The sequence below is a fragment of the Cycloclasticus sp. genome (assembly GCF_019090545.1).
Lineage (GTDB): Bacteria > Pseudomonadota > Gammaproteobacteria > Methylococcales > Cycloclasticaceae > Cycloclasticus > Cycloclasticus pugetii.
In genome coordinates this window covers 115,344-170,996 of the sequence record NZ_JAHRVT010000033.1, presented here as the reverse complement: position 1 = coordinate 170,996, position 55,653 = coordinate 115,344, and the positions used below count along the sequence as shown (strand labels likewise).

Genomic DNA, 55,653 nt, shown 5'->3' with positions numbered 1-55,653 from the left:
GAATTAATTAAAGCACGTTTAAAAGAAGCTATTTCAGATGATATTTCAGACTGGGGGATTACGCTTAAAACCGTTGAAATTCAAGATATTACCCCATCTGGCACAATGCAAAATGCAATGGAAGAGCAAGCGGCTGCAGAAAGGCAACGTCGCGCAACGGTGACTCGGGCAGAAGGTGAAAAAGCCGCTGCCGTTTTGGAAGCGGAAGGTCGTTTAGATGCATCAAGACGAGATGCAGAGGCGCAAGTAGTATTGGCAGAAGCGAGTAAGTTGGCTATTACTAAAGTAGCTGAAGCGATTCAAGATAAGGAATTGCCGGTGATGTATATTCTGGGTGAGAAATATGTCGATGCAATACAAGATATGTCAAATTCAGATAACGCAAAAACCATTTTGCTACCGGCAGATTTGCCGGCAGCAATTAAAGGCATGTTGGGTGGGCGTTAAGGCTTATTGAATAACGCGAACTTTGCCCGAGGCGCTGCGAATCAGTTTGACGTGATCGCCTTTTCTAAACATAACGTTTTCGTTAACTTCTTGTACAACGGATTGTACTTGGCCGTTATCGAGCTGAATGGTAATTTGCACGCCATTGGCCTTGTTATACATAGCCTCGGCTTTGTTGCCGACAATACCACCGACAACTGCGCCCGCCACGGCTGCGGCAGCACTGCCTCGACCGCTACCAACACTGCTGCCACCAATGCCGCCAATTAAACCACCGGCAATTTTACCGACGGCGTTGCCTTCTGAATCGATGGTGACTGGCTGAAGATCAAGGATGATGCCATTTGTGACGTGTAAGGTTTGATTAGCTTCACTACGGGTGTAGCCTTCGCTGGATGGGCCATATGGGTTGGGGCCAGCACAAGCGATTAATAGTAAAGATAAGGTGATTGGAAGTAGCAGCTTCATGATGTCTCCTTTTTTTTAAAGGCTGTTGTAAGTTGGAGTACAAAGATCTCTGGTTGGTTCATTTCTTTAAGAGCGTATTAAGGTTTAAGGTGCCTTCTTTTACAAAGGGTAAGCTGTACATAGAGGCAGGAATGTTAACGGTGCCATGGCTGACTTTACCGGTTAAACGAAAGTGTAAATCAGTCTTGTTAGTGCCAGAGAGTGATTCTAGTTGTCTGATTACGCCCAATGTATTGCTGATCAGAGAGACCGTTAGGTAGGCTTCTTGATAAGGCAATATATTGACCGATTGGCTGCTGACCCCATGCGCAAATTCTGATCCATTAATTTCTAATTGATAACTAAGCCCTTTAATGAAAAACGGGAAGTCGTTTGTATTTTGAATGCGTAAGGTTAATGCGTATTCTTGCTCTAGCAGTTGTGCGTTAACCAGTTGAATATTATTAAGGCTGATTTGCGGTGGTTGTGCATGATAGGTAATACCGGCGCAACCTGCCAAGGTTAGTAGAACTATAAATGGAACTAGAAGTTGGTGTGTAAGGAAACGCATGGTTATCTCCGTGGCGGGTTTTAATCTTATGCTAGGCAGAAGCTAAAAGAAAGGGTTAGAACAAAAGAGTATCTTGGCCTTCTTCCCAAGCTGGGTATTTGTTCATAATGCTAGTAAACAGTTCAGAAGAAAGATAGTGTTCAAACCAGCGCTGCAAATACGGGTAAGGGGTTTGCTTGAACCAATCAATGTCTACATGCGCAAACTGGCGAATAAAGGGAAAAATGCCAATGTCTGCAATCGAGGGTTCATCGTCCAGTAGAAAAGAATGCGCTGCTAATCGTTGATCTAAAAGGCTAAGAAAAGCCTCAGCTTGTGTACGGTAGTGCTCCGCTGAGAAGTCGGGAAATCGATCAGCATATTTATAGTGATCGAGGTGTTGTTTAAATTCATTATCATTCAGCGATACTAGGCGGTTAGCGTCTAAAACCCGCGCCGAAGAACCCCTTAGGGACTGGCTATCGTTTATTGATGTTGCCCAGTGCACAATTTCCCAGCTTTCATCAATGACTTCACCAGTGGGTAACTGAAGCACAGGCACAGTTCCTTTAGGTGAGATCGCTAACATGGCAGGTGGCTTGTTGCGCAAGACAACTTCACGCAAGGCCACTTTAATGCCAGCGTGCTTTATTGCTAAGCGGGCTCGCATGGCATAGGGGCAGCGACGAAATGAATATAAAATGGGCGTGTTGGCTGTAGAGGTCACGTTTAGTGGTGGTGGCCGCCTGCGCCATGAGCATGCCCGTGTGAAATTTCTTCTTGTGTGGCGGCTCGAACATCAACAATGTCAATGTCAAAGTGAAGCGTTTGCCCTGCTAGGGGGTGATTGGTGTCTACCTTAGCCATAAATTTCCCCACTTTTACGACGTTGACTTGGTGCTGACCTTTTTCAGTTTGCACGGTGGCAATCATGCCTGGACGCCATTTTTTAGCGCCCATTAAATGTTTGACTGGAACGCTTTGAATTGAATTATCTAGACGTTCGCCATAACCATCTTTTGGTTCAACACTGACGCTAAACTTATCACCTGCTTGTTTGCCTTCAAGTGCTAATTGAACACCACGAATCATGCCGCCATGACCTTGTAAATACGCGATGGGTTCTTGAGCCGAAGAGCGCTCAATAATTTCTTGTTCGTCATTTTTTAAGATGTAGTTAAATCGTACAACGGTGTCTTTAGTAATCTGCATGGTTAAAAAGTTTGTGGTCAATAAATAACAATTTTAACATTCAAGTTTGCCTCACGGTGTAAACTTCATGGCATGAAAAAAATTGATCTTCATTCGCATACCCTTATTTCTGATGGGACATTAACCCCCAATGACTTGGTTGAACGGGCGAAAGCAAAGGGTGTTGAGATGTTAGCCATTACTGACCATGATACGGTAGATGCTTATGAGCAATTGTCGCCAGCCAGTTATGACGGCTTGAAGATTATTCCTGGTGTTGAACTGTCAACGCAATGGCGAGGGGTGGGTGTTCATGTTGTCGGTTTGAACTTAAGCCTCGATAGTGCATCGATTAAAGAAGGGGTCGCTCAGCAGGAAAAAGCACGGGCTGATCGAGCACAGATTATTGCCAAACGGTTAACTAAACTGGTTGGCCCCATCGATTTTAATCGGGTCAGTGAAATTGCTAACCATAGCCAGATTGGGCGGCCCCATTTTGCACAGCATCTTGTTGAACTCGGTGTGGTTAAGAATATCTCCACGGCGTTCAAGAAATACTTGGGAGATGGAAAGCCGGGCGATGTAAAACAATGCTGGGCAGAGTTACCGAACATTATCGGCTGGATAGTAAAGGCAGGCGGGGTGGCAGTATTAGCGCACCCACTGAAGTATAAAATGACATGGACTAAGCGGTCGGCGTTATTGGATGATTTTATTGCAGCAGGTGGTAGAGGGATGGAAGTTGTCTCTGGCCAGCAAAGCAAGCAAGAAACGGACAGATTGGCTAGGCTGTGTGTTGAAAAAGGCTTACTGGCTTCGTGTGGCTCGGATTTTCATCAATCGAGTCAGTGGAGTGATATTGGTGCAATGTCAGCATTTCCAACGGTATGCAAACCGATTTGGCTAGACTGGTAAGCGCTTAGTAACTGTTCAGTCGAAACTCGATTTTTTGCTTATAGGTGGAAAGAGAGTTGAATTTGCTAGCAGGAAATCGCCACGTTTGAATTGTTTTTAAGGCAGATCGGTCAAGGGCAGATGAGCCAGAGCTTTGAATAATAATTGCTCGGGTAACACGCCCATCATTAGCCACTGAAAGATCAAAAATAACCGAACCTTCAACGCCTCTTCGCCTTGCAACGCTTGGGTATTTTGGCTTAGGTTGATAGGTTGGCTGTGGCGACATAAAAAGGGCTGGTTTTTTAACTGGCGATGGCAGGGGAGAAGCGACCTTTTTGGGTGTTACTTTAGGCGTTGCAGCGGGTGCCTTTTTTTTGACCACTTTCTTGGGCTTTGGGCTTACTTTTTTTGCCGTAGCTGCCTTTGTGACAATTTTTTTCGGTGTTACTTTCTTTGGCTTAGGTTCAGGCGGTTTAATGGGTGTTGGCGGAGTGATTGGCGTTGGCACAGCCAAAGAAATACTTATTTTCTTAGTGGCAATGCTGTCAATATCATCGCTTGAAAAAATACCGGTTTGATAGGCAAGAGCCACAACAATGGCATGGGCTATAAACGAAATAAAGACAAATAGCAGCACTGACTTTGGCTTGTAAATAACCGACCCCCATGACTGTGCCACGCTACTCACGAATTATAATCAGGCTTTTTCAGGGTCCATTGATAAAGTGACTGTTTGAGTACTTGGTTTTGCAAGTCGCTTATCAATAACATTTTTTAGCGCAATAAGTAGGCCTAAACCAATAAAGGCTCCTGGCGGTAAAATAGCGAGCAAGAAGCCTTCGTAATCGCGAATGACATAAATGACCATGTCTTTAGCCGCGTCTCCAAACATTAAATGAGCGTTTGCAAATAAAGTTCCAGAGCCAAGAATTTCACGTGCGGCGCCTAGAATAACTAAAGCGGCAGTAAAGCCAAGCCCCATAGCTAAACCATCTACCACGGATGTACCAAGAGGGTTTTTGGATGCAAAGGCCTCTGCGCGGCCAATAATGGAACAATTGGTCACAATCAGTGGAATAAAGATGCCAAGTATGAGGTATAGCTCATAAAAGAAGGCGTTCATGAGCAGCTCAATGGCGGTGACAATGGAGGCAATAATGAGTACAAAAACGGGCAGCCTAATTTCGCTACCCACTTGTCGCCGAATAATAGACACAATAGCATTGGATAATACGAGGGTGAGGGTGGTTGCCAGCCCAAGCCCTAAACCGTTAATAACGGTATTACTCACTGCCAGCAAGGGGCATAGCCCTAGTAGAGCAACGAAGGCTTGGTTGTTATCCCAAAGACCATTTTTTAAAATTTGTTTGTAACTATCCATTGTCAGTTGCTTGGGTAATGGTTGTTAATGTTTCTTGATTGGCTTGATAATATTGTAAGGTTCTTAACACTGCTTTAACGACGGCTCTAGGTGTAATAGTAGCGCCAGTAAATTGGTCAAAACGACCTCCGTCCTTCTTAACCTGCCATAAACGGCTTACAGGGTTGTTTAATGAACGTCCATTAAAGCCGTAGATCCAATCACTCTTGTTGGTATCAATGGCATCGCCTAGCCCCGGTGTTTCGTGATGTGAGACCACGCGAACACCAATTAGTTCGCCATTCGCTCGAATAGCCACCAATAGTTTGATAGAGCCATTGTAGCCATCCGCTGCGGTCGGTGAAGCAATGATGGCCATCAGTTTGTTGTTTTTGATGGCTTTATAAATAGTGACTTCGTGTTTATTTCCAAAGGCACTTGGGTCTACGACTTGAAGTGTATCTGTTAGCAGATCGTTATCATGAAGCGTTTCAGGGACTAGTTCACGTAGGTTTTGTAAAATAAATAAGCGCTCATTATCTGCAATTTTTTCATGTGTTATCGAATAAGTGAGCGAGACAAGCCCAATGCCAATTAGCGAAAACAAGCCGAGCACCCAGCCAGACTTTAGAATTGATGTTTTATTATTAGCCATATTAGTGGTGCCCATAAACGCGTGGAGGCGTGTAATGGTCGATCAGTGGAACGGCCATATTAATAAGGATAACTGCAAAAGCAATGCCTTCGGGGTAACCACCCCATGTGCGAATAATGTAAGTGAGTAAGCCAATTAAAACGCCATAAATAAAGCGGCCCTTTAAGGTCGCGGCTGCGGTAACCGGATCGGTAGCGATAAAGAAAGCACCGAGTATGGCGCCACCGCTAAGCAAGTGAAACAACGGTGATGGTGTCACGCTAGGTTCCAGTAAGTAGAAAGCAAAGCTGATGGTGAACAAGCCACTTAACAAACCGACAGGAATATGCCAGCTAATGATTTTTTTAAATACTAATAGAAGGCCGCCCACAAGGTAAGCAATAGACACCCATTGCCAGCCTTCACCTGACAGACTACCAAATATAGATGATGAGCGTATTTCACCGATGGTTTGATTCAGGCTGAGCTGCGTCTTCATTTCATCGAGTGGTGTTGCCGCGGTTATTGCGTCAATTAGTGCTTGTTTAGGTTGTTGATCTAGAATAATGGGTAGTAGATCAGTAAAGCTGCTATCGGCAGGTAGCATTGAATAGGGCAGCATCCAAACGGTCATGCTTTTTGGAAAAGAAACCATTAAGACGGCAAAGGCAACCATTGCTGGATTGAACGGGTTATAACCGAGCCCGCCGTATAAGTGTTTGGCAATAACAATAGCAATAAAAGCACCTATGCACGGAATCCACCATGGTGCGATGGTGGGTAAGGCAAGTGCTAAAAGTACGGCAGTTACTACGGCGCTTAGGTCAGACAGAAAAGGGAGTACAGGCCTGTTACGAAGGTTCAACATGACCGCCTCAGTGATAACGGCGGTGGAAACACAGATAATAATATTGCTTAAAACGCCTAGGCCAAATTGCCAAATCATCGTAATGATGCCCGGCACTAATGCAATAAGAACCCAGAGCATCATTTTCTGAATACTATTTTGCGGTTCAATAAAGGGCGCGTTAGAGGTTAAAAAATGCACAGTTTAGCCCTCGTCTGGTGTTGGGTTTTTCTTGGCTTTTGAGCGACTAACAGCAGCATCAATTTCTTCCTTAGCAGGTTTATTTTTTAACGCTGCTTTCTTTTTGCGAGAACGTTCTGCGCGTTCTGCTTTCTCACGAGCGATACGTTCTTCTCTTGCTTCAAAGCGTTCACGGGCCACATTGGATAAATGCTTTTCATGCTTTTGTACTTTTAAGGCACTTTTTGCATATCGAAAATGTTGTACCAATGGAATATGGCTTGGGCACGCGACATCGCAACAGCCGCACTCAATACAATCAAATAAATTTAGTTTTTCAGCCTTTTCTAGCTGCTCAGAACGGCTATACCAATACAGCTGTTGTGGGAGTAGTGAAACCGGGCATACGCTGGCGCATAAGCCGCAGCGAATACAGGGCATGGCTTGTTTTTCGGTGACTACCTCTTGTTTGCTGGCAACTAGAATACAGTTGGTTGCTTTGATAATGGGGATATCGTCGTTTAACAACGCAAAGCCCATCATTGGGCCGCCCATAATTAAGCGTTCGGCAAATTTTGTGTAGCCATTGCAAATATCAATCAGTGCTTTAATAGGCGTGCCTAATCTAACCTCAAGGTTATGAGGCTTATTAACCCCTTCTCCGGTGACGGTGATAATTCTTGATGTTAGCGGTTTGCCTTCAATAACCGCCTGTTGAACTGCGTAAACAGTACCAACATTAATAGATACAATGCCAATGTCCGCAGGAATTTTGCCGCTGGGAACTTCTTTACCCGTTAGGGTTTGAATCAGTTGTTTTTCGCCACCTGTTGGGTAGATAGTTGGAATTTGAACGGCGCTAATAATGCTGTTTTGGTGCTCGGCTATGGTGCGTTGAACGGTCTTAAACGTGTCGGGTACATTGTCTTCAATAGCAAGAATCGCACGCTTTGCGCCGGTCATATGTAGCAGAATTTCAATGCCTTCTACGATGCGATCGGAGCGCTCTTTTAATAGCCGGTCATCGCAGGAGATATAAGGTTCACACTCGGCACCGTTTAAAATTAAAGTGTCGATTTGGATAGCTTTGCTTTGCGTGTTAAGTTTGATCGCGGTAGGAAATGCGGCGCCACCTAGGCCAACAATCCCAGCTTCACGAATCAGTTGAACCAGTTTCTCAGCCGATAACTGTTTGAAGTCAGCCTGAGGTGTTGGTGTTACTTCGGTATCGAGGCCATCAGTTTCTATTGTTATAGAGGGCGCAGAAAAACCAGAAGGGTGGGGGATTAGGTGGTCGGCAATGCTTACTACAGTGCCAGAGCTGCTGGCATGAATCGGTGCGCTGATCATGCCTTGCGCTTCGGCTATTTTTTGCCCACGTAGCACAGTGTCGCCAACGTTAACCAGCGGTTTTGCAGCATTACCAATGTGCTGGCCTAAAGGGTAAATTAAGTGCTTTGGTACAGGTGCTATTTCAATGGGTAAGTTGACCGACTCATTTTTATGGTCGGCAAGCGATGGTAGACCACCTTTAAATGACCATAGTTTCATGAGTTTTTCTCTTCAGAAGATTTAGGTTTTTCCCACTCCCAAAGGGACAAGGTTGTTGCCACAGGCTCCATTGTTATGCACTCAACAGGGCAAGGGGATACGCACAATTCACACCCCGTGCATTCTGCTTCGATAACGGTATGCATATGTTTGGGTGCACCTAGAATAGCGTCTACAGGGCAGGCTTGAATACAGAGTTTGCAACCAATACAGGTATTTTCATCAATAACCGCCACTAAGTTTGCTTTCTCAACGCCGTTTTCTTCGTTGAGTGGTTTGGGTTCAACCCCTAATAAGTCTGCAAGGGCGATAATGCCTGCTTCGCCACCGGGTGGGCATTGATTGATGTCAGCATCACCATTGGCAATAGCTTGTGCGTATGGTCGGCAGCCAGGGAAGTTACATTGACCGCATTGAGTCTGTGGTAAGACAGCATCAATTTTATCAACCAGTGGGTCACCTTCTACCTTAAAGCGAATAGCGGCATACCCAAGAAGGATACCAAGTGCGGCGAATAAAATAATGAGTATAAAAAAAGACATGAGTTAGAATTTAATCAAGCCTGAAAAGCCCATAAAGGCAACTGACATTAAGCCCGCAGTGATTAAAGCAATAGCATTACCTTTAAATGGCTCGGGCACGTCAGACACGGTAATGCGTTCTCGAATGGTGGAAAATAATACCAACACCAAAGAAAACCCTAAAGCGGCACCAAAGCCATATAAGCCAGATTCTATAAAATTATGCTCTTCTTGAACGCTTAATAAGGCGACACCTAAGACAGCGCAATTAGTGGTAATAAGCGGCAGATAAATACCTAAAACCTGATGCAGTAAGGGGCTTGTTTTATGGACGATAGCTTCGGTCAATTGCACAACGACAGCAATAACAACAATAAAAGTAATGGTCCGCAAATATTCTAAGCCTAAAGGAGCCAGTAAATAATGATTGGCTAAATAACTGCAAATGGACGCTAGGGTAAGTACAAATGTTGTCGCAAATCCCATGCCCATAGCAGTTTCCAGCTTGTTTGAAACACCCATAAAGGGGCACAAGCCGAGAAATTTCACCAACACAAAGTTGTTGACTAGTATGGTGCTGACTAAAATGAGTAGGTATTCAGACATAGGGTAAATAAAGGGTTTTGACTAGTATATAGCCATTAGTTCAAATCGTATGGTTGATTGTTAGCGCCTCATATAACCAGATAGAATGAAAATTGTATTTAATATTCAATTTAAGAATTATAGGGGCTTTTTATTAAATGCTCAACTTTTTGCACCATACTGGTTTTTATTTAATGCGCATTCCGGGTTTTGCTCCATTGTCTGGCGATAAGATCCATAATTCATCACCACCTGGACCTGCGGCTAGAACCATGCCTTCGGATACGCCAAAGCGCATTTTACGTGGTTTAAGATTAGCGACCATAACAGTGAGTCGGCCTTCAAGTTGCTCAGGCGTATAGGCAGATTTTAACCCTGCTAATACTTGCCGGCTTTCATCACCCAAACTTAGTGTTAAACGAAGTAATTTGTCAGCCTCTTCAACGTGCTCGGCTTTTTCAATAAGGGCAACGCGTAAATCAATATTAGCAAAATCGTCAAACTCGATAGTATTGGCTATCTTTTCAATTTTTTTAGTCGCTGGGCTTTTTGCGGCAGTAGGGGTTGAGAGTAAGTTTTCTTTCGATGCTTCAATTAAAGCGCTGAGCTTATCTGCGTCAACACGGGCCATCAAGGGTTTGAATTTATTGATGGTGTGAGCGGTTAGAGGCGATAACCCATCTGGCCAAGCAAACTCGCCGGCGTTGATAAATGTTTCAGCTTTAGCAACCATCGTTGGTACAACGGGTTTTAAGTAACTGGCAATAACATAAAATAAATTAATGCCGACACTGCAAATGTCGTGTAATTCAGCATCGCAATTGTCTTGCTTAGCAATGACCCATGGTTGTTTTTCGTCAATATACTGGTTGGCTTTATCGGCCAAGGCAGAAATGGCGCGCATGGCTTTGCCGTATTCGCGTGACTCGTACAGTTCAGCAATAGTGTGGTTTTCCTCAACAAATGATTGGAATAGCTCAGGCTCGGAGCACGTAGCGGATAATTCATTATTAAACCGTTTTTTAATAAAGCCACTGCAACGGCTCGCAATGTTTACCACTTTATTTACAAGGTCAGTGTTGACGCGCTGGCTAAAGTCTTCGAAGTTAAGGTCGATATCTTCAACCCGGTTGCTCAATTTTGCTGCAAAGTAATAGCGTAAATATTCAGGGTTTAAGTGCTCTAAATAAGTGCGAGCTTTGATAAAGGTGCCGCGAGACTTTGACATTTTTTCACCATTAACGGTTAAAAAGCCGTGAGAAAATATCGCGGTTGGGGTTCTAAACCCAGCACCTGTTAACATGGCTGGCCAAAATAAGGCATGAAAGTAGACAATGTCTTTGCCGATAAAGTGATAAAGCTCGGTGTTACTGTCTTTACCCCAGTACTCGTCAAAATCAAGCCCATTTTGGTCGCATAAATTCTTAAAGCTGCCCATGTAGCCAACCGGCGCATCAAGCCAAACATAAAAGAATTTGCCTGGTGCGTTAGGGATTTCAAAACCGAAGTAAGGCGCATCCCGAGAGATATCCCAATCTTGCAAGCCCACTTCAAACCATTCGTTTAGTTTGTTAGATACTTGTTCTTGTAGATGACCAGATTGAGTCCAGTCTTTTAACATGGCTTCAAATTCGCCCAGTTTAAAGAAAAAATGCTCTGACTCTTTATCAATGGGCCTTTCACCTGAAACAGCTGAAACAGGGTTAATTAAATCGGTAGGGGAGTACGTTGCACTGCAGACTTCACAGTTATCACCGTACTGATCGGCGGCACCACATTTTGGGCATTCGCCTTTGATAAAACGATCAGGAAGAAACATTTCCTTAACCGGGTCATAAGCTTGGGTGATGGTTTTGCTGTGAATATGCTGCTTTTCATGTAAGCGGTTGTAGATCAGTTCGGCAAAGTCACGTGTTTCGTCTGAATGGGTTGTATAAAAATTATCGAAACCAATATTAAAGTCTTGGAAGTCGGCGTTGTGCTGAGTCCATGTGTCTGCAATTAATTGCTCAGGTGTTATGCCTTCTTGTTGTGCCCTTAACATAATGGGTGTGCCGTGTGCATCATCGGCGCAAACATAATGACAGGTATGTCCTCGCTGTTTTTGAAAACGCACCCAGATATCAGTTTGGATATATTCAACTAAATGGCCAATATGAATAGGGCCGTTAGCGTAAGGTAAAGCACTGGTAACAAGAATTTTTCTTATTTCGTTTGACATAAATAAAGGTGATAGTGTTGAGCAAGTAAGCCTAACAATAAATGGTGTTGTATAGGCGTTGGTTTATTTGGCTGTATTGTCCCATAAAATAAGCACAATGCCTTCGGCATTGTGCTTATTCTTTACACGGTATGTTTTAAGTTTATGAAAAAAGTTGTCCGGTTTGTGAATTTAAAATGACGTTATTTAAAAACGCAGTTTTTTGCAAAATCAGATGTTTGGTTAGCGGTCCAATCAGCTTTAGATTTTTCTTTCATGTCTGTGCACCAAGCGTCACTTCCAACTTCTGGCGTGCATGCTGTAAGGGTTAATAATGTGATGACAAGGGCGCTAAGGGCGCTTTTTTTAATGATGCTCATGGGTGTCCTTAAAAGTATTGATGTTAGACGTGTTGTGAAACGAGATACGGAGATGCTACTAAAATTAGTCGCGTAGGTGTTAATAATTTTATTAACCCTTGTCGATGATGTGAGGCTGGCTTATAAATGGTTGCTTGGTTTGCGCTTTTAGTCGGTGCCTAAAATTCGCAAAAGTTGCGAATAAACGTATAGAATAGAGTGTTTTATTGCAGGGCTATTTGGAGCACAAATGAGTGAATTGTCAGTAACAGGTATAGAGCAGCACCTAAAAGAATTTATTGACCCGTTAACGGGTAACAGTATCGTGTCTAATAAGGCGTTGAAAAACTTAACACTGGTCAATGGTGAGCTTCGAGTTGAGCTCATATTGGGGTACCCAGCTGCGGGCGTTAAAGAGCAGTTAGAGGCTGAGGTTGCGGCGCATCTTCAGCAGCTCGATGGCATTAACAGCGTTGAGGTAACGATTAGCTGGATCATCAAACCACACGCTGTTCAAAAGGGCGTTAAATTAATGAATGGTGTAAAGAATATGGTGGCTGTGGCTTCTGGAAAAGGAGGGGTCGGCAAATCAACAACATCGGTTAATTTAGCGTTGGCGCTTGTTGCAGAAGGTGCACGTGTCGGCATTCTTGATGCGGATATTTATGGCCCAAGTCAACCGACCATGTTAGGTATTAGTGGTCGCCCTAGTTCGCCAGATGGCCGAACCATACAGCCAATGGAAAGCCATGGTCTGCAAGTGATGTCAGTTGGTTTTTTAGTTGACGAAGATACACCGATGATTTTGCGTGGGCCGATGGTTACGCAAGCCTTAGGTCAATTGTTAAATGATACAAATTGGGATGATCTTGACTATTTAATTATTGATATGCCACCGGGAACCGGCGATATCCATTTAACCTTGGCACAAACTGTTCCTGTAACAGGTTCTGTCGTGGTGACAACACCGCAAGATATCGCCTTGATTGATGCTAAGAAAGGCCTAAAAATGTTTGAAAAAGTGGATATTCCAGTGCTCGGAATCATTGAAAATATGAGTCTGCATATCTGTTCAAACTGCCAACACGAAGAAGCAATTTTCGGGCAAGGCGGTGGCGAGGCGATGGCGCAACAATATGGTGTTGAATTTTTGGGAGCGCTGCCGTTGGATATCTCTATTCGAACCAGCACAGATACTGGAACCCCCACCGTTGCGTTAGACCCGGACAGCCAAATTTCTGTGATTTATAGAAAAATGGCTAGGAAACTGGCCGCATCATTGTCAGTAAAAGCAAAAGACTTTAGTGGCAAAATTCCAAACATTGTTATTAATTAATTAGGTTCGCTATGGGTATTAAATCAGACAGCTGGATTCGCCGTATGGCGAATGAAAAAGGGATGATCGAGCCTTTTGAGTCGCATCAGGTGAGACACTCAGATGAGGGGCGAGTTATTTCTTATGGTACATCGAGTTATGGTTACGATATTCGATGTTCTGATGAGTTTAAAATTTTCACGAATATTAATTCGGCAGTGGTTGACCCTAAAAATTTCGATGAAAATAGCTTTGTTGATATTAAGTCGGATGTTTGCATTATTCCACCTAATTCATTTGCCTTGGCAAGAACGGTTGAATACCTAAGGATTCCACGGGATGTATTGACAATTTGCTTGGGTAAATCAACATATGCGCGTTGCGGCATTATCGTTAATGTCACCCCATTGGAGCCAGAATGGGAAGGGCATGTCACTTTGGAATTTTCGAATACCACACCTTTGCCAGCCAAAATTTATGCTAATGAAGGCGTCGCGCAAATATTGTTTTTAGGTGCCGACGAAATATGTGAAACATCATATGGCGATCGCGGTGGTAAGTATCAAGGACAAACTGGCGTCACATTACCTAAAGCTTAACGAGGCGTTGTGTTGCTAATTGTCAAAATGAGCACTTAGCAGGCGCATTTCAAAAGTCCCATAGGTTTTTTTACGTTGTAAAAGAATGGGGAGGTTATGTAATTCCTTTGCGCACCAATAATAGGTAATCAAGGGTTTATCGTCTTTTTTACGCGCAAGTTTAATGGTCTGGTATTGTTTTCCGGCTACTTTAATTTGCTCGTCGCCTAGTTGGGTAAAGGAGTAGGTTTTTAATTTTCCACCATCGGCAACTTGGTAGCTCAACGACTTTTCGGCCGGGTTTTTTAAGTCCTGCATTAGGGCTAATTGTAAAAGCGCTTTATCTAAGACGCCGTTGCTTAGCGTTAGCCTCCAATCGTGCCCTTTTGACGAATTTGTAAGTGTTTTTGTCTGCCAATCAAAGTGCAATTTTATGTTTTTCTTGTCATCGCCAAGAGTTTGTTGGTATTCGTAGGATAAAGGCCTTACTTGCTGTTCAGTGAACTCAAATCGACTGCTTTCAAGTACGATATCGTCACGTACGAAGGCAAGCAAGCCGCTTGTTTCAGTGGATGAGAGAAGCTGATATTGGCCATTGGCTAACATTTTAACGTTTAATGAAATGTGGCCAATTTCAATATTATTATGGCTTAGTTTGTACTCGGCTTTAAAGGTGGGAAGGGGTTGGTCAGCTGCAAAAGTATGGGTAGATAATAGACTAAAAAAAACGACGACAATAAATAGGCTGGTTTTTTTTAGTAATATATTCATCTGCTTACATTACATGTAATCCATGACGACTGGGCCGCTCATTTTTTTTCCATCCATATAGACTTCGTTGCCTTTTAGTTCAATTCGCCCCTCGGCAAGCCAGCTAATGGCGGTTGGGTAAATAAGATGTTCCTTCGTTTTAATTCGAAGCTCAAGGCTCTCGGGGCTGTCGTTGGGAAGAACCGGTAAGCGTGCTTGCAAAACCACAGGGCCGCCATCGAGCTCAGTATTAACAAAGTGTACGCTGCTACCGTGAAGTGGCTCGCCATCGTCCATAACCCGTTGGTGTGTGTGCATGCCTTTATATTTTGGCAGCAAAGAGGGGTGAATATTGATGAGTCTGCCGTAATAGTGGTTCACAAAGTCATCGCTAAGAATGCGCATGAACCCAGCTAAAACCACTAAATCAGGTTTGTATTCATCAATTTGTTGCTGCAAGTCTTGATCGAAGGCTTCACGTGATGAATAAGTGGTGTGATCTAAAACATGGGTTGGAATATTGGCTTCTTTGGCACGGTTAAGTCCCATAACCCCGGGCTTGTTACTGATAACCGCCGAAATAGTGGCGGGTAGGCCAGTATCTATAATCGATTGGAGCGTTGTGCCAGAGCCCGATAGTAAAACGACAATACGATAGTCGGAGTTCATTATGATTAAAGGTAGTTAACCTTGGGTTCGCCCTCGGCTTGGGCAATATCGCCGATGATGAATGCAGACTCTCCGCTTGATTCAAGTTGAGCGAGAACAGCGTCTACATTGTCTTTTGCGACGCAAAGGACCATGCCGATGCCGCAATTAAAAGTTTTAAGCATTTCCTCATCGCTAATATTGCCTTCTTCTTGAAGCCAATCGAACAACGCGAGCGTTGGCCAGCTACCTAGTTTTACATTGGCTACTGTATTGTCAGGTAAGACGCGGGGCAAGTTCTCGGTGATGCCGCCACCGGTAATATGAGCGATGGCATGAATGGGTTGTTTGCTAATTAAATCAAGTAGGGTCTTAACGTAAATACGCGTTGGTTCGAGTAAAACATCGGTAAGAGGTTTGTTGTCCAATGTTTGATTTAGGTCGTCTTGTAGTTCGATTACTTGGCGAATTAATGAGTAGCCATTTGAATGTGCGCCTGATGAGGCAAGGCCAATTAATATATCGCCAACGGCAACCTCAGTGCCATCAATGATGTTGTCTTTTTCAGCAATACCAACACTAAAGCCTGCTAAGTCGTAATCTTCGCCATGATACATTCCGGGCATTTCGGCGGTTTCACCGCCAACCAGTGCGGCACCGGCTAATTCACAACCCTTTCCAATGCCTGCAATTACGTCACTGGCCACGTCTACATTTAGTTTGCCTGTTGCGTAATAGTCGAGAAAGAATAAAGGTTCAGCGCCGGTTACGATAATGTCATTGACGCACATGGCAACAAGGTCTATGCCGATCGTGTCATGCTTGTTCAGCATCATAGCCAATTTAAGTTTTGTTCCAACACCATCGGTGCCGGAGACAAGCACGGGTTTTTTATAACGATCGAGTGGTAGCTCAAATAAAGAGCCAAAGCCGCCCAGCCCTGACAGGACGCCTGCGCGCTGGGTTCGCTTAGCAATAGGCTTTATTCGTTCGACGAGTTGTGTGCCGGCATCAATATCAACACCTGCGTCTTTATAGCTTAGGCTATTCTTTGAATCGTTCAAAATAAACTGTATTCGGTTATAAAAAGTTAGATTATATCAGTTGAGTTAATTGTTGGCAGTAATAGGGCTAACTATATTATGCTATAGCTTATTATTAATTAAGGTTGTGTGGGCGTAATGATGCGTTTTTTAGTGAGTATTTTATTGTTACTATTATCTGTGCCGGCATATGCGGTGCAGCTAGAGGGCCTATACACGGCGCAAGTAGCAGTTGATGACCAGTCTCAGTCTGTGCGTAATCAGGCCATTAAACAGGCGCTTCATACAGTAGTACGTAAAGTCTCTGGCCGTCGTAGTACATTGAATAATTCGCCGTTACTGGAAGCCTTATCGAATGTTGGCTCCTATGTAGAGCAGTTCCAGTATAAAAAAAGAGATCAAGATAACGGATATTGGTTGATCGTTAGGTTTCAAAAAGCTGCACTAGATCGAACTTTGCAACAGTTTGATGTGCCTGTTTGGGGCGCTAATAGGCCGGATGTGTTGTTATGGTTAGCAGTGGATGATGGTAATGATCGTTATATACTCAATAGCAGCACAGGCAAAGAATTGGCTGATGCGCTGAAACAAGAGTCGTTAGATGCTGGCTTAGCAGTGACCCTACCTTTGTTAGATTTGGCAGATCAAAGAGCCGTTAGTTTTAACGATATACGGGCAGGTTTTTCAGAGCAGATAGCGCTCGCTTCTCAACGTTATAGTACAAATCAGGTAATCTTTGCTCGGTTGTTAAAAACCAACGGGATATGGCAGCTTAACTGGACCTGGCTAAGTGAAGGTCGGCAATACGATGGGGTGGAAAAATCCTCCGGTGTTAGTACTGTTTTTCAGCCGGTATTTATTGAAATGACAGAAAAGCTAGCAGATATTTATGCCCCGATGGGTATTGTCAGCTTGGAAAAAAAGCTGACAATTGAGCTGATTGGAGTTGATGACCTGCTGGCATTTACTCGCGCTACAGGCTATTTATCATCGCTTGATATGGTAAAAAAATTAAACTGGGAGCAATTACAGGGAAATAAGGTGGTGCTGAACCTAGTTATCACAGGTGATGAGTCGGTATTGATACAGACCATTGCATTGAACGATGTTTTGTCACCGGGTAGTTCTCAAAGACTAGTTGCCCCGGTTAGTGCCGATATCAATAGCTTGCCTGCTCAACCATTGGAAAAAGTTCTTTACTACCGAGTCAACTAAATGAATAGGCGCGATATTCCTAACCTGATCAGTGTCATTAGGATTGTATTAGTTTTACCAATCATCTATTTGTTATGGAACAAGCAGTATCAGATGACCTTGGCGCTTTTTATTATTGCTGGGTTGTCAGATGCATTAGATGGTTTTTTAGCTAAGCGATATGACTGGACGAGCCAGTTGGGGTCTTTTCTAGACCCATTAGCTGATAAGTTGCTATTGGTGTCCTGCTTTTTAGTATGCGTCTTAACAGGCTTAATGCCTGCTTGGCTATTTATTGTGATTTTGTTGCGTGACGTCATTGTGTCTTTTGGCGCTCTAGCGTATCACTTGATGATTGAGACGTTTCAAGGCACGCCACCATTTTCTAGTAAGTTAAATACGACATTTCAGATAGTTTATTTGGTGTTGTTAATAGCCAGCCAAGGCATCGTGCCTATACCGCACAGTTGGATTGAGTTTGCGCTTTATTCGGTTGCTGCAACTACTGTCATTAGTGGTTTAGAGTATGTTTGGAGCTGGGGGTTTAAAGCATGGGAAGCGAAGGTTCGGGAGTAGTATGAAAAACGATAACACTAAGTACTATTTAGTTGCCATTGCCTTTATTGGTCTGGCTTACGTGTTATTGCCCATTTTAATGCCATTTGTTTGTGCGGCATTATTAGCCTACTTAGGTGACCCACTGGCAACGTGGCTGGAAAAACATAAGTGGCAGCGATCATGGGCGGTCAGCTTGGTGTTTGTTGTAATCTTTACTCTTTTGGCAGGCGTGACCATTGTGCTTGTGCCGCTGATAGAACAACAGTTTGCTAGTTTGGTTGAAAAAGTACCGGCTATTATCAGTTGGGTAAAAGAAACGGTGCTGCCGTGGCTGCAAGTTCGTTTAAATCACTATGGCTCCGTGAATGTAGATGAAATTCAACAGACTCTGCAAGACAATATTGGCAGTGCAGGTAGTGTCGTGGCAAGCATCTTGAGCTCTGTCAGCTCGTCTGGAATGGCTTTCTTGTCGGCGCTGACTAATCTGCTGTTGATTCCACTCGTCACGTTTTACTTTTTACGCGATTGGAATGCGATATTAGAACGCATTCAACATTCGTTTCCACGTCGGCTAGAAGATAAGTTAACGGGTATTGCGCACGAAGTTGATGCTGTTCTTGGCGCTTTTTTCAAGGGACAACTTTTAGTAATGGCTAGCCAGTCAGTTATTTACTATATTGGATTAAGTCTAGTGGGGCTGGAGTTTTCCTTGTTAATCAGCTTAATTATCGGGCTGGTCAGTTTTGTGCCTTATCTAGGTTTGATTGTGGGGCTTGTATTGGCCTGCGCTACGTCTGTTTTTCAGTTGCATGATGTCAGTGGTGTTTTGCCAATCTTCGTAGTGTTTGCAGTAGCACAAGTTTTAGAAAGCTTCGTGTTAACCCCTGTGTTGGTCGGCGATAAGATCGGTTTGCATCCGGTAACGGTTATATTTTCGGTGATGGTTGGTGGTCAGTTGTTTGGAGTGACCGGGGTCTTATTGGCTTTGCCGGTGGCGGCGGTTTTATTTGTACTATTGAGACACGTCAATGATCAATATAAAAGCAGTGAGTTATACAAGCAAACATAAAAAAAGGCACCGATTCGGTGCCTTTTTATAATTATGTCTCGTGACTATAGGTTTTGTGCAACAAAATCCCAGTTCACTAATGCCCAAAATTTATCCATGTAGGCAGGGCGAGCGTTACGACAGTCGATGTAGTAAGCGTGCTCCCATACGTCACAAGTTAATAATGGTGTTTGGCCAGCGGTTAACGGTGTGCCCGCATTGCTGGTTTGGACGATTTCAAGTTTGCCATCAGCATTTTTAACCAACCAGCACCAGCCAGCGCCAAATAAATTAACAGACTTGTCTGTAAACTCTGCTTTAAATGCGTCAACAGAACCGTATGCTTCATTGATGGCAGCCAATAAATCACCTGTTGGCTCAGTGCTGTTTGGCGTTAAACAGTTCCAATAAAATGTGTGGTTCCAGATTTGTGCTGCATTATTAAAAATAGGGCCAGAAGAGTTTTTGACAATCTCTTCAAGACTTGCGTTCTCAAACTCTGTTCCAGGGATTAAACCATTTAATTTAGTAACATAGGTTGCGTGATGTTTGCCGTGGTGAAACTCTAGTGTTTCTTGAGAGATATGAGGTTCCAATGCGTCAATTGCATAAGGAAGAGCGGGTAATTCATGTGCCATGATAATTGCCTTTGTAGTTAAGTGATGCGCTAAGCGCGTTAAAAAGTACGTACATCACAATAGTAAAGTTTATGATATAAATCAATATTAAATGAGACTTACCGTTATTTTTTTGCAAAAAGCAAAAGGGCTGGTAAACCAGCCCTTTTGGTAAGCGTTTTAAATGACGTTACTTGTCGTCGCTTGTATTGTGTACGTGGATGTCTTGTTGTGGGTAAGGAATGCTAATGCCTTCGCTATCAAAGCGTAATTTGATGCTTTCGAGTAAGTCGAAATGCACACCCCAATAATCAGCAGAGTTGACCCAAGGGCGTACGGCGAAGTTTACGCTGCTATCGCCTAATTCGAGTAGGCCAATGGTTGGAGCGGGGTCTTTTAAGATGCGTGTTTCATTTTGCATGAGTTCGTCTAATACGGATTTTGCTTTCTTAATATCATCATCATAACCAATGCCAATAACTAAATCTAAACGTCGTGTTGGCTTGGTTGAGTAGTTAACAATATTTCCGCCCATTAAGCTGCCGTTAGGAATGATAATGGTTTTATTATCGCCAGTACGCATCACGGTATTGAAAATATGAACTTCTTCGATGATACCTGAAGCGCCAGCACCTTCAATAAAATCGCCTTTTTTGAAGGGACGAAAAATAATCATTAATACGCCAGCGGCAAAGTTTGCTAATGAGCCTTGAAGGGCTAAACCAATCGCTAAACCAGCAGCACCAATGATGGCAATAAAGGAAGTGGTTTGTATGCCCAGTTGCCCCAGTGAGGCAATGATGACGAAAGCCAGTAGAGCGGTATAAATAATGTTAGTAGTGAATGAAATAAGGATCGGGTCTGAGCCGCCTTTTTTCATTGCTTTAATGACGCCGGACTTAATCGACTTAGCAATCATCTTACCAATAATAAATATTGCGAGTGCAGCGATGATTTTAAGCCCGTATACGGTGAGTAGCTCTTGAACTTGAAGAAGGGTTTCTTCGGATAATACGTTTTCCATTTTATACCTCGGTTAGTTTTTGGTTAGGGGGTGAAGACTTTTTTTAGTAAATCGGTTGTTCGGGCTGCAGGGTTTTCACGGATGAGCTTTTCTTGCTCGGCAATTCGTAAAAACATAGCGTCAACCGCTTTTTGTGCAACAAACGTGTCAAGATCCGGTGTTTGTGAGGAAACTAATTGGCCGATCGAGCCTGAGTTAGCGATAAGTTGCTTGTAACTGGCGGTAACACCAGCACTATCTGTTGACTGTTTAACAATGGGTAGGAACTTGTTAAGTAATTGCTCGGAGCTGTGTTGTTTGAAATAGTCAGTTGCAGCGGTATCTGATCCATTGAGAATCTGTGCCGCATCATCAATACTCATGTTTTGAATGGTGTTTGCAAAAATAGTAGCCGCTTCAGGGGCTGCTTGTTCGGCGGCCTTGTTGAGCGTGGCTTGGAAGCTGTCTACTAAACGACCTTGGCCAAGCATTTCCAGTGAAGAGGCAATGGGTTGTAAGCTGCTTGGAATGGGGACCTTTACATCCTCATGGTTCAAGAAACCACCTTCTTGGCTTAAATTGTTAACAGCAACGGTCGTGCCTTTTTTAAGGGCTTCTTTTAGTCCTGCAATAACATCAGTCTGACTTAAATTTGCGGGAAGTTGGCTGGATGTTGGAATGCTGAGCTTGCTGGTATCGATGTCTTTAATAAAATCAAAAAGCCCTGCGTTGACAAGAGGTGTTGTTAATAAAGCGATGATAAACGTCGTTTGTTTTAGCCAATTGTTCATGGAAACGTCTCCTTGTTTTTAAAAACGATATCATATTTCCCCGAACTGAACACAGCCTTAATCAATAATGGCTTATATCGATTTTGATAACGTGGACTTTAAAAAAGGAATGGTCAACTTTCGCTGGGCTGCTAGGCTTGCTTTGTCTAATGTGTTAAGCAAGTTCCAGAGCGTATGCAGATTTCTAGGAAAGTGCGTCATTAAATAGTTAGCGGTTTCACGGTTAAGTTCTAAGCCGAGTTTTTGAGCACGTGCTTGTAAGGCTTGTAGGGTGCTTTCGTCGCTAAGAGGGGCCAAGTTAAGTGGAAGGCCGCTATTTAATCGGCTTTGCAAATCGTTAAGGCTGATCTGAAGATGTTGTGGCGATACCGTGGCGCTTACAATTAAACGCCCAGTTTGCTGTTTAATTTGATTAAACAGGTTAAATAAGGCCTCTTCCCAATCAGCCTTTTCACATAGGATGTCGATATCATCTATACAAATTAGGTCGAGGTTCGCCAAGCCCTCCAGTATTTTTGCCGAGGTGCCCAGTAGCTCTTTTGCTGGCAAATAGCTGGCTGTGCCACCTAGTTGGCTTTGGCGTTGGCAAGCCGATTGTAATAAATGAGACTTACCGGTTCCTATGTCGCCCCAAAGAAAAATAAACGGTTCATCGGCATCTTTTAGGGACTTAATGACCAGTTGATTCTCAGTGGCAATAAAGCTCTCAAAGTTAAACGCTTCTTTTAACTTGAAAGGCAGAGGCAGTTGGGGGTGCATTAATGTTTGCTAATGTGACGAATATATAGAGAGGCGCTAAAAAATACCGTTAAGCTGATGACAATTTCAAGAAGGCCAAGCAGTCGAGTAGTTGAGCTTGCAAACGCTTCGGTTGTGCCATGTATAAAGTACAGCAGGCTTAAGTAAGCCGCCCAGTTAACGGGCTTTTCTTTACCATGTAGAACACCTCTTAATGGTAATAATAATGGGATAACACAGGTGATAAGCACCAAGGCTACTGGGAAGGTTTGCGGTGGCGCGAGTAGGGTGATCCAAGCGGTTACGAAGCCAATTAAGCAAAGGTAGCTGAGTAGTTGCAACCAGTACGCTGCTTTTTTACCGGGTAAAGTCATTATGAATTAAGTTTTTTGCGAGTAGGGCGATTCTTTTGCCAAGAGCAAGGCATAAGTCAGATTCGTGTTGATCTAGTTTTCGCGAGTTATCAGGGCCTGCTAGATGACTGGCGCCGTATGGTGTGCCACCAGATTGTGTTTCTAACAATGATGGTTCAGAGTACGGTAGCCCGGCCAGCAACATGCCGTGGTGAAGCAACGGTAGCATCATTGATGTGAGCGTTGTTTCCTGCCCCCCGTGAAGACTACTGGTTGAGGTAAAAACGGCAGCAGGCTTGCCAATCAGCGCGCCAGATAGCCAAAGGTTGCTTGTGCCATCAAGAAAGTATTTTAAGGGTGCAGCCATATTGCCAAATCGAGTCGGGCTACCCAAGATGAGCCCGTGGCAGTTTTTAAGGTCGTCTAAGCTGGCGTATAAAGCACCGTCAGCTGGAATATTGTCTTCAGTTGCTTCACAAACGCTAGAAATGGCTGGCACGGTACGAATTTTAGCTTGTACGCCTTCTATGCTTTCCACGCCCCGAGCAATCACACTGGCCATGTTAGCTGTTGCGCCATGGCGACTATAAAATAGAACCAGGACCTCGGTGTTCATTTATAAAATTTCCAGAACGGTTTCAGGTGGGCGGCCAATTGCTGCTTTGCCATTCGCTAAGACGATAGGCCGTTCAATTAAAATAGGGTTCTCCAGCATTGCTGTGATTAACTGTTCATCGCTAAGGCTGTTGTCCTTTAGGTTTTGTTCTTTATAAATGGCTTCGCCTTTGCGCATTAAGTCGCGTGGCTCCATATTGAGCATGCTTAATATGGATTCTAGTTCGGCTCGGCTAGGTGCTTTCTTCAGGTACTCGATAACGTCTGGTTGAACGCCTTTTTCTTCAAGTAGTTGGAGTGTTTGGCGAGATTTGCTGCAACGTGGGTTATGATAAATTTTAATGCTCAACAGAGTATCCTCATGCGTGTTTTCTTGAATTATAAATTATCTGTTAATTTAGGGCAGGCTTTTTCTGCTTTGTGTGCTGCGTGATATGATGGGCGGTAGATTATTAAATAAGAATTCGAAGATGAAATTACCTGATTTTAGCCAAGCGTCAGTACTGGTTGTTGGAGACTTGATGCTGGATAGAAACTGGCAAGGCGATACCTCGCGTATTTCTCCAGAAGCGCCAGTGCCTGTTGTGCACGTTAAAAATGTAGAAGATCGCCCAGGCGGTGCCGGAAACGTTGCGTTAAATATTGCGGGTTTGGATGCGGCAGTGTCAGTTCTTGGTTATACCGGTGATGATGACGCAGCAAGATCGTTAAAAAGTCAGCTAGAAGAAGCAAAAGTAGTGTGTCAGTTTATGACACTGGCTAATCAGCCAACGATTACCAAATTACGCATTTTAAGTCGTCATCAGCAATTGATTCGTTTGGACTTTGAAGACAGTTTTCATGATTTGCCGGCAGAGGCCTTACTAGAACACTATACAGCGGTACTTGCCTCGCATGATGTGGTGATTTTGTCAGATTATGGCAAAGGAACGCTGGCGTCTGTAACACAACTTATTGCTGCGGCAAAAGCAGCAGGTAAAAAAGTATTAATAGACCCGAAAGGAACAGACTTTAGCAAATACCGAGGGGCCACGTTAATTACCCCAAATTGGAGTGAGTTTCAAGCCGTGGTAGGTGAATGTGAGAGTGATGAGGATGTCGTCATTCGTGGCGCTGCCTTGCTTAATGAGCTAGAGCTGGAGGCGTTATTGGTTACCCGTGGTGACAAAGGCATGACCTTATTGCAGCCGCAACAGCCGCCGATTCATTTACCAACGCAGGCGCAAGAAGTGTTTGATGTGACGGGCGCAGGTGATACGGTTATTTCAACATTAGCAGCATGTTTGGCTGCGGGCTCAAGTTTTTCAGAAGCCACTGTATTGGCTAATCAAGCAGCCGGCTTAGTGGTGGCTAAATTAGGCACGGCATCGATTACTCAGCAAGAGTTGCAGGCGACTTTGCACACCTTAGAAGACATGCCTCGCGGCTATGTTAGTGCAGATGAGTTGTCAGAAGCGATTTCAACAGCGCGCTTGAATGGGGAAAAAATTGTACTAACAAACGGTTGCTTTGATATTTTACACCCAGGACATGTGCGGTATTTGCAGCAAGCAAAGGCGTTGGGTGATCGGTTAATTATTTTAGTGAATGATGATGCCTCGGTGTCTCGCTTAAAGGGCCCTGAGCGGCCGATTAATAATTTAGCAACACGTGCAGAAATGTTGTCCGCATTAGCGTGTGTAGATTGGGTTTGCGCTTTTTCAGAAGATTCACCACGCGAGCATATTTGTCGCATTTTGCCTGATGTGTTGGTGAAAGGTGGCGACTATCAACGAATTGAAGATATTGAAGGACATGATTGTGTTGCCAAGGCAGGTGGTTCTACCTATGTGCTGGATTATGTGGATGGTTGTTCAACGACCAATTTGATTAAAAATATACGCGATACAAGCGATAAAAGGTAAACGAAGATGATAATCGTAACAGGTGGTGCAGGGTTTATTGGCAGCAATATAGTGCAAGGTTTAAACGCTAGAGGTATTAGCGACATCTTAGTCGTTGATGACTTAAAAGACGGCACAAAATTTAAGAACATCGTGGATGGCCGGATTGCCGACTATATGGATAAAGATGATTTCTTAGGCAGTGTATTAGGCGGGGACCTCGACGGGGATAAGATTGAAGCGCTTTTCCATCAAGGCGCCTGCTCATCTACAACTGAGTGGGATGGTCAGTTTATGATGGAAAACAATTATGAATACTCGAAAACCCTTTACCATTTTTGCCAAGAAAATAAGGTGCCGTTTATTTATGCATCCAGTGCCTCGGTTTATGGCGGTGGGCGCGTTTTTAAGGAAGACTTATCCAACGAAGCGCCACTGAATGTGTATGGTTATTCTAAATTCTTGTTTGATCAATATGTCAGAGCACAAGAAGCATTGAGCCCGCAAGAGGCTAGAAGTCAAGTAGTTGGTCTGCGTTATTTTAATGTATATGGCCCCCGTGAACAGCATAAAGGCAGCATGGCGAGTGTAGCGTTTCACTTAAATAATCAACTACTTGAAAAAGGTGAAATCAAACTTTTCGCTGGTTGTGATGGTTATGCAGATGGTGAGCAAGTACGTGACTTTGTTTATGTGACGGATGTGGTTGACGTGAATTTATGGTTTTTGGATAACCCAACGGTGTCTGGAATTTATAATTGTGGCACGGGTAAGAGCCAACCTTTTAATGATGTAGCGAAAGGCGTACTGGATTATCACCAAAAAGGCAGCCTAAGTTACATTCCTTTTCCCGACCATTTGATTGGACATTATCAAAGCTTTACAGAGGCAGACTTAACGGCGTTAAGGGCGGCCGGTTGTGATGTTAGCTTCAAAACCGTGGCTGAAGGAGTAAAGTGTTACATGGAATGGTTAAACGCCGGTTAGTTTAATGCGACTGGCGTACTCAGTCTTATTGTACTTACTGACCCCGTTTTTTATTTTACGGCTGTTAATCCGTGGGCGCAAAGCACCGGCATACTTAAACCGTTGGGCAGAACGTTTTGGTTGGTATAAAAAAGGTCAGCCGCAAGGGGTTATTTGGTTCCATACCGTGTCTGTCGGTGAGGCAGAGGCAGCTTTTGCACTGATTGATAAAATTGCAGCTGCTTATCCAGATAAGCCAATTTTGGTTACTACAACCACGCCAACGGGCTCTGCGCGAGTAAAGGCATTTTTAGGTTATCGTGTTCATCATGTGTATTTGCCTTACGATTTGCCGGATGCGATGTGGCGCTTTTATCGGTGTTTTAAACCAGCCATAGCGATTATTCTAGAAACAGAAATTTGGCCAAATATGCTTCACCAAGCGCAGAAAAATGCTGTGCCGTCTATTATTGTTAACGCACGACTTTCTGAAAAGTCTGCAAAGGGGTATGCAAAACTAGGTGCTTTTATGGTGCAAACATTGGCGAATATTACGCATGTCTGTGCGCAAACTGAGGCGACCTTAGAGCGGTTCGTTGATCTCGGTTTAAATAAAAATAATATCAGTGTGCCAGGTAATATTAAGTTTGATCTAGAAATGTCAGCCCATCTGTTTGAAGAAGCAGAGGTCATCAGGCGAGATTGGTTTCAACAGCGCCCTAGTTGGATAGCTGCCAGTACGCATGAAGGCGAAGATGAAATAGTATTGGATGCTTTTTCTCAAATTAAAAAACAGTTACCGAATAGCTTGTTAGTTTTGGTGCCTCGGCACCCAGAGCGATTTAACACCGTTGCAAAATTGTGTGAAAAACGTGGTTATACCGTGACGCGACGAAGCGAGCAAAAATCATCGCCAGTAAAAACAGACGTGTTTTTACTGGATACCTTGGGTGAATTGAAACTGTACTATGCAACCGTTGATGTTGCATTTATTGGTGGTAGTTTCGTGCCAACTGGTGGGCACAATATGCTTGAGGCGGCGGCACATTCAGTGCCGGTTCTTTTTGGTCCATTTGTACATAACTTCACCGAAATTAGTGAGTGCTTATTAAAAAAAGGCGCTGCGATTCAAGTGATGGGTGCGGACGAACTTGCATTACAAGTGGTTGACTTACTCGAGCACCCTGAGCAACGAGATCAGATGGGAATGAAGGGCCTTCGTTTTGTTGAGCAAAACAAAGGCGCGGTGGATAAAGTGGCAGAGCGTATTGTCAGTATGGTTAATGCGTCTCGTTAGTAGTCGCTTTAAAGTACTTTCATCAGGTATTTTTTGCCTGATCTTAACAATGAGTATCGCGCGTTTTTCCTATACGCCAATGATCCCTATCATGTTTGAACAGGCTGGATTAACCAAGGTGCTAGCGGGTTGGTTGGCGACTATAAATTATCTGGGCTATATGTTGGGTGCGTTAACAGCGACATTAGTTGGAAACCTCGTTGTTAAAGACCGGATTTACCGGCTAGGCTTACTGCTTGCGATTATGACAACAATAATGATGGGGCTGTCTGATAACCCTTGGGTTTGGGGTGTTTCGCGCTTTGTTGCGGGTTTTAGTACGGCCGCCGGGTTGTTAATTGGCGCAGGCCTAATGTTAAATTGGTTGATTAGGCATCACCATCGAAGCGAGATGGGTATTCACTTTTCTGGGATAGGGTTAGGAATAGTACTTGTAGCTTTATTACTTGAATACTCGAAGTCAGTCAGCTGGTCAGCGCAATGGTTGTTGCTCGGTTTTGTTGGGATGGGGTTAGCTATTCCTGCATGGCGATGGTTACCGCCTCCAGCTACAAGCAAGCTAACAGAAAAAGGGCAGCTTCTTGATGATAAACCACCCAGTAAGCGGTTCTTGGGGCTTATGTTGTTGGTGTACTTTTGCGCAGGTTTTGGCTTTGTTATTAGCGCAACGTATATTGTGGCAATAGTCGAGAATCAGCCTGCTTTGAAGGGGCAAGGTGAAATTGCATTTCTTGTATTGGGCGCCTGTGCCGCGCCAGCGTGTATTATCTGGGATTTAATTTCAAGAAAAACGGGTATTTTGAATGCGCTGCTATTTGCATTTTTGATACATGCGGTAGGTATTGTGCTTCCCGCGTTGAGCGATACATTGCTGTTTGCTTTATTAAGTGCTGCTTTGTATGGTTTTACTTTCGTGGGTATCGTAAGCATTGTGTTGACAATGGCGGGCCGATTTTACCCGACAAAGCCGGCAAAGCTGATGGGTATGTTAACGATGAGTTATGGTGTTCCGCAGATTGTAGCACCCACTATCGCAGGCTATTTAGCAGCATCAACGGGTGATTATAATGCCTCATTATTTATGGCGAGTGGCTGCGTTTTGTTCGGTTCTGCTGTTATTTGGCTGATCAAAAAATGGGCTATTAAAGACATGGCGTTACTTAATGCAACGCCATGATGCTTATGTAGCTAGTGTTCTTTATTACGGCTAATAATGAGCGGTATCTAGTGTGCTAGCCAGTTATTGACTATGCCAAGGTCGGCCTCAGAAAGGGTTCCAGCATTGTTTTTAAGGTTTAAAATATTAAGAATATAGTCTTTTTTCGCAATGCTTAGTTCAAGTTTTGCTCGTGATAAGTTACTTTGCGCATCAAGCACATCAACGATGGTACGGGTCCCTACTTCTAAGCCAACTTCATTTGCGTCTAAAGAGCTTTTGTTTGAAACAATGGCCTGCTCTAAGGCATGGATGCGTTTTAGGTTGGCCGTAACGCCCCTAAATGCGTCACGCGTTTTTCTTAGAGTGGTGCGTTGTAATGATTGTAAGATATCTAACGATTGTTGATGGTTAAACGCTGCTTGCCTTGTTAGTGAGCTGGTTCTTCCGCCCGCAAATAAAGGCACATTTAGTTCTACGCCAATGCTATCGGATTCATTTCTAAAGCCAGTTCCAAAGCTGCCACCGCCGGTTTCAGCATATTGGTGAGAAGCGACTAGATCTACAGTAGGGTAGTGGCCTGCGCGCTGTAGCTCTATTTCTTTTTTAGCAATGTTGACATCGTATTTAGCTACTTCCAGCGATAGGTTTTGCAGGGCAGCAAACTCTTCCCAGCGATTGATATCATTCGGTTCAGGCGCAGATAAGGGGAAACTAGAGGCTAAATGAGCCAGTACTAATTCGTCGGTTTGGATAATCTCTCGAAGTGACTCTTGTGCAGAATACAGGTCATCTTGTGCAGCAATTTGAGTTGCAATAGACAAATCATATCGAGCTTGGGCGTTATGTACGTCAGTGATCGCGATAAGGCCAACTTCAAAGCGAGCTTGTGCTTGCTCAAGCTGACGGGTGAAAGCATTAACATCGTCGTTTGCTAAGTTCAAGGCTACTTCGGCTTGAAGGCTGTTAAGGTAACGTTCGGTTAAACGTAAAATTAGTGCTTGTTGCGCAATTTCATACTCTACTTCGGCTCTAGAAACCTGCTTATTAGCTTGCTTGTAGCGAGTGTAGTTGGCCCAATTAAAAAGAGGCTGTCTTAGGGAAACTGCAAAGCCCTCATCACGGAATTGGTCTGTACTTTTCCCCGGTCCCGAAAAACTACTTTCACTTTCTTGGCGGACATCATTAGACAGCGCCGATGCGTTAATGCTAGGTAGTAACCCAGCTAAAGCCTGTGGGCTTGCTTCTTTTGAAGATAGCAACTGGTTATAAGCAGCATGAATGTCAGCATCATGTTGAAGAGCACGTTTGTAGGCCGTCATCAAATCGATAGGTTGGGCGATGCTTAAAACAGGGAAAATACAAAGAGCGAGACTTGGAAGAAGTTTTTTCAAAAAAATCATGTTGGTAAAGAGACTAGTAGTAACAGCCAACACTTTAGCATGTTGGGCAGGTTCTTAACCATCTTCATTCCGTGTTTTTAATGTAAATGTGACGGGTCCGTCATTGCATAAAGTAACTTGCATATCGGCAGCAAATTCACCGCATGAAACAGCGGCATATTGTTGTTTTGCATAACGCGTAGTAAATTCGAACAACGGCTTTGATAGTTGAGGTGCTGCAACGCAGCTAAAACTGGGGCGAGCGCCTTTTTTGGTATTGGCCGCTAAGGTGAACTGTGGGATCAGTAATAAACCACCGTTAATATCTTTTAAGCTTAAGTTCATTTTACCGTTTTTATCGGCAAAAATCCGATACGATAAAATACGATCAATCAATTGCTTTGCTTCGGTTTCGCTATCGTTTTCCTTAATGGCGACAAGGGCGACGATGCCTTGGCCAATTTCACCAATGAGGCAATCATTAACGGTAACCTTGGCATAAGTGACGCGTTGAATAACGGTTAGCATGAGCAGGTTATGATAAGTGTTTAAAAAAATCTGCATAGCTGTCGCTAATAACAGCTAGTGAGAAAGCGGCATTTGCAGGGCTAGGATTGGGTGATACGTAAACGGGTTTGGCGTTAATCGTCCAAGATTGCAGGCCCCAGCTGGTGGCAGATGGTTTGACTTCGCTGTATTGCAGGTATTTTTGACAGGTTAATTTACCGTGGAACCAAACTATGTCGGGCTGTGTATCGTCGATGAGTTGCTGTAGTCGAGAGCTACCGTTACGGTAGTCAAGGGCTTTTAAGTCGCCACAGCCAGCGGTTGGGCGCTTTACTAGGTCAGTAAAGCCAATTCGGTATTTAGTGTGTAGGTATTGGCAGCCTTTAAAACTGGCCTCGATATGTTCATCAAAAAAACCGCACTGATTGAGTGCTTTCCAAAATCGGTTTCTGGGGTTGGCAAAGTAAAACCCTGCCTTAACAGACGGAATAGAAGGGTTTAACCCAACTGACAAAGCGGCTAATGGGGCGCTAAGTAGGTCTGGCAAGGTTTCCATTAGCTTAATAAGTTGGCATAGAATTATCGACCTGAGCGGCCCAAGCATTAACACCGCCGGTCAAGTTAATAACATCGGTAAAGCCATTTTGGAGCAAAAACTGAGCTACTTGTTGGCTTCTCATTCCATGATGGCAGATAGTAATAATAGGGCTGTCTTTTGGCAGTTCATCTAGACGATTAGGGATGCTCTGCATTGGTATTAAATGGCTGTTTGGTAGATGACAATATTCAAACTCGTTAGGCTCTCTAACATCAAGCAAAAATAAGGAGTGATTAGGTTGCTCAAGCAGTGAGCTTAGTTCAGTAGCAGAAATTTTTTTCATATGGGTAATAAAGCCTTTTTTATTGGAAATTAATTATAGCAGTGTGTGATAAGATGAAGGCTACCCTAATATCAATACACGTGCATCAAAGAGGTCGTTATGAGCGCCATTCCAGAAGAATTCCAGAAGAAAACCGAAGCATTGCAGCAGGCAGCTATAACGCCTTTGCCAAATTCAGAAAAAGTTTATATTAAAGGCTCGCGTGATGATATCAACGTGCCGATGCGTAAAATATCATTAGCGGATACAGCGTCTAGTTTTGGCGCAGAAAAAAACCCAGATGTGTATGTTTATGATTGTTCGGGTGTCTATACAGATCCAGATGCAACGATTGATTTGCGTAAAGGGTTGCCGAATGTGCGTTTACCGTGGATTTTAGATAGGAATGATACCGAGCTGCTAGAAGGGCCCAGCTCAACTTTTGGCCAAGAACGGCAAAACGATCCAGCGTTAGCAAGCTTACGTTTTGAGCATATCCAAGCACCTCGACGAGCGAAAGCGGGCGCAAACGTTAGCCAAATGCATTATGCGAAAAAAGGCATTATCACGCCTGAAATGGAATACATAGCGATTCGTGAAAACATGAAGCGTTCTGAAATTAACGCAGAGCAACACCCCGGCGAATCCTTCGGCGCAAGTATCCCTGAGCAGATCACAGCAGAATTTGTGCGTGACGAAGTTGCACGTGGCAGAGCGATTATTCCAGCGAATATTAACCACCCTGAAGTAGAGCCAATGATTATAGGCCGTAACTTCTTGGTTAAAATTAACGGTAATTTAGGTAATTCAGCGGTGACTTCTTCGATTGAAGAAGAAGTTGATAAGATGGTATGGGGCATTCGATGGGGCGCGGATACCATCATGGACTTATCAACCGGTAAAAATATACATGAAACACGTGAGTGGATTTTGCGTAATTCCCCTGTGCCGATTGGTACGGTGCCGATTTATCAAGCCCTTGAAAAAGTAAACGGTAAAGCAGAAGATCTAACGTGGGAAATTTTCCGCGATACTTTGATTGAACAAGCAGAACAAGGCGTTGATTACTTTACAATCCACGCAGGCGTTTTACTACGTTATGTACCGATGACAGCTAAGCGGACGACCGGCATTGTGTCACGCGGTGGTTCTATTATGGCGAAATGGTGTTTAGCACACCATAAAGAAAACTTTTTATATACGCATTTTGAAGATATCTGCGAAATTATGAAAGCGTATGATGTGTCATTTTCATTGGGCGATGGGTTGCGCCCTGGCTCCTTGGCCGATGCAAACGACGAAGCTCAGTTTGGTGAACTAGAAACGTTAGGTGAACTGACGAAAATAGCTTGGAAGCACGATGTGCAAACAATGATCGAAGGTCCTGGTCACGTTCCTATGCATATGATCAAGGAAAACATGGATAAGCAGCTAGAGTGCTGTGATGAGGCGCCTTTTTATACCCTCGGCCCTTTAACAACCGATATTGCACCGGGCTATGACCATATTACATCGGGCATTGGTGCTGCGATGATTGGCTGGTTTGGTTGTGCGATGCTCTGTTATGTTACGCCTAAAGAGCATCTGGGTTTACCGAATAAAGAAGATGTTCGAGTGGGGATTATTACCTATAAAATTGCTGCACATGCGGCGGATTTAGCCAAAGGTCACCCCGGCGCACAAATACGAGATAATGCCTTATCAAAAGCGCGATTTGAATTTCGTTGGGAAGATCAGTTTAATCTTGGTTTAGACCCGGACAGAGCACGTGAATATCACGACGAAACCTTACCTAAAGACTCTGCCAAAGTTGCCCACTTCTGCTCCATGTGTGGGCCACATTTTTGTTCGATGAAAATTAGCCAAGATGTGCGCGATTATGCAGCGAATAAAGGCATAGATGCTCAAGATGCATTGGCTGAAGGGATGGCTGAAAAAGCAGGCGAGTTTAAAAGCAAAGGTGCCGAGCTATATAAGAAGGTTTAACATCTTCTCATAATAGCGCAGAGATCCTGAGCAATCAAAATTCGGCTAGCTTTTTGAAGGAGCTAAATGTTTAGGCTGGCGTTGTTATTAGCTGGCCTAACCAGAGTAAGTTGATTAATCGCTTGAGGCTGAGTCATGGCTGAAATGGATCTTGCTGCTAAGCCGGTTCTTGTTGCTCTGGTATTAGCAACGCTGGTAATGCTAGAAATGCTAGCGCCGATGTTTCGATTTTATGATGCTGTCAAACCACGGTTGAGGCATGATGCGGCTAATATTTTATTAGGTGTTTTAAATGCGGCTATAGCGAGTGTTTTGTTCACGGGTTTGGTGTTGTCAGTCACAACATGGGCAGTGGGCCATTCGTTTGGCCTATTGAATTGGCTGACATTAAACCCCTACTTTGAGTTATTAATTGGTCTGTTGTTATTCGATTGCTGGCAATATTGCTGGCATAGACTCAATCATGCAATTCCCTTTTTATGGCGATTTCATGCTGTCCACCATTCGGATGCAGCAATGGATGCCAGTTCAGCGGTGCGGTTTCATAGCGTAGAGATAATATTTTCAAGCGCTCTGCGTTTATTGGTGTTGCCAATCATTGGCTTAAGCGTAGAGCAGTTGCTAATTTATGAGTTGATAGCGTTACCGATTATTTTAATTCATCATAGTAATGTTGCTGTTCCAGCTACGTTGGATAGATTATTACGTGTCATTATTGTTACGCCTCATGTTCATTGGGTTCACCACTCGCACTTGCAAAACGAAACAGATTCCAATTACGCCAGTGTGTTGTCCATTTGGGATAGGGTTTTTGCTAGCTTTTGTTTGCGAGATGATCCTCAAAATATACGGTTTGGTTTAGGCGATAGATTTGATCAAACGCGGTGGGATCAATTTATTGGGCAGTTAAAACAACCCTTTAATTCAGCCTTATATGAACAAAGAGAAAGCAGTCTTAAAAAGTAATTTGAATAAGTGCTTGTTTGGCTTAGCGAGGGATTTGTCGGCTAACAATAGCCAGCCAAGGTTGTTGTTCTTGTGGTTTCCCTTCGGGGCGATAGTAGTGCGTTAATATCTCGAACCCGGCTTGCTCCAAAAAAGCTTTACTGTCCTTTAGCTCTTGGTAATGCCCGTAACGCTGACCTTGCCAGCCTTCAGCGTTACCGCGTGGATTAGACGTAAATAAAATGCCATTTGGGCGTAAGCACTGATGCAACTTATTCAATACATTTAAAAGTTGTGAGCTTGGCACATGAAACATTGATGCATTGGCGAAAACTCCATCAAAATGTTCAAAGGGCAACGTCATCGTGGCAAAGGTTTGATTAAGTGTTGGGCAGCCGCTGTACTGTGTGGCCATTTTGCAAAAGGTTGGCGAGCCATCTAGGCCTATTGGAACGTGCCCTAAAGATTTAAAGTGTTTCAAATCTCTGCCGGGACCACAGCCAAAATCAAGTATATTAAGGGTTTTGTCTTTTGGAAGAGCGGCTAAGAAGGCCTTAATGTTTTGCGAAACATCATGATCTTTTGTGCCACTCCAAAAAGCGTCTGCATTATGTTCATAATGCTTTATGGTTGTGGTTTCTTTAGCGCTGATGTCGTCCATTTGTTTATTCCAAAGTTTTTGCTGTCATTTGTCAATCGAGGCAACTTAAATAACGAACGGGGCGTTGGTTTATGAAAGGTTGTTATTTTTTGTCTGTTTCAATGAAACTGGTGTCGGGTCAGTATAAAATATTCACATGGATATTACACATATATTAGATGGGCTTAACGATGCTCAGCGAGATGCAGTGAGTGGCCCAGAAAAGGCCGCACTTATTTTAGCAGGGGCAGGCAGTGGTAAAACGCGTGTGCTGGTGCATCGAGTTGCCTGGCTGATGCAGGTTGAAGGTGTTTCGCCGTACAGTATTTTGGCGGTAACGTTTACTAATAAAGCGGCAGGTGAAATGCGTGAGCGTGTGCAATCGATGCTAAAAACACCGGTTGGTGGCATGTGGATTGGCACCTTTCATGGGATCGCCCATCGTTTATTAAGAATGCATGCTCAAGAACTGGGCTTACCAGATGCGTTTCAGGTGCTAGATTCAGATGATCAATTTCGGATGATTAAGCGTTTGCTTAAATCAATGAATGTGGATGATTCACGCTGGCCACCTCGCCAAGTCCAATGGTTTATCAATGCACAAAAAGACGAAGGTAAACGAGCGAAACATATTGCGCCGTCGAGTGATCATTTTGAGCAAAAAATGTTAGAGATTTATGCAGAATATGAACAAGTTTGTCAGCGCTCTGGGCTGGTCGATTTTGCTGAATTATTACTTAGAGCACATGAGTTATTACGTGATAACGATGCGGTAAGAGCACATTATCAGCAGCGTTTTAAACATGTGTTAGTCGATGAGTTTCAAGATACCAATACCATTCAATATGCTTGGTTACGGCTACTCACAGAAGAATCTGAAAACTTATATGTAGTGGGTGATGACGATCAATCTATTTATGGTTGGCGTGGTGCAAAGATTGAGAATATTCATCGTTTTCAAAAAGATTATGCTGAACATAAGGTGGTGCGTTTAGAGCAAAATTACCGTTCCACCAGTACCATCCTAAAAGCAGCCAATGCCATTATTGTTAATAACGATGGGCGGATGGGTAAAGAGTTATGGACCGATGGTGAGGAAGGCGAGTTAATCTCTTTGTATTCGGGCTATAACGATCAGGATGAAGCGCGCTTTGTTGTTGATAGAATTAAAGACTGGGTGACGAATGGGCACAGTCGTGAAGAAGCCGCTATTTTATATCGCTCCAATGCTCAGTCGCGCTTATTTGAAGAGTATCTAATGGCTGCCGGTATTCCTTACCGTGTGTATGGTGGTTATCGTTTCTTCGAACGGTTAGAAATTAAAAATGCATTAGCCTATATGCAACTGGCGACTCATCACGATAATGATGCGGCATTTGAGCGCATTGTTAATACGCCAACACGCGGGCTAGGTACGCGTACGCTAGATATTATTCGTGAGCAAGCTCGTGGGAAAAGCATAAGCCTTTGGCAGGCAGCAAATGAGTTATGTGAGGAAGCGGCGTTAACTGGTCGAGCATTAAATGCATTGACGGGCTTTTTAGCCTTGATTCGTCAACTGGTTGTTGATATGGCGTCGATGAGCTTACATGAAAAAGTTGAACAGGTAATTAGCCGTTCTGGTTTGATTGAACATCATAAAAAAGAAAAAGGCGAGAAGGGCGAAGCACGAGTAGAAAACTTAGAAGAGCTTAGCAATGCAGCGCGTCAATTTGCCTATGAGGCCGATGAAGCTGAAGAGTTGAGTGAGTTAGACTCATTTTTAGCCCATGCTGCTTTAGAGGCTGGTGAAGCTCAAGGTGATAAATTTGAAGACTGCGTTCAATTGATGACCCTGCATTCGGCAAAAGGCTTGGAGTTTCCACTGGTCTTTATGGTTGGTATGGAAGAAGGCTTGTTTCCTAGTCAGCGCTCGGTTGATGATGCAGCGAAACTAGAAGAAGAGCGACGGCTAGCCTATGTTGGTATTACACGAGCAAAGGAGAAGTTGTATTTAACCTCTGCAGAATCGCGTCGTTTACATGGGCAAGAAAGCTATCCGATGCCGTCTCGTTTCATTAGGGAAATTCCTGCAGAGTTAATGCAGGAGGTTCGTTTAGGCGCTCGTGTAACACGCCCCGTAGTAAGCAATCAACAAGCTAGTTTTAGTGATGAATCAGCCGTTGGTTTTAAAATGGGCGAGCATGTCGTGCATGCAAAATTCGGCGAAGGTGTGGTGTTGAATATTGAAGGCAGTGGTGCGCAAGCGCGAGTGCAGGTTAATTTTTCTTCAGCGGGTAGTAAATGGCTAATGCTTGCCTATGCGAAATTAGATAAAGTTTAGCCTTAAAACGCCCCAGCTTATGTTCAATAAGCTGGGGGAATAGCTATTAATTTAAAATGGGTAGTGCACGTGGTTTGGTGCAACTGTAACCCAGCGTAATTCGGTAAACTCATCAATCACTGCACGGCCATCGAAGCGTCCATAACCGGTTGCTTTAGTACCGCCGTACGGCGCTTGAGCTTCGCCATTAACAGTTGCGCTGTTAATGTGACAAATGCCCGATTCAATATGTTTTGCCATTTTCATCGCTCTTGGGAAGTCGCGGCTGAAGACAGAGGCCGATAAACCGTATTCCGTATCATTTGCAACAAACAGTGCTTGTTCATCGTCTTTAACGCGAATAATAGAAATAACCGGACCAAAAGACTCCTCGTGATAGGCGCGCATGTCAGCAGTAACATTATCTAAAATAGTGGCAGGCATCGATGCGCCCTCTGCTGTTCCGCCAGAAACTACGTTGGCGCCTTTGTCTACTGCATCTTTAACAATACTGTTTAAGCGCTCACCGGAGGACGAGTCAATCAGTGGGCCAACAATGCACATTTCGTTGCCGGGTTCCGCTGGATTGCCCATGGTCAGTTGTGCGGTAGCGGCAGCAAATTTTTCTATAAATTCATCAGCCACTTTTTCATCTACGATGATACGGCCTGTTGTCATGCAAATTTGACCTTGATATAAGAAGCAACCAAACACAGCCGCTCTAACCGCTTCGTCAATATTGGCATCGTCTAGAATCACTAGCGGAGACTTTCCACCTAACTCAAGCAAACAGCGTTTTAAATGCTTTGCTGCTTGCTGGGCAATAATGCTGCCGACACGAGTAGAGCCTGTGAAGTTAATGCGGCGGATGGCTGGGTGTGCAATCAATGCTTCAGTGATTTGAGGTGCGTCTTCAGAAGCATGTGTGATAACGTTTAAAACACCTGCTGGTAAACCTGCCTCAAACAGCGCTTCGCAAACCAATAGATGCGTTTTTGGGCTGACTTCAGAAGCGCGAAAGACAACCGTATTACCAAATGCAATAGGGTAGGCAATGGCTCTAGCTGCTAACGCTACAGGGCCATTCCAAGGTGCCATACTTAACACAACACCAACGGGTTGGCGGAATGTCATAGACAGAGTGTCAGGCTTATCCGTTGGGATTGTTTCACCCTGTACTTGGGTTGTTAAGCCTGCGGCTTCACGGAATAAACCCGCTGCCATCATTACGTTAAAGCCAGACCATAAGGCGGATGCGCCCACTTCGGCAGCCATGGCTTGAATAATATCATTCGTTTTGCTTTCTAGGATGTCGGCTGCTTTGAGTAATAAAGCGCGACGCTCGGTTGGGCCAGTTTCTGACCAAGTTTTAAAAGCAATAGCAGCGGTTTCAGCTGCTTTGTTTGCATCGTCAATGGTTGCAGCAGCACCTTGAGAAACAACGTTGCCAGTGAGTGAATTTAGGCGTTCAAATGTTGCGCCATTTGAGGCGTCTACGGCCTCATTATTGATGATAAGTTGGGTTTTCATAGTGTTCCGTTGTTATTATATAAGCATTTAATTATGAATGTTTTTTTCAATGACTACAAATGAATTTCGAGAAAAAGATAGCTAATCGATATTCATGTGGTTGTATGCTCGCAAAGGCTTAGTGCTTATGCAAGAACAATCTTAAGATTAAGCTGACGAATACATGACATAACAAGGGCTTGCCCGTAAACCTAGAGCTAGACCGTTATTTTTGTGTGTTGAACGACGCGCCCAATGCTCAATAGATGGGATTTATGTGGAATATATGATTGAGATCAAGAAATACATGATTGTTAGCACTTTAAGGGTGTTTTTCTTGAGAGAAAATTAGGATTATTTGTCTACATTAGTGGGTATGGAATGAATATAGAAAAAGGAGTTAATCATGCTTACATATGAAGATTGTGTCGAATTGAGTGGTCTCACCAATGAAGAAATAGAGGCTATCGCAGAGCATGAACATGTGCCAAACATTGTAGCGTTAGAGCTAGGGCATTACTTGCTTGAAACTGAAGCTGGCGTTCCAGCAATTAAAGAGATTATCTTAGACGATATCCATGAGGCTGAAGCGTGCGGTAACCTTGTGCAAAGTGCTAAGCTGAAGTTAGTGCTTCAACACTTTGTTAGCCAGCACCCTTATCATGAAGTTGGGCAATAATCCGTTGGTTGGGCACTGGCATAAAAGGTCGTTTTGAGACGTAGATATGGCCTAAAAAGGCATAGGGTATTGTCTTCTAATGGTTTTAATTCCCTCGTTAACTTCATCAGATAGCGTTAGGTCAATAGATGCAATATTGCTTTTTAATTGCTGCATACTGGTAGCGCCAATTAAATTAGAGCTAACAAAAGGTTGCTGATTAACAAAGGCTAACGCCATTTGGCAAACATCAAGCTGATGTTTTTTAGCTAGCGCGATATAGGCTTCAATAGTGGCATCTGTTTGTGCGTTAGCACGATGTTCAACACGCGAATCAATAGCCAAACGGGTGCCTTCAGGCATAGCGCCGTTAAGGTATTTCCCGCTGATTAAACCACGAGTTAAAGGCGACCAAGCGAGTAAGCTGCAATCTTCATGTAGACTAATTTCACTAAGGTCTGGCTCAAAGTGCCTAGCCATTAATGAGTATTCATTTTGAATCGATACCATACGTGGCAACTGATGTTTTTCAGACAACTCTAGCCATTTAGAGATGCCCCAAGCAGTTTCATTTGATAGACCCACATGGCGAATTTTGCCTGCCTTAATAAGCTCATCCATTGTTTCAAGAACTTCAATGAAGTTGTCTTCAACCGCTTGTTTGTCAAAGTTAGGAGCGTAGTCCCAAATTTGACCAAAGTGGTAAGAACCGCGGTTTGGCCAATGCAGTTGATAAAGGTCGATGTAGTCGGTTTGTAAACGTTTTAAACTGTCTTCAACGGCTAATAGAATATTTTTACGGTCAATAAAGTTGTTGCCCTCACGTACCCACTCCATACCTGGCCCGGCAATTTTTGACGCAAGGATCACCTTGTCGCGATTTTTACGTGAGGCAAACCAGTTACCAATAATAGTTTCAGTTTTGCCGTAGGTGTCAGGTGTTGGTGGAACAGCATACATTTCAGCGGTATCAAAAAAATTGATGCCCTGAGTGAGAGCATAATCCATTTGCTCAAACCCTTCTTCTTGCGTGTTTTGACGGCCCCACGTCATGGTGCCAAGGCCAATTAAACTAACGTTAAGATCGGTTCTACCCAGTTGTCTGTATTGCATAGTGAGGTCCTGTTTTTTAATGTCTATTCATCTTATCGACCCAAGCCATGCCAATGGCTGATAGGACGAAAGTAATATGCAGAATAACGTACCACATCAGTTTATCGTTGGCGATATGCTCGGCATTCATAAACTTTTGAAGTAAATGGATTGAAGAAATTGCGACGATTGAGGCGGCTACCTTTTGTTTCAACGAGCCAGAATCTAATTTGCCAAGCCAAGACAGCTTTTCGGCACCTTCTTCAATATCAATTCGCGAAACAAAGTTTTCGTAACCACTGAGCATCACCATAATAATTAGCCCACCCACCAAAGACATATCAACTAGCGAAAGAATCACCAGCACCATGTCCGATTCTGTAGTGGATAAAATAATGGGGAAAAAGTGAAAAGCTTCTTGAAAAAATTTGATAGATAATAAAATCAGAGCAAGGCTTAAACCAAGGTTGATAGGGGCGAGTAGCCACCTTGAGGCATAAAGTATTTTTTCTAGGCGTTGTTCAATACGCTGCATAAGATTGAATTGGGGTCAGTGATAAAAAAGTTAGTATACATGGATTAAGTCTAGTTTTTAACACTTCTCTCTATGGTGTATTGTCGGTAATATAGATAGCTAGTGGGTTCAATTTTAGGGGGTTAAAAGCGCCATTATTTTGTGCGTTTTTTAGCGAGCAAGGCCTCATTACACTAAAATATCGTACACTGGGCAGATTTGGTGTTTATATTCAAGAAAACGCTTGTTAAATGATAGATGGCAAAACAGGGTGCTATTGTTATTAAGATGAATATCTTGGCAGTTAATCAATAAAAAGCAGTCGCGAGCTGCATTAAAGAGTCAATGGAGAACATATAAATGAAACGTCGTGATGTACTGAAATCATTTGGCAGCGGTATGGTCGCAGCCACGTCACTCGCTGTGGGTGGAAAGGCCTTAGCTGCCAAGCCAGAATTTAAATGGAAAATGGTAACAACATGGCCCAAAAACTTTCCCGTATTAGGCACAAATGCTAATTATTTAGCAAAAACCATAGAGGAAATGACTGGGGGGCGTATTCGTATCAAAGTGTATGGTGCCAACGAACTGGTCCCTGCTTTTGAAGCCTTTGACGCAGTGTCTCGTGGCACTGTAGAAATGGGTCACGGTGCGCCGTATTATTGGAAAGGCAAGAGTGAAACGGCGCAATTCTTTTCCGCCATCCCTTTTGGAATGACAGCACAGGAAGTTAACGGTTGGTTGTATTACGGCGGCGGCCTTGCGTTATGGGAGGAACTGTACGACCGATTTAACCTAGTGCCTATGGCAACGGGTAATACGGGTGTTCAAATGGCCGGCTGGTTTCGTAAAGATATTAACTCTGTGGATGACTTGCAAGGTTTAAAAATGCGTATTCCTGGTCTAGGTGGCGAAGTGTTAAGCCGTGCAGGTGGAACGCCCGTCAGTATGCCAGGCGGTGAAATCTTTACCTCACTGCAATCAGGTGCTATTGATGCAACCGAATGGATTGGGCCTTATAACGACTTGGCCTTTGGTTTGTATAAAGCAGCAAAAAACTATTATTACCCTGGTTGGCATGAGCCTGGCTCAACGCTAGAAACATTTGTTAATAAACAGACCTTTGAGTCGTTACCGAAAGATTTGCAAGCCATTGTAAAACACGCATGTAAAGACGCTAGTATGGACATGATTTCAGAGTTTAGCGCAAAAAATAATGCAGCATTAGACACCTTAGTAAATAAGCATCAAGTCAGTGTTAAAGCCCTACCGGATGATGTGCTAAAAAAACTTCACTGGCTATCCAATGAAGTGGTACAGGACATTGTAGATAGAGATGCGTTCTCACAAAAAGTTTATGCCTCGTATAGTAGCTTTCAGCAGCAAGCGATTAAATGGTCGGATGTGTCAGAGTATGCATACATGCGGGCTAGGGGGTTAGGAGCTTAACGTTTCATACATCAACTGAGCTGAAAGAATGAAACTAATTTTAAAAACTTGCGCCGCATTTTTTAATGCACTGTTTGAGTAATGTTTTAACGAAAAAGGCTAATGATTATGAATGATTCGTCTGAAAATAAAGAGTCTGATAAACGAGCAGGGGAGATAAATGCTGATAGGGCTTATCGAGAGTTGCATTTGACGCTTGGTAAAGAAACCATTCAGCAGGTGGTTAGCAGTTTTTATGACCTTATCAAAGTGCATCCAATGCTTGGTGGTTACTTTTCTGAGGTGAAAGATTGGGACGAGCTTAAACAACGAATAGGTCATTTTTGGTGGATTGATTTAGGCGGTAAGCGTTATCGTGAAGATATTTATAACCCCCATGCCGTACACCGCTATTTAAAAATTCCACCAAGCCTGGTTGATGATTGGGTGGCGTTATTCTCGCGTAATTTATATGAGCACTTGCCAAAGAAGTACGCAGACATTTGGCTTGTCCGTGCTACTAAAATGGCAGAGTGGATTCGTACTGATTTGCAGCAACATCAAGAGTCTTAGTGCTCGTTTAGGGCGTTAACCTCCTTAGCGATATAACCAGTTTTTAAGCAAGCGTGTGACTGCTGGCATAACAAGGTAAGTCATCAGTAAGACTTGTCCCACCACCATAATGGCAAGTTTTAGTATGGGCGTTAAGGTTGACAACCAAGGCGCAAATACTTGGTTAATGGTTACTAATAAAGAAAATACCACGACCATTAGCACTAGGGCCATTTTGTGCCGGTTAGGTGCGGCGCTACTGGGAACTTCTGGCAAGGTAAACCAAAATTCTAACCCAGAAACTTTCTTTATTTTTGTACTGCCTTCAATAAGCCCTTTTTCATCAAGTTCATCTAAAAAGCGCTGCCTTTGTTCAGACTCTTCCCATTTTTTTTGGTGTGCATAGGAATTAAAACCAACAATAAGCACATAATCACCGCTTGTTTGTGCAGATGGCTTTAGGATGTGCACACCTTGGTGCCCGGGAACTTTAGTGGCCACCTCAGAAAGCCGGTGTAGCCAGTCTTCATACTGTTGTTCTGCGCCTTTTTTTACCTTGCGTGCAATTGAAACGGTAACGGCGGTATTGTCTGTGTCAGCCATTATTAACTAGTACGTTGCCAAATACTCAGCTGACTAAAGCTGTGCTGAAATTTTCGACTGGTATCGCGAATAACAAAGGGCACATCGGTGGGGTCGTTAACTAATTTAAAATGCTCACCTAAGTGATCTTTTAAGCCTTCTAAGGTGGAATACGGCTCGCCATCCTTACGAATGCCGCCTAACCAGTTTTCTTTAGGCGTGAACTCTTCCAGCCATGTGTATGGTGAAGCAATGGCCAATAGGCCGCCGACGTTAATTCTGTGGCGAATATCATTTAGGAAAACGGCGGGTGTGCGTAAACGGTCAATAAGGTTAATGGCCAGTACTAAGTCATAATTGGTAAATTGTGGTTTTAGGTTGGTAGCATCACCTTGAAAAAACTCAATATTGTCGCGATTGTTGCTAAGGCCAATGTGCTCTAAAGTTTGTTCATGATAGGAGACTATTTCACCTTCTTCGATTAGCTCATAATGAATTTTGCCTTTTTGCTGCATTTGATGAGCAATGCGGATAAAGCGCGCAGAAAAGTCGATGCCAGTGACCGCATCAAAATGTTGTGCCAGTTCAAATGAAGCCCTGCCAACGGCGCAACCTAAATCAAGTGCGCGAGTGGTGGGTTTATCTTGCAGTTGCTCCAAACATAATTGAACACAATGAGCAGAAAGGTCTTTTACATCAAAGTAAGTCGGGCCGTAATGAAAGTGGCAATACTGAGAGACAGCGGTATCGGTTTCGTACATAGCAGATGGTTTTTCCATAGGTTGTGTTGATTCTACATAGCGGAATCCCGCATGTTGATAAAAGTGGCGCCTAAAGGCATAGCGTGCGTGTTTGGTGGCCTCGTTGCCGGTTGAAATCCAACAGCCGCCTTTAATTAAATTGTGTTGTGTGTCAAAGGTGGGGGTGGAAAAATCGTCATATAACGGGTGAACTTCAAAGCCATCAAAGCCACTGATGGGTGTTTCTGTCCATTGCCATGCGTTGCCGATTAAGTCGTGAAATTCGCCAAAGGCAAAGTGATCAACTGGGCAGGCAGATGCCCAATGTTCCAGATTAATGTTGCCGGGTGCTTGTTCCCACTCTGGTTGGTCAGGAATATTGTGAAGCTGGTGTAAGTGTTGCCATTGCTCCTCGGTGGGTAGGCGAATAGGTTTTCCTTTCTTTTCGCTAAGCCAGTTACAAAACGCTTTTGCTTCTAAGTAATTGACCTCTGCTGGCCAGTTCCAAGGCATTTCTTGCTCCTCTAATAAGGTGCGAAGAAGGTAGCGATCATCTTTTTGTATCCAAAAAAGCGGGTGTTCGGGTTTTTTATATTGCACCCAGTTCCAGCCTTCTTCGGTCCAAAATCTTTTTTGATGATAGCCGTTGTCTTTTATGAAGCTGAGAAACTCAGCATTAGAAACAAGGTACTTACTGGCGGAAAACTCTTCAATATCGACAACTTTTTCACCGTATTCGTTATCCCAGCCATAGGTTTTGTGGTTTTTATCTTTACCAAGTTTAATGCGCCCACTTTCAACATTAAGCAGTTCATTACTAGGGGCTTCTCCTACATGAGGGCAAACATTCCAAGTGCTATGTTGCTGCAAATGTTCAAGCGGCATTTGGCGAATAATAGCGGAAGAGGTTTCAATATGGATACGTTGGTGCTCAATGCCCATAAGAATAGGCCAAAACGGGCTTTCCCAAGTAATCGGAAGTTCGAGCGGTAGGGTGCTTATAAGTGAATCAATCAGTGTTAAGACGGTTTGTCGGTACGTCTGTACCTCGCTGATGATAGGCCAATCGTAATTGGCCTCATTCAAGTCATCCCACGACATTTCATCCACACCGACGGCGAAGATTGATTCAAAGCGCGGGTTAACACGCCGTTGGATCAGCGAGGCAAGGCTGAGTTTATTGATGAAAAAAGTAGCAGTATGGCCGTAATAAAAAACAAGGGGGTGACGGAGAGATTCAGGCCTTAAATAAAAAGCCTCATCATGTTTTAGTGTGCTGTATAACTGTTCTTCTAGCTGAAATGTTTTGTGTAGGTAGTCGCGAATTTCTTCTCTTTTTTGTTCAACGGACCCTGTGTTCAGCAAAATTGTTTTAGTTATTTTTACGTCATGATTAATTTCTTCTGCTACGGATGACATGTTTCCCCTCGCTGGTTACATTCCTTTTAGTCTATTACTGGCTTTGAAAAAAGCAAAGGTATTACACATAAGATTTGTTAATAGGTGATTAAAGTCAATTATTGTAAATGATGCTGGGTAGCCAGGTCGTTAGCGCTGGCCAAACAGCCAATAAGGCTAATAGGACTAGTTGTATTAATATAAATGGTAGAACGCCTCGGTATATTTGACTGGTTTTAATAGCCGCCGGTGCAACACCGCGTAAGTAAAATAATGCAAATCCAAAAGGTGGTGTAAGGAACGAAGTTTGTAGGTTTAACGCAATCATAATACCCAGCCAAACTGGGTTGATATCCATTGCTAATAAAATAGGTGCAACAATGGGTACGACAACAAAGGTTATTTCAATAAAATCTAACACGAAGCCTAAAAAAAACATAACCAGCATGACCACCAGCATAGCGCCGAATACCCCACCTGGTAAGTCAGACAGTAATTCTTCTATCAGTTCATCTCCGCCAAAACCTCTAAAAACTAACGAAAATAGCGAAGCGCCAATCAATATAAAAAACACCATACTGGTAACCTGAGTGGTGTCCTGTGTTACAGCTTTTAATTGGGCAAGGCTAAGTTGTTTTTTTAAATAAGCGAGAAAAGTTGCGCCTACCGCGCCAACAGAAGCGGCCTCGGTTGGTGTTGCGATGCCGGCAATAATAGAACCCAAGACGGCGATAATTAAAACCAAGGGCGGCATTAGGCCGGTTATTAAGCCTAAATAAAGTGATTTATCGACCTGTTGGCGGGGTAAAGCCGGGCAGCTGGATGGTTTAAAAAAAGCCAGGCCAGCTAAGTATATTAAATACAAAGCCACTAATAAAATACCTGGAATTAGGGCGCCAGCAAACAGGTCACCAACGGAAACAGTGTCTGGCGAAAAAATGCCCATATCGAGTTGAGCTTGCTGATAGGCAGATGAAATAACATCGCCAAGTAGCACTAATACAATGGAAGGGGGGATAATTTGACCCAGTGTGCCAGAGGCACAAATGGTGCCGCAAGCCAGCGCCGGGTCATATTGACGTTTTAGCATGGTCGGTAAAGACAATAACCCCATGGTTACAACGGTGGCCCCGACAATACCGGTGCTTGCAGCCATTAACATACCAACTAATACAACCGAGAAACCTAAACCGCCCGGTAGGGTGCCAAATAGCTTAGACATGTTTTCAAGCAGGCTTTCGGCAATTTTAGCCTTTTCTAGCATCACGCCCATAAATACAAATAAGGGAACGGCAATTAATGTGTCGTTTTCTATAATGCCAAATAATCGATTCGGTAAGGCGGCTAAAAAAGCAGTGTCAAAGGTGCCAAAGTAATCACCGGCAAAGGCAAAAATTAAAGCGGTTCCTGCCAAACTAATGGCAACGGGGTAGCCCATTAGTAAAACAAGAAAGACAACGGCAAACATCCATAAGGCAATACTACCGTCCATGATTAGCCTCGCGTAAGGTGCAAATTGATTTCATGATTTCCGATAAGCCTTGCAAGAACAGTAAAAAAGCCATCAGTGGAATTAACGATTTAAGTAAGAAGACACCGTCTAGTCCACCTGCTTCTCTAGAGCCTTCAAAGTAAGCCCACGAAGTAGATACGTAGTCCCAGCTGGCATGTGCGATAAAGATACTTACGGGGAGCAATAAAAACACTGAGCCCAGCAAATTGACGATAGCGCGACCTTTCGGCCCTAGGCGTTGATAGAAAATATCTACACGTACATGACCATTTATTTTAAGTGTATGTGCAATGGCCAACATAAATACTAAGCCATGCAGGTAGGTTATGGACTCTTGTGCGGCGATCGAGCCGATGTTGAAGCCGTAACGTAAGGTCACAATGCCAAACATAACGACAACCATCAAAGCAACGAACCAAGAAACGGTATTAAAAATAACCCTGTTAATAGAGTCTATAAGACAGATCAGCGTATTGAACATGTGGTTTGAGTTTCATAACGAAGAGGCTATATTACAATGTGTTGTCAACTGAATACAGGCTTATGCGTTAAATTAGGTTGGACAATAAAGGATGAGGGTTTAGCGAGGCTTTTGCAGAAGACGGCCAAGCTGGATAAGTTTCTAGCAGGCTTAAAAAAGAAAAAATATGGTCATGTAGAGTTTGCAAAGAAACAAATGAGGAGTGTTAGGCCTTGTTCAAAAAATAAGGTTGCTTGTTTACTTAGCGTAAGGTCGGATTAATAATTATTCTAAACAGTAGTTGTTAGGAAGCTCCCGACGGGCTAATAAAATTTGTTTCATGGCATCAGGGTCCTTTAGGTGAGTCATTTCGCCTTCTTTTGGAAAGTGCACGTCTCTTAAGCGCGATAACCAAAATCTAAAAGCAGCTGCACGTATTACAATAGGCCAGTGTCTAACTTCGTCTTCTGTCAGCGGTCTAATAGCTTGGTAAGCAGACATAAAGGCTTTAAAGCGAGTGTTGTCTAAGGAGCCATTAGTGTTGATGCACCAGTCATTTACAGCAACGGCTATATCGTAAGTAAAATAGTCATTACAGGCATAATAAAAGTCAATAATGCCGGATAGCTGGTCGCCAGAAAATAAGGCGTTGTCTCTAAACAAATCGGCATGGATAACGCTTTTAGGTAGACCTAATGTGTCATAGGGGGCCTGAAAAGCCAATTCGCTGTTGATAAGTTCAGCGGAATCTTGGTCAACTAATGGTAACAGTAATTCTGCCGCTTGTTGTCGCCAGTGAGCGCCTCGACTATTGTCGCGATAAATGTCTAGTTCTAAGCTGGCTAAGTGTAAGTTTGCCATTGCCTGACCAATAACGGCGCATTGGGTCGAATTGGGGCTGTCAACATCAGTGCCGGCTAACTTTTCTACCATGGCTGCCGGTTTACCATTTAAGGTGGATAGGTAATTGCCTGCTTTATTGAGGATCGGTTGTGCACTAGGGACATCCTTGGCTGAGACAAAAGCCATGATCGTTAAAAAGTAGGGTAACTCTTCTGCTTTTAATTCCTCAAACAGCGTTAATACATATTGGCCGCGGGTGGTTGTTACAAAATAGTTGGTGTTTTCAATACCGGAACTAATACCTTGAAAGCTAACAAGGTGGCCCAAATCGTAATGCGTTAAATGGGCGACCAGCTGGGCGCGCTCAACGACCGTATAGACAGACATAACTTAGAAAACCGCTTTGGAACTACCAGCTAAACAGTAACCATTGGGGAATGTTCATGCCTTTTTCTAAGTCTGAACGGCGCGTTTCCAAATTGCCATCACCGTCGGTATCCACCATATAATAAGCCGGTGCGTTTTTAGGTGAAATTTTCACCATGTAAACATTGCCGTTAACACTGTACTCAGTAATCGTTTCTTTCTCTTTACGGGTGATTGTAATGTCAGGTGACATATTCTCACCGCTCACAATTTGTGAAGGCAGTTCGGGCGGCTCAGGGACAACAGTCGGTCTTGCATCTTCTGCCGTAGCGTTTGATAAATACATCAGTAGTAGGGCTAGAATAATGGGTAAGCAGCGGCGCATGATTTTCCTTTGGAATAAAGTGTTTCTCCAATTATGACACTAACTGGTGAGTTTTTACAATTTGGCTTTGTTTTAGCGGTTTTAAAGCTCTAGCAGTATTTCTTCTTCTTCGGCAGAAGGCGCAAATCCACGCTGCTCGTAGAAGTCAAAAATAGCTGTTAGCACCTCCTCGGGTGTTTCACAAAGCTGAAATAGATCGAGGTCTTCTTTTTTAAGTGTTCCTGTTGCCACTAAGGTGTTTGAAAACCAATCAATTAGGCCGTTCCAGAATTCTTTATTAACGAGAATAATGGGTATCTTTCGAGTCTTGCCTGTTTGAACCAAGGTTAAAATTTCAGCCAGTTCGTCTAAGGTGCCGTAGCCACCCGGTAAGACAACGTAAGCGGTGGCGTATTTGACAAACATGACTTTACGGGCAAAAAAATGTCTGAAATTTAAGCTGACGTCTTGGTAAGGGTTGGACTGTTGTTCATGTGGTAACAGAATATTAAGCCCTATGCTTGAAGACGGCCCTTTAAAGGCGCCTTTATTGGCAGCTTCCATAATGCCAGGGCCACCACCGCTAATAACAGAAAAGCCGGCGTTGGATAAGGCAAGGGAAATGGCTTCGGCGCGTTGGTAATCAGGGTGATCTTCATTGAGCCGTGCAGAACCGTAGACACTGACGGCAGGCTTAATGTGTGAGAGCTGTTCAAAACCATCGACGAATTCGGCAATAATTTGAAAAATTTTCCATGCTTCGCGTTTTTGATCGCTCATCTGCTGCTCCTGTTTTTTATAACATGGTAATCGGTTTGCGCAGTATAAGGCTAAATTAAAGGATCGATGTTGCTTGAGTGAAACTTATGTTCTTTGCTCGATACCCTTGGGTATAATCTTGCGTATATAAATATTGGATAGGTTCATGGCTGAAAAAACATTGGTATTGGTAGATGGCTCTTCTTACTTATTTCGTGCCTATCATGCACTGCCATTATTAACAAACTCAAAAGGTGAATACACCAACGCCATTTTAGGCGTAACAAACATGCTTAAAAAACTGGTTGAGACGTACCCAGAGGCATATTTTGGAGTCATATTTGATGCCCCAGGAAAGACGTTTCGTAATGATATGTATCCTGAGTATAAAGCCAACAGGGCGTCAATGCCTGACGAGTTGCGAGAGCAAATTAAGCCATTACATCAGTTAATAAAAGCAATGGGGCTACCTTTAGTTATGGAGCCAGGTGTTGAGGCGGATGATGTGATTGGTACATTGGCTAAGCAGGCCGAAGAGGAAGATCTTAATGTTGTTATTTCAACAGGCGATAAAGACATTGCGCAGCTGGTCACCAATAAAACGTCATTAATTAACACAATGAATAACCAATGGCTGGACGAAGAAGGCGTGAAGGAAAAGTTTGGTGTGCCGCCTAACATGATTATTGATTATTTAGCCTTGATGGGCGATACCTCCGACAATATTCCGGGTGTGCCTAAAGTGGGACCAAAAACGGCTGCAAAGTGGCTCAATGCATACGGTTCACTGGATGAAATTATCGCAAAGGCTGATGAAGTAAAAGGCAAAGTAGGTGAGAGTTTGCGTGATCACCTTGATGCGATTCCGTTATCAAAAGAGCTCGTAACGATTAAATGTGATGTACCGTTAGATAAGGCTCCGGCGGATTTAATAAGAACGCAGCCGGATACAGAAACCTTAAAGGAGATGGTAAGCCATTATGAGTTTAATTCATGGTTAAAACAGTTGGGTGGAACAAAGGCGTCGACCGTTGCCAGCGAACAGGTGGATGAGAAACCGTTACCGGCAAAAACTGAATTAACCGTAGAAACGATTCTAGATGAAGCAACATTTAACCAATGGTTGGCAAAGCTGACAGAGGCAGAGTTGTTTGCCTTTGATACCGAAACAACACATTTAAACTATACAAAAGCGTTGGTCGTGGGTGTTTCATTTGCTGTTGAAGCAGGTCATGCGGCCTATGTTCCGTTGGCTCATAGCTATCCCGGTGCGCCACAACAACTATCTAGGCAATGGGTGTTGGATCAATTAAAACCCTTGTTAGAGTCAGAAAGTGCTCGTAAGGTCGGTCAAAATCTTAAATATGATGCGAACGTGCTTGCTAATCACGGTATTAGCTTGGCGGGAATTTGTCACGATACTCTGCTTCAGTCTTACGTTTTAAACAGCACTGCGTCGCGGCACAATATGGATGCCTTGGCTGAAAAATACTTGGGGCAAGAAACTATTCATTACGAAGATGTGGCGGGTAAAGGCGCAAAACAAATATGTTTTGATCAAGTGTCTATTGAGCTGGCAGCACCTTACGCAGCGGAAGATGCTGATATTACGTTACGTTTACATCAGCATATTTTTCCTCAGTTAAAGCAAATAGACAGTTTGGCAACGGTCTATGAAACGATAGAAATGCCACTGGTGCCTGTGTTAGCCAGAATGGAGCAAACAGGGGTGTTGGTTGATGAGCAAATGTTAAGTCAGCAAAGTGGCGAATTAACCGCCAGCATTAAAGCCTTGGAAACGCAGGCCCATGAGGCTGCGGGCCAACCATTTAATCTGGGGTCGCCAAAGCAAATCCAAGAGATTCTGTACGATAAATTAGGCTTGCCAGTCCTAAAGAAAACACCCAAGGGTCAACCTTCGACGGCAGAGAGCGTTTTGCAAGATTTAGCCGTTGACTTTCCCTTGCCGCGCTTGATTCTTGAGCACCGTAGTTTGAGTAAGTTACGCTCAACCTATACCGATAAATTACCAAAACAAATTAACCCAGTAACTGGGCGTGTGCATACTTCCTATCACCAAGCGGTTGCGGCAACGGGACGATTATCTTCATCTGATCCGAATTTACAGAATATTCCGGTACGCAGTGAAGAAGGTCGAAGGATTCGCCAAGCATTTATTGCAGAGGAAGGCTTTACTGTCATGGCAGCTGATTATTCACAAATTGAGTTGCGGATTATGGCGCATTTATCGCAGGACACGGGTCTTTTGCAAGCCTTTAAAGAGGGTTTAGATGTGCATAAGGCAACAGCAGCAGAAGTGTTTGGTGTGCCCGTTGATCAAGTTGAGACTCATCAGCGCCGTTCGGCTAAGGCGATTAATTTCGGCTTAATTTATGGCATGTCTGCGTTTGGTTTAGCGAAACAGTTAGATATTGATCGCGGCGCTGCTCAAGGCTATATCAATTTGTATTTTGAAAGGTATCCAGGCGTAAAACAATATATGGACGAAACACGTGAGCTGGCGCGTGAGCAAGGGTATATTGAAACGTTATTCGGTCGACGTTTATACCTGCCTGATATTCTGGCTAAGAATGGACAACGTAGGCAGTATGCCGAAAGAACAGCTATTAATGCGCCCATGCAAGGAACAGCGGCAGATATTATTAAGTTAGCCATGTTGTCGGTGGATAATTGGTTGCAAGTTGATAAACCTGCTGTGCGAATGGTGATGCAGGTGCATGATGAATTAGTGTTTGAAGTCGAAAACAGTTATTTAGATCAGGCCGCGAGCATTATTCAACAAAAAATGAGTGGGGCAGCATCTTTGGATGTGCCATTAGTCGTGGATGTTGGTATGGGTAAGAACTGGGATGAAGCGCATTGATCGGTGATATGTTTGCTGTAACTGAACAGAGTTTTGAAGGAGAGGCGCGTGTTGAAAAAATACTTAATGTTGAACTTTTTTTAAAACGCGCAGTCTATTCAGTTGTATCTGTAAAGATATACTTGCTCATAAACTTCCCCTCCCCTTGAGCAAGTTTCCGGTTAGCAATAACCGGGTTTTTATAAGGCTCTAGGCTATTTGTATGGTTCTAGAGCTTTTTTTTGCCTATTATTTTTGTACATTAAGGTGCTCATCCAACCAGTTATGTAGTTGTTCGACACCTTCTTTTTTTAGCGAAGAAAATAGCTCAACTTGTACATTTCCAGGTGAATCTTTAAGTTGTTTTTGAACGGCAAATAAAGTGTTTTTAGCGTTATTTCGATTAAGTTTGTCGGCCTTGGTTAGGGCTACAAAGACGTCCAAATTTAGATGAGTAGCATAGTCAATCATTTGCCTATCGTACTCACCTAAAGAGCGGCGGATATCGACGAGTAAAACCAGACCGTGCAGTGCCTGCCTTTTTTCTAGGTAGCGCTCAAGCTCAGTTTGCCACTGTTGCTGAATTTTAGGCGGGACTTTAGCGAAGCCATAGCCGGGTAAATCAACAAGACAGCGCTGATCATCAAGCTTAAAATAGACAAGTTGTTGAGTTCTGCCGGGCGTTTTGCTGGTTCTGGCGAGGCTTTTTTGGTTGGTCAATGTGTTGATGGCGCTGGATTTTCCAGCATTAGATCTACCAGCAAAGGCCACCTCATATTCAACCCCTTTAGGAGTTGTTTTGAGGTTGGGAGCGTTTAGTAAGTATTCTGCGCGGTGATAAAGAGGGTTCATGTTACAAGCCAAGCGATAAATTTGTTTATTGTACCGGAGCAAGCAATTTGCAGTGGGGATAACAACAAATCACTTAGAAAAATACTAAATTCAATTAAATTTATTGTAAAATTACGCGCTAGTCTAGCGTTAAGCTAAATATATTGGAGAAATAAAGATGAATAAGGTGTTACTGGCGATAGCCGTTTTACTGCTATCAATTACTGGTCAATCATGGGCGGGTGATGCGGCAGCAGGTAAAGCAAAATCAGCGCAATGTGCGGCTTGCCATGGTGTGGCTGGCATTAGTCCTATGGGTATTTACCCTAATTTAGCGGGTCAAAAAGAACAGTACTTGGTAAAGCAAATAAACAACTTTCGTTCAGGCGTGCGCAAAGACCCTTCAATGCAGGCGATGGTTAGTGCTTTAACTGACGATGACGTGGCGAATCTTGCGGCATATTATGCTGGAATTAAATAAATAAGTAGGCTTGGAATGATGATGAAATTGAACATATTATTGGTTTGTTTTTTTACTGCCTTAGTATCAACGAATGCTTTTGCCGTTGGTGATATTGAAGCCGGCAAGGCGAGTGCAGCAGTTTGCGCGGCTTGCCACGGTCAAAATGGCATCAGCTCCAATCCGATGTGGCCAAAGTTAGCGGGGCAGCATGCTTATTATATTGAAAAAGAACTGCACGACTTTCGAAGTAAAAAACGAAATGACCCAACAATGGCGCCAATGGTTGCCGGTTTGACAGATGTTGATATTGAAAATTTAGCGGCTTACTTTGCCAGCGTGCCGTCAACGGTTGAGGCGGCTAGCGCAGATAAAATTAAGCTGGGCGAAAAGATATACCGTGCTGGAAAGGTTGATAATGGTTTACCGGCTTGTATTGCATGTCATGGCCCTAATGGGGCAGGTAGTGCGCCAGCGCGTTTCCCACGTATTGGCGGTCAGCACGCAGCTTATTTATCTAAAGCGCTGAAGGATTTCAAAGCAGAAACACGAAATAACGATCATCAAGCAATGATGCGTGACATTGCTGGTCGGATGAACAATAAAGAAATTGAAGCAGTTTCATCATATATTTCTGGTTTGCACTAAACGAACGTTTTTTCTGCAAAAAGGGGCAGTTTGCTGCCCCTTTTTGCTATTAGCTTAGTGCTTGCGCAAGCGCGGCCTAAAATTTCTTATGAAAAATCCACAACCAGCGACAAGTACTTCGTCAGTTAGAACCTCAGCCTTGTTGTTGAAGTTTATGGGGTCGATGAACTTGGCGATAACCCTTTTAGTGGCGCTATCTATAGCGGCCATTATTGGGACGGTTTTACAGCAAAACCAGTCATACACAGACTATATAATAAAATTTGGACCCTTTTGGTTTGATGTGTTTAATCAACTTGGGCTCTATGATGTTTATTCATCCAGTTGGTTTTTATTTATTTTGCTTTTTCTGGTGCTCTCTACCAGTACTTGTATTTATAAAAACGCGCCAAATATGTTGCGCGAAATGCGTGAATATAGGCAAAATGTCCAACTTAAAACCTTGGAGAATTATTCAAACACCTATAGTTGGACGTTACCTCAACCGATGGCTGATGTGCAGCATGTTACGCAAAAGATATTCTCACATAATGGCTATAGTGCTCGGCTGAAAGAGGGTGAGTCTTATACCTTGATTGCTGGTATGAAAGGTGGGGCTAGCAGACTGGGCTATATTTTAACGCACGTAGCTATTGTGCTTATCTGTATTGGCGGCTTGATAGATGGTAATGCAGTCTTGAAAGCACGAGAAATGTTGGGTCAAATCATACCTGAAACTCAAAACATTGTAGCCAATGAGGTGCCTGAGGTCAGTCGCTTAGGTATTAATAATCAGTCTTTTAGAGGCAGTGTTTCGATACCAGAAGGTCGTCAAACAGATGTCTTGTTTCTTAACTATAAAGACGGTTACTTGGTGCAAGAGCTGCCTTTCACGGTGGAAGTTAAAGATTTTAGAATAGAGCATTATGAAAGCGGTCAGCCGAAATCATTTGAAAGTGATTTGGTGATTTATGACGAGCGCTTGGATCAACCCTTAGAGCAAACTATTTCCGTTAATCATCCGTTAATCTACGATGGGTATTCTATTTATCAGGCCAGTTTTTCTGATGGTGGCTCTAAACTAGAAATGCTTGCTTGGCCACTAAACGGCGAAAGTAATGTAGGTAAAAAGGTGGATACTAAGGTTGGT

60 protein-coding genes (2 of these 60 running past the window's edge) are annotated in these 55,653 nt (G+C 43.5%); 21 read left to right on the top strand and 39 right to left on the bottom strand.

Features of this window, described 5'->3' with window-relative positions; genetic code table 11:
• Window positions 1-447, top strand: the 3' portion of a protein-coding gene (locus KUG63_RS08520) for an SPFH domain-containing protein (protein ID WP_015004956.1). It extends 402 nt beyond the left edge of the window; only the last 447 of its 849 coding nucleotides appear in the window; its start codon lies off the left edge, out of view; its stop codon occupies window positions 445-447.
• 3 nt (window positions 448-450) lie between these two features.
• Here KUG63_RS08520 and KUG63_RS08515 read toward each other — a convergent pair whose 3' ends face one another.
• The 4 genes from KUG63_RS08515 to KUG63_RS08500 are packed head-to-tail and all read right to left on the bottom strand — an operon-like array spanning window position 451 to window position 2,656.
• The gene (locus KUG63_RS08515) at window positions 451-915 is read right to left on the bottom strand and encodes a glycine zipper 2TM domain-containing protein (RefSeq protein ID WP_016390353.1); all 465 of its coding nucleotides are present in this window, start codon (window positions 913-915) and stop codon (window positions 451-453) included.
• 58 nt (window positions 916-973) lie between these two features.
• Complete coding sequence (locus KUG63_RS08510; RefSeq protein ID WP_287554811.1) at window positions 974-1,465, bottom strand: LEA type 2 family protein; 492 nt, start codon at window positions 1,463-1,465, stop codon at window positions 974-976.
• A gap of 55 nt (window positions 1,466-1,520) precedes the next feature.
• Window positions 1,521-2,171 carry a glutathione S-transferase gene (locus KUG63_RS08505; RefSeq protein WP_016390354.1) on the bottom strand — a complete coding sequence of 217 codons (651 nt, stop codon included), beginning with the start codon at window positions 2,169-2,171 and terminating at the stop codon, window positions 1,521-1,523.
• A gap of 2 nt (window positions 2,172-2,173) precedes the next feature.
• A complete protein-coding gene (locus KUG63_RS08500) occupies window positions 2,174-2,656 on the bottom strand; it encodes an FKBP-type peptidyl-prolyl cis-trans isomerase (protein ID WP_015004960.1) in 483 nt (160 codons plus the stop codon).
• 72 nt (window positions 2,657-2,728) lie between these two features.
• On the opposite strand from KUG63_RS08500, the gene KUG63_RS08495 reads away from it, so the two are divergent.
• The gene (locus KUG63_RS08495; protein WP_016390356.1) at window positions 2,729-3,550 is read left to right on the top strand and encodes a PHP domain-containing protein; all 822 of its coding nucleotides are present in this window, start codon (window positions 2,729-2,731) and stop codon (window positions 3,548-3,550) included.
• Window positions 3,551-3,554: 4 nt separating this feature from the next.
• On the opposite strand, the gene KUG63_RS08490 is transcribed toward KUG63_RS08495, so the two are convergent.
• The 9 genes from KUG63_RS08490 to KUG63_RS08450 form a co-directional block, all read right to left on the bottom strand.
• On the bottom strand, window positions 3,555-4,211 hold the full coding sequence (locus KUG63_RS08490) for an energy transducer TonB (protein ID WP_223253206.1): 657 nt from the start codon (window positions 4,209-4,211) through the stop codon (window positions 3,555-3,557).
• Between the two features lie 18 nt (window positions 4,212-4,229).
• Window positions 4,230-4,913, bottom strand: a complete 684-nt coding sequence (locus KUG63_RS08485) for an electron transport complex subunit E (RefSeq protein WP_015004963.1) — start codon at window positions 4,911-4,913, stop codon at window positions 4,230-4,232.
• The gene (rsxG, locus tag KUG63_RS08480; protein WP_035850695.1) at window positions 4,906-5,547 is read right to left on the bottom strand and encodes an electron transport complex subunit RsxG; all 642 of its coding nucleotides are present in this window, start codon (window positions 5,545-5,547) and stop codon (window positions 4,906-4,908) included. The genes KUG63_RS08485 and rsxG overlap by 8 nt, the downstream gene beginning before the upstream one ends.
• Window position 5,548: 1 nt before the next feature.
• A complete protein-coding gene (rsxD, locus tag KUG63_RS08475; protein WP_015004965.1) occupies window positions 5,549-6,574 on the bottom strand; it encodes an electron transport complex subunit RsxD in 1,026 nt (341 codons plus the stop codon).
• Window positions 6,575-6,577: 3 nt separating this feature from the next.
• Entirely contained in the window at window positions 6,578-8,104 is a 1,527-nt protein-coding gene (gene rsxC, locus KUG63_RS08470) for an electron transport complex subunit RsxC (RefSeq protein ID WP_073024077.1), read from the bottom strand.
• A complete protein-coding gene (gene rsxB, locus KUG63_RS08465; protein WP_015004967.1) occupies window positions 8,101-8,646 on the bottom strand; it encodes an electron transport complex subunit RsxB in 546 nt (181 codons plus the stop codon). Before rsxB ends, rsxC begins: the two co-directional genes overlap by 4 nt.
• Before the next feature lie 3 nt (window positions 8,647-8,649).
• Entirely contained in the window at window positions 8,650-9,231 is a 582-nt protein-coding gene (rsxA, locus tag KUG63_RS08460; protein ID WP_015004968.1) for an electron transport complex subunit RsxA, read from the bottom strand.
• A 166-nt stretch (window positions 9,232-9,397) separates the two neighbouring features.
• Entirely contained in the window at window positions 9,398-11,431 is a 2,034-nt protein-coding gene (gene metG / locus KUG63_RS08455) for a methionine--tRNA ligase (RefSeq protein WP_016390361.1), read from the bottom strand.
• Window positions 11,432-11,613: 182 nt separating this feature from the next.
• Window positions 11,614-11,790: a DUF3012 domain-containing protein gene (locus KUG63_RS08450; RefSeq protein ID WP_016390362.1), complete on the bottom strand. Its 177-nt coding sequence runs from the start codon at window positions 11,788-11,790 to the stop codon at window positions 11,614-11,616.
• A 229-nt stretch (window positions 11,791-12,019) separates the two neighbouring features.
• On the opposite strand from KUG63_RS08450, the gene apbC reads away from it, so the two are divergent.
• Complete coding sequence (gene apbC, locus KUG63_RS08445) at window positions 12,020-13,105, top strand: iron-sulfur cluster carrier protein ApbC (protein WP_016390363.1); 1,086 nt, start codon at window positions 12,020-12,022, stop codon at window positions 13,103-13,105.
• Between the two features lie 11 nt (window positions 13,106-13,116).
• Complete coding sequence (gene dcd, locus KUG63_RS08440; protein ID WP_015004971.1) at window positions 13,117-13,683, top strand: dCTP deaminase; 567 nt, start codon at window positions 13,117-13,119, stop codon at window positions 13,681-13,683.
• A gap of 15 nt (window positions 13,684-13,698) precedes the next feature.
• On the opposite strand, the gene KUG63_RS08435 is transcribed toward dcd, so the two are convergent.
• Genes KUG63_RS08435 through purM form a run of 3 tightly spaced genes read right to left on the bottom strand, consistent with a single transcriptional unit; the run spans window position 13,699 to window position 16,124 of the window.
• Window positions 13,699-14,433, bottom strand: coding sequence for a DUF3108 domain-containing protein (locus KUG63_RS08435; RefSeq protein WP_073024075.1), 735 nt, complete (start codon window positions 14,431-14,433; stop codon window positions 13,699-13,701).
• A gap of 9 nt (window positions 14,434-14,442) precedes the next feature.
• Window positions 14,443-15,081 carry a phosphoribosylglycinamide formyltransferase gene (gene purN / locus KUG63_RS08430; RefSeq protein WP_015004973.1) on the bottom strand — a complete coding sequence of 213 codons (639 nt, stop codon included), beginning with the start codon at window positions 15,079-15,081 and terminating at the stop codon, window positions 14,443-14,445.
• A 5-nt stretch (window positions 15,082-15,086) separates the two neighbouring features.
• On the bottom strand, window positions 15,087-16,124 hold the full coding sequence (gene purM / locus KUG63_RS08425) for a phosphoribosylformylglycinamidine cyclo-ligase (RefSeq protein ID WP_287554802.1): 1,038 nt from the start codon (window positions 16,122-16,124) through the stop codon (window positions 15,087-15,089).
• Window positions 16,125-16,241: 117 nt separating this feature from the next.
• Here purM and KUG63_RS08420 point away from each other — a divergent pair, with 117 nt between their 5' ends.
• The 3 genes from KUG63_RS08420 to KUG63_RS08410 are packed head-to-tail and all read left to right on the top strand — an operon-like array spanning window position 16,242 to window position 18,924.
• Window positions 16,242-17,318 (top strand): DUF2066 domain-containing protein, encoded by a 1,077-nt coding sequence (locus KUG63_RS08420; RefSeq protein WP_287554800.1) that lies wholly within the window; start codon window positions 16,242-16,244, stop codon window positions 17,316-17,318.
• Complete coding sequence (locus KUG63_RS08415) at window positions 17,319-17,873, top strand: CDP-alcohol phosphatidyltransferase family protein (protein WP_020931848.1); 555 nt, start codon at window positions 17,319-17,321, stop codon at window positions 17,871-17,873. It begins immediately after the preceding gene.
• Window position 17,874: 1 nt separating this feature from the next.
• Window positions 17,875-18,924: an AI-2E family transporter gene (locus KUG63_RS08410; protein WP_277642284.1), complete on the top strand. Its 1,050-nt coding sequence runs from the start codon at window positions 17,875-17,877 to the stop codon at window positions 18,922-18,924.
• Window positions 18,925-18,968: 44 nt separating this feature from the next.
• Here the strand turns inward: KUG63_RS08410 and KUG63_RS08405 are convergent, their stop codons facing one another.
• From KUG63_RS08405 to arsC, 7 genes are all read right to left on the bottom strand, one after another.
• Entirely contained in the window at window positions 18,969-19,541 is a 573-nt protein-coding gene (locus KUG63_RS08405) for a superoxide dismutase (RefSeq protein WP_015004978.1), read from the bottom strand.
• A 169-nt stretch (window positions 19,542-19,710) separates the two neighbouring features.
• Complete coding sequence (locus KUG63_RS08400) at window positions 19,711-20,544, bottom strand: mechanosensitive ion channel domain-containing protein (protein ID WP_016390369.1); 834 nt, start codon at window positions 20,542-20,544, stop codon at window positions 19,711-19,713.
• 23 nt (window positions 20,545-20,567) lie between these two features.
• On the bottom strand, window positions 20,568-21,314 hold the full coding sequence (locus KUG63_RS08395) for a DUF4197 domain-containing protein (RefSeq protein WP_015004980.1): 747 nt from the start codon (window positions 21,312-21,314) through the stop codon (window positions 20,568-20,570).
• A gap of 72 nt (window positions 21,315-21,386) precedes the next feature.
• Window positions 21,387-22,073, bottom strand: coding sequence for a DnaA regulatory inactivator Hda (hda, locus tag KUG63_RS08390; protein WP_015004981.1), 687 nt, complete (start codon window positions 22,071-22,073; stop codon window positions 21,387-21,389).
• Window positions 22,073-22,426, bottom strand: a complete 354-nt coding sequence (locus tag KUG63_RS08385; protein WP_287554795.1) for a DUF2069 domain-containing protein — start codon at window positions 22,424-22,426, stop codon at window positions 22,073-22,075. The genes hda and KUG63_RS08385 overlap by 1 nt, the downstream gene beginning before the upstream one ends.
• Window positions 22,410-23,021 (bottom strand): NAD(P)H:quinone oxidoreductase, encoded by a 612-nt coding sequence (gene wrbA, locus KUG63_RS08380; RefSeq protein WP_287554793.1) that lies wholly within the window; start codon window positions 23,019-23,021, stop codon window positions 22,410-22,412. The genes KUG63_RS08385 and wrbA overlap by 17 nt, the downstream gene beginning before the upstream one ends.
• A complete protein-coding gene (arsC, locus tag KUG63_RS08375) occupies window positions 23,022-23,369 on the bottom strand; it encodes an arsenate reductase (glutaredoxin) (protein ID WP_015004984.1) in 348 nt (115 codons plus the stop codon).
• Window positions 23,370-23,490: 121 nt separating this feature from the next.
• On the opposite strand from arsC, the gene hldE reads away from it, so the two are divergent.
• The 4 genes from hldE to KUG63_RS08355 are packed head-to-tail and all read left to right on the top strand — an operon-like array spanning window position 23,491 to window position 28,343.
• On the top strand, window positions 23,491-24,924 hold the full coding sequence (gene hldE / locus KUG63_RS08370) for a bifunctional D-glycero-beta-D-manno-heptose-7-phosphate kinase/D-glycero-beta-D-manno-heptose 1-phosphate adenylyltransferase HldE (protein WP_015004985.1): 1,434 nt from the start codon (window positions 23,491-23,493) through the stop codon (window positions 24,922-24,924).
• A 6-nt stretch (window positions 24,925-24,930) separates the two neighbouring features.
• On the top strand, window positions 24,931-25,890 hold the full coding sequence (gene rfaD, locus KUG63_RS08365; RefSeq protein WP_287554791.1) for an ADP-glyceromanno-heptose 6-epimerase: 960 nt from the start codon (window positions 24,931-24,933) through the stop codon (window positions 25,888-25,890).
• A gap of 4 nt (window positions 25,891-25,894) precedes the next feature.
• Window positions 25,895-27,166, top strand: a complete 1,272-nt coding sequence (waaA, locus tag KUG63_RS08360) for a lipid IV(A) 3-deoxy-D-manno-octulosonic acid transferase (protein ID WP_020931853.1) — start codon at window positions 25,895-25,897, stop codon at window positions 27,164-27,166.
• Window positions 27,138-28,343, top strand: a complete 1,206-nt coding sequence (locus tag KUG63_RS08355) for a YbfB/YjiJ family MFS transporter (protein WP_232228506.1) — start codon at window positions 27,138-27,140, stop codon at window positions 28,341-28,343. Before waaA ends, KUG63_RS08355 begins: the two co-directional genes overlap by 29 nt.
• A 47-nt stretch (window positions 28,344-28,390) precedes the next feature.
• On the opposite strand, the gene KUG63_RS08350 is transcribed toward KUG63_RS08355, so the two are convergent.
• The 4 genes from KUG63_RS08350 to KUG63_RS08335 are packed head-to-tail and all read right to left on the bottom strand — an operon-like array spanning window position 28,391 to window position 31,092.
• On the bottom strand, window positions 28,391-29,725 hold the full coding sequence (locus KUG63_RS08350) for a TolC family outer membrane protein (protein ID WP_287554788.1): 1,335 nt from the start codon (window positions 29,723-29,725) through the stop codon (window positions 28,391-28,393).
• A gap of 54 nt (window positions 29,726-29,779) precedes the next feature.
• A complete protein-coding gene (gene dtd, locus KUG63_RS08345) occupies window positions 29,780-30,232 on the bottom strand; it encodes a D-aminoacyl-tRNA deacylase (RefSeq protein ID WP_020931856.1) in 453 nt (150 codons plus the stop codon).
• Between the two features lie 7 nt (window positions 30,233-30,239).
• Window positions 30,240-30,767, bottom strand: a complete 528-nt coding sequence (locus tag KUG63_RS08340) for a mismatch-specific DNA-glycosylase (protein ID WP_287554786.1) — start codon at window positions 30,765-30,767, stop codon at window positions 30,240-30,242.
• A 4-nt stretch (window positions 30,768-30,771) separates the two neighbouring features.
• Window positions 30,772-31,092 carry a rhodanese-like domain-containing protein gene (locus tag KUG63_RS08335; protein ID WP_015004992.1) on the bottom strand — a complete coding sequence of 107 codons (321 nt, stop codon included), beginning with the start codon at window positions 31,090-31,092 and terminating at the stop codon, window positions 30,772-30,774.
• 99 nt (window positions 31,093-31,191) lie between these two features.
• Here KUG63_RS08335 and thiC point away from each other — a divergent pair, with 99 nt between their 5' ends.
• Both thiC and KUG63_RS08325 read left to right on the top strand, forming a co-directional pair.
• A complete protein-coding gene (gene thiC / locus KUG63_RS08330) occupies window positions 31,192-33,057 on the top strand; it encodes a phosphomethylpyrimidine synthase ThiC (protein ID WP_016390377.1) in 1,866 nt (621 codons plus the stop codon).
• A gap of 135 nt (window positions 33,058-33,192) precedes the next feature.
• Window positions 33,193-34,023 carry a sterol desaturase family protein gene (locus tag KUG63_RS08325; RefSeq protein ID WP_287554783.1) on the top strand — a complete coding sequence of 277 codons (831 nt, stop codon included), beginning with the start codon at window positions 33,193-33,195 and terminating at the stop codon, window positions 34,021-34,023.
• 22 nt (window positions 34,024-34,045) lie between these two features.
• On the opposite strand, the gene KUG63_RS08320 is transcribed toward KUG63_RS08325, so the two are convergent.
• Window positions 34,046-34,663 (bottom strand): class I SAM-dependent methyltransferase, encoded by a 618-nt coding sequence (locus KUG63_RS08320; protein ID WP_015004995.1) that lies wholly within the window; start codon window positions 34,661-34,663, stop codon window positions 34,046-34,048.
• Window positions 34,664-34,799: 136 nt separating this feature from the next.
• On the opposite strand from KUG63_RS08320, the gene uvrD reads away from it, so the two are divergent.
• Window positions 34,800-36,965 (top strand): DNA helicase II, encoded by a 2,166-nt coding sequence (gene uvrD / locus KUG63_RS08315; RefSeq protein ID WP_020931858.1) that lies wholly within the window; start codon window positions 34,800-34,802, stop codon window positions 36,963-36,965.
• A 51-nt stretch (window positions 36,966-37,016) separates the two neighbouring features.
• Here the strand turns inward: uvrD and KUG63_RS08310 are convergent, their stop codons facing one another.
• Window positions 37,017-38,474 (bottom strand): aldehyde dehydrogenase, encoded by a 1,458-nt coding sequence (locus KUG63_RS08310; protein WP_015004997.1) that lies wholly within the window; start codon window positions 38,472-38,474, stop codon window positions 37,017-37,019.
• Between the two features lie 385 nt (window positions 38,475-38,859).
• Here KUG63_RS08310 and KUG63_RS08305 point away from each other — a divergent pair, with 385 nt between their 5' ends.
• Window positions 38,860-39,132, top strand: a complete 273-nt coding sequence (locus KUG63_RS08305; RefSeq protein WP_016390382.1) for a hypothetical protein — start codon at window positions 38,860-38,862, stop codon at window positions 39,130-39,132.
• A 51-nt stretch (window positions 39,133-39,183) separates the two neighbouring features.
• On the opposite strand, the gene KUG63_RS08300 is transcribed toward KUG63_RS08305, so the two are convergent.
• Together KUG63_RS08300 and KUG63_RS08295 are read right to left on the bottom strand one after the other, a co-directional pair.
• On the bottom strand, window positions 39,184-40,224 hold the full coding sequence (locus tag KUG63_RS08300; RefSeq protein ID WP_015004999.1) for an aldo/keto reductase: 1,041 nt from the start codon (window positions 40,222-40,224) through the stop codon (window positions 39,184-39,186).
• Between the two features lie 16 nt (window positions 40,225-40,240).
• A complete protein-coding gene (locus tag KUG63_RS08295; protein WP_319023247.1) occupies window positions 40,241-40,729 on the bottom strand; it encodes a TIGR00645 family protein in 489 nt (162 codons plus the stop codon).
• A gap of 348 nt (window positions 40,730-41,077) precedes the next feature.
• Between KUG63_RS08295 and KUG63_RS08290 the strand changes: the two genes are divergently transcribed.
• Window positions 41,078-42,166 (top strand): TRAP transporter substrate-binding protein, encoded by a 1,089-nt coding sequence (locus tag KUG63_RS08290; RefSeq protein ID WP_015005001.1) that lies wholly within the window; start codon window positions 41,078-41,080, stop codon window positions 42,164-42,166.
• A 108-nt stretch (window positions 42,167-42,274) separates the two neighbouring features.
• Window positions 42,275-42,718 carry a group III truncated hemoglobin gene (locus KUG63_RS08285; RefSeq protein ID WP_287554776.1) on the top strand — a complete coding sequence of 148 codons (444 nt, stop codon included), beginning with the start codon at window positions 42,275-42,277 and terminating at the stop codon, window positions 42,716-42,718.
• 24 nt (window positions 42,719-42,742) lie between these two features.
• Here the strand turns inward: KUG63_RS08285 and KUG63_RS08280 are convergent, their stop codons facing one another.
• From KUG63_RS08280 to KUG63_RS08250, 7 genes are all read right to left on the bottom strand, one after another.
• Complete coding sequence (locus tag KUG63_RS08280; RefSeq protein WP_287554774.1) at window positions 42,743-43,300, bottom strand: antibiotic biosynthesis monooxygenase; 558 nt, start codon at window positions 43,298-43,300, stop codon at window positions 42,743-42,745.
• Between the two features lie 2 nt (window positions 43,301-43,302).
• Window positions 43,303-45,438: a 5-histidylcysteine sulfoxide synthase gene (ovoA, locus tag KUG63_RS08275; RefSeq protein WP_277642291.1), complete on the bottom strand. Its 2,136-nt coding sequence runs from the start codon at window positions 45,436-45,438 to the stop codon at window positions 43,303-43,305.
• A 94-nt stretch (window positions 45,439-45,532) separates the two neighbouring features.
• Complete coding sequence (locus tag KUG63_RS08270) at window positions 45,533-46,909, bottom strand: TRAP transporter large permease (RefSeq protein ID WP_020161686.1); 1,377 nt, start codon at window positions 46,907-46,909, stop codon at window positions 45,533-45,535.
• Window positions 46,899-47,411, bottom strand: a complete 513-nt coding sequence (locus KUG63_RS08265; RefSeq protein ID WP_016390389.1) for a TRAP transporter small permease subunit — start codon at window positions 47,409-47,411, stop codon at window positions 46,899-46,901. Before KUG63_RS08265 ends, KUG63_RS08270 begins: the two co-directional genes overlap by 11 nt.
• 264 nt (window positions 47,412-47,675) lie before the next feature.
• Window positions 47,676-48,620 carry a homoserine kinase gene (locus KUG63_RS08260; protein WP_015005008.1) on the bottom strand — a complete coding sequence of 315 codons (945 nt, stop codon included), beginning with the start codon at window positions 48,618-48,620 and terminating at the stop codon, window positions 47,676-47,678.
• A gap of 22 nt (window positions 48,621-48,642) precedes the next feature.
• Complete coding sequence (locus KUG63_RS08255; protein WP_015005009.1) at window positions 48,643-48,984, bottom strand: DUF2782 domain-containing protein; 342 nt, start codon at window positions 48,982-48,984, stop codon at window positions 48,643-48,645.
• Window positions 48,985-49,065: 81 nt separating this feature from the next.
• On the bottom strand, window positions 49,066-49,743 hold the full coding sequence (locus KUG63_RS08250) for a TIGR00730 family Rossman fold protein (protein WP_016390392.1): 678 nt from the start codon (window positions 49,741-49,743) through the stop codon (window positions 49,066-49,068).
• Between the two features lie 145 nt (window positions 49,744-49,888).
• Between KUG63_RS08250 and polA the strand changes: the two genes are divergently transcribed.
• The gene (polA, locus tag KUG63_RS08245; RefSeq protein WP_287554770.1) at window positions 49,889-52,606 is read left to right on the top strand and encodes a DNA polymerase I; all 2,718 of its coding nucleotides are present in this window, start codon (window positions 49,889-49,891) and stop codon (window positions 52,604-52,606) included.
• Between the two features lie 228 nt (window positions 52,607-52,834).
• Here the strand turns inward: polA and yihA are convergent, their stop codons facing one another.
• Window positions 52,835-53,437, bottom strand: coding sequence for a ribosome biogenesis GTP-binding protein YihA/YsxC (yihA, locus tag KUG63_RS08240; protein WP_015005012.1), 603 nt, complete (start codon window positions 53,435-53,437; stop codon window positions 52,835-52,837).
• A gap of 157 nt (window positions 53,438-53,594) precedes the next feature.
• Between yihA and KUG63_RS08235 the strand changes: the two genes are divergently transcribed.
• The 3 genes from KUG63_RS08235 to KUG63_RS08225 all read left to right on the top strand — a co-directional run.
• Window positions 53,595-53,897, top strand: a complete 303-nt coding sequence (locus KUG63_RS08235; protein ID WP_015005013.1) for a c-type cytochrome — start codon at window positions 53,595-53,597, stop codon at window positions 53,895-53,897.
• A 15-nt stretch (window positions 53,898-53,912) separates the two neighbouring features.
• Window positions 53,913-54,524, top strand: coding sequence for a c-type cytochrome (locus KUG63_RS08230; protein ID WP_015005014.1), 612 nt, complete (start codon window positions 53,913-53,915; stop codon window positions 54,522-54,524).
• An 88-nt stretch (window positions 54,525-54,612) separates the two neighbouring features.
• Window positions 54,613-55,653, top strand: the 5' portion of a protein-coding gene (locus KUG63_RS08225; protein ID WP_026362539.1) for a cytochrome c biogenesis protein ResB. The gene runs 948 nt beyond the window's last position; only the first 1,041 of its 1,989 coding nucleotides appear in the window; the start codon lies at window positions 54,613-54,615; the stop codon falls past the right edge of the window.

Bases quoted from the DNA above. Each gene is read 5' to 3' on its own strand.
- KUG63_RS08300 (WP_015004999.1), bottom strand. From the start codon at position 40,224: ATGCAATACAGACAACTGGGTAGAACCGATCTTAACGTTAGTTTAATT.
- KUG63_RS08340 (WP_287554786.1), bottom strand. From the start codon at position 30,767: ATGGAAACCTTGCCAGACCTACTTAGCGCCCCATTAGCCGCTTTGTCA.
- KUG63_RS08280 (WP_287554774.1), bottom strand. From the start codon at position 43,300: ATGGCTGACACAGACAATACCGCCGTTACCGTTTCAATTGCACGCAAG.
- KUG63_RS08385 (WP_287554795.1), bottom strand. From the start codon at position 22,426: ATGACTTTACCCGGTAAAAAAGCAGCGTACTGGTTGCAACTACTCAGC.
- KUG63_RS08350 (WP_287554788.1), bottom strand. From the start codon at position 29,725: ATGATTTTTTTGAAAAAACTTCTTCCAAGTCTCGCTCTTTGTATTTTC.
- rsxG (WP_035850695.1), bottom strand. From the start codon at position 5,547: ATGGCTAATAATAAAACATCAATTCTAAAGTCTGGCTGGGTGCTCGGC.
- purN (WP_015004973.1), bottom strand. From the start codon at position 15,081: ATGAACTCCGACTATCGTATTGTCGTTTTACTATCGGGCTCTGGCACA.
- KUG63_RS08320 (WP_015004995.1), bottom strand. From the start codon at position 34,663: ATGGACGACATCAGCGCTAAAGAAACCACAACCATAAAGCATTATGAA.
- dtd (WP_020931856.1), bottom strand. From the start codon at position 30,232: ATGCTAACCGTTATTCAACGCGTCACTTATGCCAAGGTTACCGTTAAT.
- KUG63_RS08235 (WP_015005013.1), top strand. From the start codon at position 53,595: ATGAATAAGGTGTTACTGGCGATAGCCGTTTTACTGCTATCAATTACT.
- KUG63_RS08310 (WP_015004997.1), bottom strand. From the start codon at position 38,474: ATGAAAACCCAACTTATCATCAATAATGAGGCCGTAGACGCCTCAAAT.
- wrbA (WP_287554793.1), bottom strand. From the start codon at position 23,021: ATGAACACCGAGGTCCTGGTTCTATTTTATAGTCGCCATGGCGCAACA.
- KUG63_RS08335 (WP_015004992.1), bottom strand. From the start codon at position 31,092: ATGAAAAAAATTTCTGCTACTGAACTAAGCTCACTGCTTGAGCAACCT.
- KUG63_RS08400 (WP_016390369.1), bottom strand. From the start codon at position 20,544: ATGGAAAACGTATTATCCGAAGAAACCCTTCTTCAAGTTCAAGAGCTA.
- KUG63_RS08500 (WP_015004960.1), bottom strand. From the start codon at position 2,656: ATGCAGATTACTAAAGACACCGTTGTACGATTTAACTACATCTTAAAA.
- KUG63_RS08285 (WP_287554776.1), top strand. From the start codon at position 42,275: ATGAATGATTCGTCTGAAAATAAAGAGTCTGATAAACGAGCAGGGGAG.
- KUG63_RS08485 (WP_015004963.1), bottom strand. From the start codon at position 4,913: ATGGATAGTTACAAACAAATTTTAAAAAATGGTCTTTGGGATAACAAC.
- KUG63_RS08395 (WP_015004980.1), bottom strand. From the start codon at position 21,314: ATGAACAATTGGCTAAAACAAACGACGTTTATCATCGCTTTATTAACA.
- ovoA (WP_277642291.1), bottom strand. From the start codon at position 45,438: ATGTCATCCGTAGCAGAAGAAATTAATCATGACGTAAAAATAACTAAA.
- KUG63_RS08450 (WP_016390362.1), bottom strand. From the start codon at position 11,790: ATGAGCATCATTAAAAAAAGCGCCCTTAGCGCCCTTGTCATCACATTA.
- rfaD (WP_287554791.1), top strand. From the start codon at position 24,931: ATGATAATCGTAACAGGTGGTGCAGGGTTTATTGGCAGCAATATAGTG.
- metG (WP_016390361.1), bottom strand. From the start codon at position 11,431: ATGTCAAACGAAATAAGAAAAATTCTTGTTACCAGTGCTTTACCTTAC.
- yihA (WP_015005012.1), bottom strand. From the start codon at position 53,437: ATGAACCCTCTTTATCACCGCGCAGAATACTTACTAAACGCTCCCAAC.
- KUG63_RS08415 (WP_020931848.1), top strand. From the start codon at position 17,319: ATGAATAGGCGCGATATTCCTAACCTGATCAGTGTCATTAGGATTGTA.
- KUG63_RS08495 (WP_016390356.1), top strand. From the start codon at position 2,729: ATGAAAAAAATTGATCTTCATTCGCATACCCTTATTTCTGATGGGACA.
- KUG63_RS08510 (WP_287554811.1), bottom strand. From the start codon at position 1,465: ATGCGTTTCCTTACACACCAACTTCTAGTTCCATTTATAGTTCTACTA.
- rsxA (WP_015004968.1), bottom strand. From the start codon at position 9,231: ATGTCTGAATACCTACTCATTTTAGTCAGCACCATACTAGTCAACAAC.
- KUG63_RS08255 (WP_015005009.1), bottom strand. From the start codon at position 48,984: ATGCGCCGCTGCTTACCCATTATTCTAGCCCTACTACTGATGTATTTA.
- KUG63_RS08325 (WP_287554783.1), top strand. From the start codon at position 33,193: ATGGCTGAAATGGATCTTGCTGCTAAGCCGGTTCTTGTTGCTCTGGTA.
- polA (WP_287554770.1), top strand. From the start codon at position 49,889: ATGGCTGAAAAAACATTGGTATTGGTAGATGGCTCTTCTTACTTATTT.
- rsxC (WP_073024077.1), bottom strand. From the start codon at position 8,104: ATGAAACTATGGTCATTTAAAGGTGGTCTACCATCGCTTGCCGACCAT.
- KUG63_RS08290 (WP_015005001.1), top strand. From the start codon at position 41,078: ATGAAACGTCGTGATGTACTGAAATCATTTGGCAGCGGTATGGTCGCA.
- KUG63_RS08515 (WP_016390353.1), bottom strand. From the start codon at position 915: ATGAAGCTGCTACTTCCAATCACCTTATCTTTACTATTAATCGCTTGT.
- hldE (WP_015004985.1), top strand. From the start codon at position 23,491: ATGAAATTACCTGATTTTAGCCAAGCGTCAGTACTGGTTGTTGGAGAC.
- KUG63_RS08270 (WP_020161686.1), bottom strand. From the start codon at position 46,909: ATGGACGGTAGTATTGCCTTATGGATGTTTGCCGTTGTCTTTCTTGTT.
- KUG63_RS08250 (WP_016390392.1), bottom strand. From the start codon at position 49,743: ATGAGCGATCAAAAACGCGAAGCATGGAAAATTTTTCAAATTATTGCC.
- waaA (WP_020931853.1), top strand. From the start codon at position 25,895: ATGCGACTGGCGTACTCAGTCTTATTGTACTTACTGACCCCGTTTTTT.
- thiC (WP_016390377.1), top strand. From the start codon at position 31,192: ATGAGCGCCATTCCAGAAGAATTCCAGAAGAAAACCGAAGCATTGCAG.
- KUG63_RS08305 (WP_016390382.1), top strand. From the start codon at position 38,860: ATGCTTACATATGAAGATTGTGTCGAATTGAGTGGTCTCACCAATGAA.
- hda (WP_015004981.1), bottom strand. From the start codon at position 22,073: ATGCACCCCCAACTGCCTCTGCCTTTCAAGTTAAAAGAAGCGTTTAAC.
- KUG63_RS08260 (WP_015005008.1), bottom strand. From the start codon at position 48,620: ATGTCTGTCTATACGGTCGTTGAGCGCGCCCAGCTGGTCGCCCATTTA.
- KUG63_RS08410 (WP_277642284.1), top strand. From the start codon at position 17,875: ATGAAAAACGATAACACTAAGTACTATTTAGTTGCCATTGCCTTTATT.
- KUG63_RS08230 (WP_015005014.1), top strand. From the start codon at position 53,913: ATGATGATGAAATTGAACATATTATTGGTTTGTTTTTTTACTGCCTTA.
- KUG63_RS08265 (WP_016390389.1), bottom strand. From the start codon at position 47,411: ATGTTCAATACGCTGATCTGTCTTATAGACTCTATTAACAGGGTTATT.
- uvrD (WP_020931858.1), top strand. From the start codon at position 34,800: ATGGATATTACACATATATTAGATGGGCTTAACGATGCTCAGCGAGAT.
- dcd (WP_015004971.1), top strand. From the start codon at position 13,117: ATGGGTATTAAATCAGACAGCTGGATTCGCCGTATGGCGAATGAAAAA.
- KUG63_RS08420 (WP_287554800.1), top strand. From the start codon at position 16,242: ATGATGCGTTTTTTAGTGAGTATTTTATTGTTACTATTATCTGTGCCG.
- apbC (WP_016390363.1), top strand. From the start codon at position 12,020: ATGAGTGAATTGTCAGTAACAGGTATAGAGCAGCACCTAAAAGAATTT.
- KUG63_RS08435 (WP_073024075.1), bottom strand. From the start codon at position 14,433: ATGAATATATTACTAAAAAAAACCAGCCTATTTATTGTCGTCGTTTTT.
- rsxB (WP_015004967.1), bottom strand. From the start codon at position 8,646: ATGTCTTTTTTTATACTCATTATTTTATTCGCCGCACTTGGTATCCTT.
- KUG63_RS08405 (WP_015004978.1), bottom strand. From the start codon at position 19,541: ATGGCACATGAATTACCCGCTCTTCCTTATGCAATTGACGCATTGGAA.